Here is a 57,671-nt window from a genome sequence, read left to right on the forward strand (position 1 = left end):
TGCCGGGACGTCAGCGGCGTGACGGCGGCAGCGGACCCGCCGGACAGAACCCCAATGCCCCCGAGGGCGGCCGTGGCGATCGTCGCGGTGGCGGCGACCGTCGTGGCGGTGACCGTCGGGACCAGGCCGCCGAGAAGAACCAGCTCGAGCGCGTAGTCGCGATCAACCGCGTCTCCAAGGTCGTGAAGGGTGGTCGTCGCTTCAGCTTCACCGCCCTCGTGATCGTCGGTGACGGCAACGGTCTGGTCGGCGTCGGCTACGGCAAGGCCAAGGAAGTTCCCGCGGCCATCCAGAAGGGTGTCGAGGAGGCTCGCAAGGGCTTCTTCCGCGTCCCGATGATCGGCTCGACCATCACCCACCCGGTTCAGGGTGAGGCGGCGGCCGGTGTCGTCATGCTGCGTCCGGCTTCGCCCGGTACCGGTGTGATCGCCGGTGGCGCGGCGCGTGCCGTGCTCGAATGCGCTGGCATTCACGACATTCTGGCCAAGTCGCTCGGTAGCGACAATGCGATCAACGTCGTTCACGCGACGGTTGCCGCGCTCAAGATGCTCCAGCGTCCCGAAGAGGTTGCCGCGCGTCGCGGTCTGCCGATCGAGGATGTCGCTCCGGCGGGCATGCTGCGTGCGCGTGCAGGACAGGGAGCCTGACATGGCTGATCTCAAGGTGACCCAGATCAAGAGCACCATCGGCGCCAAGGCGAATCAGAAGGACTCCCTGCGTACGCTGGGCCTTCGTAAGATCCGTCAGAGTGTTGTCCGTGAGGACAACGCTCAGAACCGCGGTCTGATCAACGTCGTGCGCCACCTCGTAACAGTTGAGGAGGTCTGACAATGACCATCAAGTTGCACCACCTGCGTCCTGCGCCGGGTTCCAAGACCGAGAAGACCCGTGTGGGTCGCGGTGAGGGTTCCAAGGGCAAGACCGCCGGTCGTGGTACCAAGGGCACCAAGGCCCGCAAGAACGTCTCCCCGGCGTTCGAGGGTGGCCAGATGCCGCTGCACATGCGCCTGCCGAAGCTCAAGGGCTTCACCAACCGCTTCCGCGTGGAGTACCAGGTTGTGAACGTGGGCCGCATCGCGGAGCTGTTCCCCGAGGGCGGCACGGTCGGTAAGGCCGAGCTCGTCGCAGCCGGCGCCGTTCGCAAGAACGAGCTGGTCAAGGTCCTCGGCGATGGTGAAATCGGTGTCGCGGTCCAGGTGACCGCCGACAAGGTGACCGGCTCCGCCAAGGAGAAGATCGCCGCCGCCGGTGGCACCGTCACCGAACTGGCCTGACGGTACTGTAGTTAGCAGTGGACACCGGACGAGTCGAGAGCTCGTCCGGTGTCACTGTTAGAGTTCAAGTGTTGTCTGCCAAGCTCGTCATCGGCTGACGTATCCACACGATGCGGTGTTGGTTCAGTCGCATGGCATGACCATGTCGTTCGCCAGGAGGATCTGTGCTTTCCGCCTTCGTATCGGCCTTCCGGACTCCGGACTTACGGCGGAAGATTCTCTTCACGCTGGGGTTGATCGCGCTGTACCGGTTGGGTGCCGCGCTGCCGTCCCCCGGCGTCGACTACCGCGCGGTCCAGGACTGCGTGAAGCTGGTCTCCGGTGGTGAATCCGCCGGTATCTACCAGCTGATCAATCTCTTCTCCGGTGGTGCGCTGCTGCAGCTTTCGGTGTTCGCGATCGGCATCATGCCGTACATCACCGCGAGCATCATCATCCAGCTGCTGACCGTCGTCATCCCGCGCTTCGAGGAGCTGCGCAAGGAAGGCCAAGCAGGCCAGACCAAGATGACGCAGTACACCCGGTACCTGTCGATCGCCCTGGCGATCCTGCAGGCAACGGGTCTCGTCGCGCTCGCGGCTCGCGGTCAGCTGCTCCAGGGCTGCCAGCAGGACATCCTCGCCGACACCAGCATCTTCGGCATGATCATCATCGTCCTGGTGATGACCGCCGGTGCGGCGCTGGTCATGTGGTTCGGTGAGCAGATCACCGAGCGCGGTGTCGGTAACGGCATGTCGCTGCTCATCTTCGCCGGTATCGCCGCCCGCATCCCGATCGACGGCAAGAACATCCTCGACACCCGTGGTGGCCTGGTCTTCGGTCTCGTCTGCGCCGCCGTCCTGGCGATCATCGTGGCCGTGATCTTCGTCGAGCAGGGTCAGCGCCGGATTCCGGTGCAGTACGCCAAGCGCGTCGTCGGCCGCAAGATGTACGGCGGTTCGTCGACATATCTGCCGCTGAAGGTCAACCAGGCCGGTGTCATCCCGGTGATCTTCGCGTCCTCACTGCTGTACCTGCCCAACCTGATCGCGCAGCTGACCGGGTCGAGCACGGCGACGGAGCCGAGCTGGTGGCAGGAGATCATCCAGAAGTACCTGGTGAATCCGTCCAACCCGGTCTACATCGCCATCTACTTCGGCCTGATCGTCTTCTTCACCTACTTCTACGTCGCGATCACCTTCAACCCGGAGGAACGCGCCGACGAGATGAAGAAGTTCGGCGGCTTCATCCCGGGCTACCGTCCCGGTAGGCCGACCGCCGACTATCTCAACTACGTTCTGAGCCGCATCACCCTGCCTGGCTCGATCTACCTCGGTCTGGTGGCCGTGCTCCCGAACGTGTTCCTCGACATGGGCAATTCGGGTGCGGTGGCGAACCTGCCGTTCGGCGGTACCGCGGTGCTCATCATGGTCAGTGTTGGTCTCGACACGGTCAAGCAGATCGAGAGCCAGCTGATGAATCGAAATTACGAAGGGTTCCTCAAGTGAGAGTTGTTCTGCTCGGTCCGCCGGGTGCCGGCAAAGGTACTCAGGCCGTCCTGCTGTCGGAGAAGCTGGGCGTTCCGCACATCTCCACCGGAGACCTCTTCCGCGCGAACATCAGCCAGCAGACCGCCCTCGGTCGCGAAGCGCAGAAGTACATGGACGCGGGCGACCTCGTCCCCAGCGACGTCACGAACCGCATGGTCGAGGCCCGCGTCGCCGAGCCGGACGCCGCGAACGGATTCGTGCTCGACGGCTACCCGCGCACGGTCGATCAGGGCGATGCGCTGAAGAAGATCCTCGAGAACCACGGCACCGAGCTCGACGCCGTGCTGTGCTTCGTGGTGCCCGAGTCGCTGCTCAAGGACCGGATGCTCGCCCGTGGCCGCGCCGACGACACCGAAGAGGTGATCGACAACCGGCTGCGCGTCTACCGCGAGGAGACCGAGCCGCTGCTCGAGTACTACGACGGTCTGGTCGTGACGGTCGAAGGAGTCGGCGAGGTCGACGACGTCAACGCGCGGGCACTGCGGGCGCTCGGACGCTGATGGTCTTCAGCCGTAAGAAGAAGGTCGTGCCGTTCCGTTCGGCGGGCGAGCTGGATGCCATGGCGGCAGCCGGCGCGATCGTCGGACGGACGCTCGTCGCCGTCCGCGCCGCGGCCAAGCCCGGCGTGTCGACGCTGGAACTGGACGAGGTCGCCGAGCAGACGATCCGTGACGCGGGCGCCGTCCCGTCGTTCAAGGGTTATCACGGCTTCCCCGGCTCGATCTGTTCTTCGGTCAACGACCGTGTGGTCCACGGCATCCCCTCGGCGACGGAAATCCTCGCCGAGGGTGATCTCGTGTCCATCGACTGCGGCGCGATTCTGGACGGCTGGCACGGCGATTCGGCGTGGACCTTCGGTGTCGGCCCGATCATCGAGGCCGACCGGCTGCTGAGCGAGGCCACCAAGCTGTCGATGGAGGCGGGCATCGCCGCGATGCTGCCCGACAACCGGCTCACCGACGTCTCGCACGCCATCGAGCTCGGCACCCGCGCCGCCGAGCGCGAGCACGGCCGCGCCTACGGCATCGTCGACGGTTACGGTGGCCACGCCATCGGCCGCGAGATGCACATGGACCCGTTCCTGCCGAACGAAGGCGCCCCCGGCAAGGGCCCGCGCCTGGTCGTCGGGTCGGTGCTGGCGATCGAGCCGATGCTCACCCTCGGCACCACCGAGACCAAGACACTCGACGACGACTGGACGGTCGTCACCACCGACGGCTCCCGCGCCGCGCACTGGGAGCACAGCGTCGCCGTCACCGAGGACGGCCCGCGCATCCTCACGCTGCGTCCGGAGTAGTTCGCCCGGCTCCCGTCTTCTCGGGAGCCGACTGGCATCGTTCCAATCAGGGAAACTTGTTCACCGGCACCGGCACCGGCTCGATGGCCGAGACTCTCGATTCCTACTCGGCAGGCCAGATGGCCGCGGGCCACCGGCGGTCTGTTCAGCCCTCGAGGAGCACGGTGACGGGTCCGTCGTTGACGAGGTCGATGTGCATGTGCGCGCCGAACTTTCCGGTGGCGACCGTCGCGCCGAGGTCGCGGAGGGCGGCGGCGAAGGCGTCGACCAGGGGTTCGGCGAGCGGACCCGGCGCGGCCGCGTTCCAGGACGGGCGGCGGCCCTTGGCGGTATTGGCGTAGAGGGTGAATTGGCTGACGACCAGGATGGGCGCGTCGAGGTCCGCGGCGGAGCATTCGTCGTCGAGGATGCGCAGTCGCCAGGTCTTCTCGGCCAGGGCCTGCGCGGTGGCTGCGGTATCGGAGTGGGTGGCGCCGACGAGGGCGAGCAGGCCGTGCGGCGCGCCCGTTTCGGCCGGGTCGATCCGGCCGACCACCTCATCGTCGACCGTTACCTGGGCGGTGGTCACGCGCTGCAGCAGTACTCGCACAGCATCCGATCATGCCGGGCGAAGCTGCGGTGCCAGGGACCGGGCCGGTGGAGCTGTCGCGCTGGGCCAGTTCATGGCTTGCCGAAGAACAGGATGTCGGTGCCGTACTCGGTGAGTGGGCGTTTCTCCGCCGCCTGTCGGATACCGCTGCCAGGCAGCTCGGTGACCTTCGCGAACATCGGTGCGTTACCGAAGGCGGCGCGGACCTGCGTCTCGGAGGCGTAGTCGGCGCCGTAATCGGCCAGTGTCGCGAAATCCAGCGGGGCCAGCGGGGCGTCGAGCGGCGCCTGCCCGCTCGGCCTGCCCAATGCGGCGTACTGGGTGGCGACGCCGTTGTCGTAGAGGCACAGCTCATAGGAGATGTTCTCGATGGTGGCCACCGTGAGCACCGGCCACTTCTCCGAGAGCCGAACGGCGAGCGGATGCTTGCCGAGCGCGCCGATCTCCCAGTTCAGGCTCTTCACCGAAATCCAGCTACCGGAGGACTTCTCGACGAGCACCACATCGGCGGATAGCTCGACCGCCGGATTCGTCACGGGTTCCTTCACACCCCAGTGCTTTTCGTGCACCCCGGCGAAGCGGCCCGCGTCCACCGGCTCCACACCGTCGCGCGCGAAGGCCGCCACGATCGCCGCCCGCACCTGCTCGAGCGCGTCGGGCGCGGAGCAGCGCACCGCGAGCGCGCCGTAGGTCGCCGAGATCTCCACCGGCCGCGACGGCGGCTCCGGCATCGCGCCCGCCGCGAGCGGCTTGAGCCCGACCAGCGCCAGCCGCCAGTTGATCTCGTCGATGGTGGCCAGATCGCCGCCCGACTGATAAAGGATCTGCTGCTGGGTGAGCCGCCCGGCCCGCTCCAGCGTCGGCGCGCCCAGCTTGATCAGCGCCTGGGTGGTCTTGAGGGTGAGATCGAGTTCCTCGACGCGGGTCTCGCGCAACCGCGCGGTACTCGCCGCGGAGGTGACCTCGGAATACAGCGTGCGATAACTCGCGATGGCCTGCTTGCGGGATCGGCCGACCATCATCGTGCGCAGCAGCGTGCTCAGGCTGGCCAGATACTTACCGGGCTGCTCGGAGGTGCGCGCGTACATCGCTGCCCTGATCCGCACCGCGTCCTCGGTCGCCGCCACCGCCGCGTCGTGATCGAGCCGCATCAGCCACACACCGCACTTGGACAGACCGTCGGCGCACATCGGCTGCACATCCGGATAGTCCCGCGCGACCTGCCGATACGCCTGGCAGGCACTGCGAATGGTGTTGGTGGCCAGCTGCCGATGCCCGACCAACCGGGTCGCCTGCTCGAACAGCCGCAGTGAATCCTGCAGCGCGCCGGCGTACTCATAGCTGACATACCCGCCGACCAGCCAGTGCAAGCGGATCGCGACCGCTTCCTGCGCCGGTTCCAGTGCCTCGGCGGTGCGGTCGCGACCCGACGGATCGTCGCGGGTGGTGAGCAGGCCCTGCGCCAGCTCGGCGAGCGAACCGGCCAACCGCAGATAGTCCGCGGGGTTCTGACTCCTGGTGGCCGTGCGGTCGGCCGCTACACGCCGCTCGAGGCCGCTCAGATCGGTCATGAGCGGTTCCATCGCGACGTCAATCTCAGGCCCCATCAATCGTTCGCTCGTGGCCGCCGGGCGGCCGTCATTGCTTCGGTCGAGTCTGTCACAGATCGACGGCGGCTGCCGGATCGTCATCGGATTGCCTGGTTTGATCTGGTTCTTGCTGGGTTCGACCGGAATGTCATCGCGCGTCGTGCTGGGTACGCCTGGATGTGATCAGCTGGTGCTGGGCATAATTCGCCGAGATCACTAGAATCCGACGCGATCGCGTCCACCGGCGAGAGCCGTCGGTGGTGTGCGACGAGGAGCGAGTGGTGTGGGTGACGAGACTTCCTGGTCGGGGTCGGCAGGCTGGTGCCTGATATGAGCGGATCCGATGGCGACCCGGATGTGCCGTTCTCGCTCGGATCGCCGGTGGCGGAAACCACCGCGGCGCCCGATCCGGCCGAGGCCATCACCGAGCTGGCGTATCGGATCGCGCGGGAGTCCGCGGCGCTCGGGCCCGCCGGCTGGCGCGAGCTGACAGCGGTGTTCGCGGTGACTGTCGCGGCCGAGGTGGCGCATCTGCTGTTCGAGCACGAGCGCGGTACGGTGCGGGTGACGCCGACCGGGGACATTCTCGACGCGGTTCGCGAGCATCGGGCACTGTCGGCGGGCTACGGTGACGGGCCGTGGTGGCGGCTGGTGATGTCGATGAGCAGTACCGGCGAACTCGACGTCGACCACGACTACGGCGACGAACAGTTCCCGGACGACCAGATCTTCGAACCACAGGTCTATCTGGCCGACCTCGCGGTCTATCCGCGTGATCGGTTGCCGGTGTGGCTGGCCGCCTATCTGCACCATGCGGGCAGGCAGTTGCGTTCGCCCGGTGTGGCGGCGCGGCAGGCACGCGGTGACGCGGCCGCCGGTGTACGAGCGACGGTGTCGGAGTTCGATTTTCCGCCGTACCCGCTGCTGCGTGCCCGCTGGGCGGTGATCGCGGCCGCGTTCGTCGCGGCTGGGTCGTCGCGGGGACCGCGGATGCTGCCCGCGCTCGGCTGGTTCGAAGGTGGTTCCCACAGCGGATCGACGGTGTACGAAGTACCGGGCGGGCGCGCCGTGCTCTCCGGCGGCGTGTGGAACGCGATGGCCCTCGACGCCGCGTACAACGAGGACACCGAGCTGCCCGCGCTCTACGCCGGCGCCCCCGAGTGGGTGGCGGATCCGGTCGTGAATACCCGGGCCGGTCGCGGTCTGCTGTCGTTCTGCTACTGGTGGGACAACGGCACCTGGTACCGCGGTGAGTCACCCGTCGCCGATCACCTCGCCGAGGCCGTACCCGGAATCTGGACCGCCGAGACCGCGACCCGGGTGGTGGTCGGTCTGCTCGGCGCCGGAGCGAGCGAGCGGCAGCGGACCGCGGCCCGAGCGCTGGTCGCGGCCGCCGAGCGCGGTGTCGTTACCCGCGCCGAGGTCATCGAGGTGTTCGGCGCGGGCGACGCGTTCGATGTGGACGCGGCGCTGTACCAGCTGACGCTGGCCGGTGTCACCGTGGACGCGGCGGAGCGAGCCGCCCGCTGAGGGTCGGGTCGTAGACGATGACCATGCGGTGGTCGGGCCTGGGCGGGGAGTAGATTTCCATCTTGTCCTTGTTCAGGACATTGCTGGCGCCGGCGTCGATGGTGTAGTCGTAGTCGTTGTTGCCCGCGCCGGGGAATTCCGTGTACTCCTCGATGCGGAACGGTGGCCGGTTGTCGTAGTGATCGAGCAGGGCGGTCCACAGCTGGTCGCCGTCGATGTGGCCCCGGTCGCCGGGCGTGCCCTTGCTGGGATCGGCGGCTTCGGACTTCATGTCCCACTGCAGTTCGATCCGGCCGCCGGGGGCGAGCGTGTGCTCCAGATTCGCCGCGATCGCCAGGTAGGCCTCGGGCGGCAGCTTGGCACTGACATTGTTGACGAAGATCCGGCCGACGCCGCCCGTGCCGCCGTCGCCCAGGATGTGTCCACCGCCGAGCATGTCGCCGAAGACGAGCACCGTGCCCGCCTCGGTCAGCGGGCCGGGGTCGAGAATGCCGAGGCTGCGCCTGCGCTGGCTCGGAATCGCGAAGAACTCGGCCAGTTCGGTCTTCACGACCAGCCCGCCACCGGTGCGGTCGGCGGGCGGCGTCATCTCGACACCGAACGCGCTGCGCCCGACACCGACATCGACGGTGTGCCCGTTGGGCACTCCGGTCGGCGGGCGATGGACCAGCGACGCAGGCGTGTTGTAATCCCCGAAGACGTTCTGCTCCAGGGGAAGTCGATGCAGCGGCCGGGGCCTGGGGATGATCTCCACCGCCGACACGCCCTGGACCGGGTCGTGGATCATCACGGTGTACTCGATATTGATGCCGTTCTCGGTGGCGGTCCGGTTCGCCCGGTCGACGCTGTGCAGGAGGTCGCTCATCGACCCGGGGGCGCCGTCGATCTCGAACCGCCCGGTGCTGTGTTCGAGCACGCCGGCGGAGCGGTTCGGCGTGGCGGCCAGTGCGTCCGCCGCGTCGTACATGCGCTGGAACGCGTCGGGTCCCAGCGCGTTCCGGAACGGTTCCGGCATCGCGGTGTGAAACCTGTCGATGGCCTCGTGCAGGTCGCGGACGCGCTGTGCCGGTGTCGGATTCGGGTCGTTGACGGCCACATTGAGCGGGTCGAGTGAGGACATGAGGTGCTTCATCGGCACGAGCTGACGCGCTTCGCGGAAGCTGGGGTTTTCGAAGATCGGGTCGAAGAGGCGCCGGGTCAGCTCTTCCCGCATGCGCGCGTCGAGTCCGCGCCGTTCGTTGGTGACCAGGTCACGCACGTGTTCGCCCACCGCGAGCTCGCTCATGGTCGCCAGATGCGTGGCGCTGCCACGGTCGAATTCGGTGGGGGTGAGGGATTCGCCGAAGAGCGGACGCTGCTCGGTCAGGCCGGATCGCTCGAGTGCGTAGCGGTGCGCGAGTAGCGGATCGTGACTGGTCAGCAGATTCTCGGTGGTGCTGCCCTGACGTAGGTCGATGTGTGCGGCGAGATCGGCGAGATCGTGACGCAGCCCGGGCAGTTGGCCGGCACGTGCGGGGTCGATGGTGGCCGCGTCGATCTTGTTCAACAGCACCCGGACCTCGGCGAAGCGACCGCCGAGGTGGTCGGTCATCCGGTCGGGACGTTCCCGCACCGGGTCGATGACGATCTCGGGTTCCTGCGCGAGCCTGATCTCGGCGAGTTCGTGCGCGATACCGCGCACCACGTCCTGGTCGCGGGCGCGGGGCGAGACATGCACGTCGTAGCCGGTGCCGTCGGGCCTGGCCAGGAATTCGGCGACAGCGCCGCCGGTCGTCGGCCCGACCTGCACGTGGATGTCGCCGCGGCCGGGTAGGTAGAAGCGTTTGTGGTCGCGGTTCCAGGCGACGTCCTCGGGCGTGACCACCGCGAGGTTGTCCTCCACCATGTGGACGACCTCGCGGGTGGTCAGATCCGGCCGGGTGGGTGGTCGGGCGTCGGCGTGGAACTCCCCGACGCTCGCGGCAGTGCCGTGGTGCGGGTCGACCATGCTGCCTGCCCTGGTACCGGGTTCGGTCACCGGCAGTGCCGGCCTGGTGTCGAAGAGGCCGTCGCGCACCAGGATCGAGATCGACTCGATGTTCTGGCCGGGGTAGTGCTCCTGGATGGATTTGCTCACCGATTTCAGCGGCATGCTGATATCGGACTTGGAGCTGATGATGCCGTTGAGCGTGGCATTGGCGAAGGTCTTCGCCTCGCTGTTGTACAGCGGCCGGTTGGCCATGATGTGGTCGGCGAGGGCCACCAGTTGCGGGTGTGACAGCTCCCGCAACGGCACCAGGGTGCGCAAAGCGTCGCCGACCGGCTTGAGCGCCACTTTGCCCTCGAAGCGGTCGACCAGCATGCGGTCGAAGGTGCTCTGATCGGTGAAGACGGCCAGGTCGACGTCGTTGGCACGCGGCGTCCGCAGCGACGAGCCCTGCACCACGATGTCGCCCACCGGCAGGCCCGCTTCCCGCAGGCCGCCGACCAGATCGCTGCTGAACTGCCGGAATTCCGCGGCATCGGCGAACTTGTACGGGTATCCGCGTTCGGCGACGACCTCGACCCAGTTGTGCATCTGCTGGGCGAGTTCGGGCGCGGTGATCGGCTTGGCGGTGCGGGAGCCGACCTGCACGAGGTCCTCGATGGTCCGGTGATCGAGGCCGAGCCTGCGACCTTCGCCGATGATCGTGGCCAGCTCGGCATCGGTGTAGGTGAGCTCGAATCGGCCCGGGCGCTCGGCGATCCAGGACCGCACGTTCTCGGTGATGCTCTGGACCGGGTCGACGGTGGCCGGTTCGTTGCGGGTGGACTCGGGGGCCGCGGGCGGTTCGCTGCGGCCGAGTTCTGGTTCCCCGGCCCGATGTCGTTCCGGCACGGCATCTTTCGGCGTGCTGTGCTCGCCCGTGCCCGGCGGGGCCTCGGCGGTGGCGCGGACCGGCCCGGATTCGGTCCGACCCTGTTCGCTTGCGACTGCGGCGGGGCGGTCCTTGTGCGCCGCAGTGAGATTCGATTCGGTACCGCTCTTCTCGGCGACGCCTGCCCGGCTGGTGTGGTTCTTCGCGGGGTCGGTCCGGCCGGCGCCGTCCTTGGCCGCCGCGCGGTCGCCCGCTCGTGATTCCGGCGCGGTCGTTCCCGGCCGCTCGGCGACCCGGGCGCCCGAATCTGTCGCGCGCGCACCGGATTCGGGTGCCCGGGAACCGCCTTCGGCTCGGGCGCCGGAGTCGGTCCGGCCCGTGGCTTCGGCGCGCATCGCTGCCTCGGACGGCCGTCCCGCGCTGCCGTCACGTGGCGTTGCGGCGCCGTTGTTCCACTCCGAGCGCAGCTGTTCCAGCCGTGCCACATGCTGGTCGCTGTACTGACCCTTCGAATCGATCTTGACGTCGTTGACGCGCTGGAACACGTCGCGGGCACGGTTCTGCTCGGGCCCGGCTGCGAAGCGGTCGGGATGGGTCTGTTTGGCCAGATCGTGGTAGAGCGCCTTGCCGTCGCGCACCGACGCCTCGGTGACCACCGGCGCCTTCGCTGCCGACGCTCCGGTAGGCGACACCCGGGGCGAATCCATCGATGGCGCGCGGCCCATTCCAGCGCCGTGCCGCACACCGTGTGCGCCGCCGAGCGCGGCACCGACGATGACCAGCTTCGGGTCGAAGGTGGTGTCGATCTTGTTCGGGTCGAAGTAGCCGTGCGCCAGCTGATCTCCGATCTGCCAGGCGAGCCCGCCGCCGTACATGCCGAGGCCACCCGCGCTACCACCGACCACGCCGCTGACCAGACCGCGCATGGCGGGGTTCAATCCGGTGCGGCCGAGCAGCTTGTGCATGCCCATGCCGACGGGGGCGCCGACCAATCCACCCGCACCCCATTCGAATCCGGTGCGCAGGTTCTGGCCGATGTCGAACGAATCGCGGTGACCCGCGCCGAGCTGATAGGCCTGGATGCCGCCGTCCAGGCCGAGGCCCATGGCGCCCGCTTTCATACCGGCGATGGCGATCTTCTTCAGATAGGGCTTGAGCAGAGTGCGCAGGCCGACCCGGCCCGCCTCCAGCGCCAGCTGCTGGAGGCCGCGATTGGCGGCCATCCCGATCGTGGTCCGGCCCGCCGCCAATGCCAGCGGCACACCGGCCGAACCCCACGGCCACGCCGCGATCAACGCGTAGATCGTATAGGCGGTGATGAGGGCGAAGCAGCCCTCCATGATCTTGGTGTACTCGAGTTGGGTGCCGCCGTCACGGGTGTAGTTGCCCAGCTCTTCGAGCGCCTTGGCGAGTTCGTCGACGGAATGCGGACCGTCGAACAGCTTGCCGAGCTCCGTCTTGACCGCGACCGCGCCCTCGCCGCTGTAGAACTTCGCGGTGGCGTCGGTGACGGCGCGCAGGTCCGGTTCGAGCTCGCGCAGGTCCGCGGCCGCCTGCTTCCACGCGTCGCCGAGAGCGAACAGATCGTCCTCGTCGCCCTTCGGATAAGCCTGCCCGAAGTTCAGTGCCTGCAGAATCCAGTCGGGGACGAGATCGAAAACCGAGGCTAGACCGGACAAGGGCGACCCCCGCCTGCGCGGTGCGAGCTGATCACCAGGCGGACTCGGCCGCTTCCGGCAGCGCGGTGAATCGCACTGTGCCGTCGCCGGGTTCGCTGTCGCGCCGGCGCGCGCTCGGCGGGGTGACCGGGGCGCGCGGGGGTTCGGGGATCATGTCGTGCACATCCGGCATCCCCGGCAGGTACTCCGAGAGACGCGGAATGCGCGCGTTGTCGGCGCGCAAGGTATCGAGCAGATCCTTGGTCTTGCGGTGCATGGCGGCCGCGGCGTCCTGCGTCGCCGTGGTGACGGCGCGGGCGATTTCCGGATAGCCGAGATCGTCGATGTTGTCGGCGAAGCGAACCTGGATGACGACGTTCTCCGCGTTGACCACCACGCTCACCCGGCCCGCCGCCGCCGTCGCTGTCGCGGTCAGTTGCGACTGCTCCTGCTGGGCGCGGGCGATGGCTGCCATTCCCTCGCGCACGGTGTCGGCCAGATCTTCCAGCTGGGCCCGTGCCGCCTCGTTCGCCATCGGTTACTCCTACCTACGCGGTCCGCTGTGGTGCTGTGTTCGACGGCGGCCCGGTCAGCGGAAGCTGGCCTCGCTGGCGTTCTCGCCGGTCTGGAACCGGTTCGCCCCATCGATCAGAGCCCCGGAATAGGACTGCAGCAGAGCGACTTTCGCGGCGACGACCGCCTGCAGGTTGGTATCCGAGGCGCGGTATCCGTGCTCGCCCTCCGCGAAATTCTCACCGAATTCGTCGGCTCCCCAGCGCCCCCAGTGCGCCGACGAGGCGGCGGTGACCGTGGCGAGGATGTCGCCGATCCGGCTCGCGAGGTCGTCGAGATCGCCACCCGTGCCGCGCAGATTACTGATGTGGACCTTGACCGGATCAGTCATCTCGCACCTCGACTCGTCCTGGGTGTACCGGATTCGATCATTACATGAATTCCCAACCATGCCAACGCTAACGGAATATTAACGACAGGGGTTGCCGGTCCGGTACGGCGGATCAGGTGACATGGCATGCTCGGTGCATGGCCCGCACAACCTTCCACGGCGACATCGAGACGGACAGTCACGAGGCGATGATCGCGCTCCTGCGTGACTGGCTCGTGCGACCCGAGCTGACGATGGCCGTGCGGCGGACCGGATACGAAACGACCTACCGCGACGACACCATCGAGGTGTACTGCCACGAGGCAGGTGCGCCCGGCTCCGGCGATACCTTCTATCTGCTCGAGGGAATCGTGGAAGCGGAACCGGCCAGGGCGGCGGAGCGGCTGGCTGTGCTCGCCGGTGCCTGCCGGGGAGCCGGGCTGGACTGCTCCATCGAATACGCCGAGGCCGACGCCACGGGCGCGGCGATCGGTGTGGAGTCGACCATCGAGTGAGGTGGGCTAGGGTGCGTGGTCGGAGGATGGATGACTGAGGTTCCCGGAGCCGACGCGGAACTACGCCGGCTCGGCCGAGTGCTGCTCGGGCAGGTGCGGACCATCGCCGCCCAGGTCACGCCGGCGGCGGTGATCCCCGATTCCGTGCTGCCCGATACGCCCGAGGTCGCCGAATGGACCGAGCCGCTGCGCTATCGATTCGCGCTCCGGGCGCAGACCGGCCTCGACGCCGGGGTCTCCGCCGACGAGGCCGTTCGCCGCGCCGTCGAGGCCTTCTCCGCCGGTGGGTTCGACATCGCCGAGGAACGTCGTGCCGGCACGGTCGCGGCGCGGGTCGTGGTGACCGGCAGCCTTGCCGGGTTCCGGATCGACGTGCGGGTGTGGCCCGCGACCGGCGATGTCGTCTACGCCGGCGTGACACCGGCGGTGGCCTTGCGGGCCCGACGAGCACCGGAGCTCCCCGACCCCGTTCGCACGGCGGAAACGGTCGAACCGGATCATGTGCTCTGTTACGAATGCGACGGGCTCGGCTGGTGCCCGGCGTGCGGTGGCCTCGGCTGGGTACTCGATGACGCCGGACTGCGGCGAGCGTGCCCGGAGTGCCGGGAACAGCGGGTCTGCCCGATCTGTCTCGGCGCCGGTCAGTTACAGATCGCCCGGTTACGCCCGGCTGAACGGGCGTTCTACCCTGAGCTCGCCGCGCCGCCTGCACGAGAGGACGAGTCATGACAACGGTATTGCGGCTCGCGCGGACGAACGCCGAGGCCCGCCTGTTCCTCCGGCTGCGGGCATGCGAAACGTGTGGTGAGCGGCGGTGTGAATTCCGTAGCGCGGTCATCGAGGCCGACGGGCCCGCCAGCAGATACACCGGTGAGTGCGGATCATGTGGTGAGCGGCGCGAATACGTGTTCCGGCTGCCAGACCAGATCTTGCCGCCGCAGGCCGAGCGGGTGCGTTTCGGTGGCGACGAGCCCTCGCAACTGCTCGATCCCGGTGAGTGGCTGCACTATTCGCGGATCTGCGCCGACCAGGCGGGGCCCGGCGACGGCGAGTGGACCGCCGCGACCAGGCACGCCGTGGCGACGGCCGCGGCCGCGGTCGAGGAAGTGCTGAAATTCATTCCGGTGGCCGAGGCGTCGGTGCCCGCCGCCGCCTTCGGTTCCGCGCGGGGGCGGGCGATGTTCGCCGCCGAGCCGGGAAGTTTCGACCGCGACCGGCTCGAAGCTGTTCGCGACCACTACGAGGGGCAGCTGGCGCGGCGGTAGCCGCCGACCGAAGCTGATGCGCCGGGGCGGCGGATGTGGTTGGCTGGAAAAGGGTTTCGACGCGAGTTTCACTCGCCGTCCACCCCGCCGTAAACACTGCTGCATACGGTGTTTCGCGCGAGTGTCGTCGATTGGGTAAGCCGAGGAGTGGCTGGCGTGGTGGAGAAGTCTCCGTGGGAGGGCCTGGCCGGAGCAGGCAAGGTCCGGATTGATCCGAAGGTCGCCACGGACTGCGCCAACGCCTGCGCGGCCATGGTGTATCAGGTGCGTGGATATCGGGACGCCGCCCTGGTCGGTACCTTCAGCTCGCCGATTCCGTCCCATTTCGGTGGCTTCGGCTCCGGCGACGAACTGGCGCGCCGATTCTCGACCAAGGGCACGGAGCTCATCGGTGTCCTGGATCAGCACATCGCCTCGCTGACGGCGATGGCCGACATGTTCCGCGACTCGGGGCTGGCCTACATCGAGAACGACAAGGGCTCCGAGGGCAAGTTCAAGGCCCTGGAGGACTTCAAGGTCGGCGGCGGAACGGTCGAGTACGCCCCGCCGAAGTCGGTCGAGTACAAGGACCCGAAGCTGGCCGACAACAGCCTGCATCAGCCGCAGAACGGCTTGAGCCCGATCAAGGTCGAGAACTCGGACAAGCTCGAGTACGGCGACCTGATTCCGTTGGGTAAGACGATCAATGCTCAGCCGATCTTCGACGCGGGCAAAATGTGGGCCGACATGGCGAAGTCGCTCGACACCGAAATCGGTAAGGACGGTGGGCTGGAAAAGACACTGGCCAAGCTCACCAAGGACGGCTGGGAGAGCCAGGGGGCCGACTCCGCCCTGGAATCGATCGGCAGGTACGGAGCCAACGTCAAAACCTTGGCGAAGGAGATGACCTGGGTCGCCAACAACTACCTGTACTCATCGCAGTGGCTCAGCCGCACCAAGGCAGCGATGCCTACCGACGCGCAAACCGATGGGTGCGACGATGACATCCAGCCTTACCGGGACAAGTTCGACGAGATCTACGTCACCGGTATCTCCGTGTCCGACACCGGTTTCCCCGTCTTCACCCTGCCGCTCAAGCCCGGCACTTTCGATGTCAGCCAGGCCGGGAAGCCCAAGGGCGGTGGCGGCGACGGAAAGGGCGGCGGCGACGGAAAGGGCGGTGGCGGCAGCGGGTCGGGTGGCGGATCCGGAAGCGGCGGCGGCACCGGCGGTGGTGGCACCGGGGGCGGCACCGGTGGTGGCACCGGTGGTGGCTCCGGCGCAGGACCCGGTTCGGGGACGGGCCTGAACAAGGGCTTGCAGGACGTACTCGACCAGCAGACCCCCGCCGAGAAGGACGCGGCACAGAAGGACGCGGCCCAGAAGGCAGCGGCGCTGCAGGCAGCCCAGCAAGCCGCGCAGCAGGCACAGCAGGCGAACCAGGCCGGCGGGAAGTCCGGCGCTGGAACCGGTTCCGGCGGATCGAGTGGTGGCGCCGGATCCGCCGGCTCGGGAAGTACCGGCTCGGCAACCGGACAGAGTGGATCGAGCGGCACCGAAGCGATCACGTCGTTGGTGAGTGCCTTGTCGCAGGCGATAAGCCAGGGCCTGCAAACGGTTCCGTCCATCATCGAGGCCATCTCGCAGTGGCAGACCGCGCAGCAACAGGCAGCGGCGGCCGCGCAGCCGGACGTCACCGGGTTGCTCCAGCAGTACCCGGACGTGGCGGCGGTGATCGGTTCGACGCCCGCGTTGCAGCCGCTGGCTCAGCTGCTGGGGATTCCGGTCACCACCGATCCGGCGGCCCAGCCGGCCGCGGGGACCGAACCGGCGAGCAGCTCCGCGCAGGGGGCGGCGGCGCGGCTGTTCCCCCGCGCGTCGATTCCCGGCATGGACCCGTTGTTCACCCCGATGATCGCGGGTAACGGCGGTGCCGACGACGGGGTCGCCGCGGCGGCGAGCGCGCCGGTCGGTGCCGGGATCGGCGGTGACGGGTCCGGTGACGGGTGGAGCGTGAGTTATCCGGTTATCGCCGCGGCTCCGAGTTCGGAGCCGCTGGTCCGGCTGACTCCGCTTCCTGGCGATGAGGACGGCGCGGCCCAGTCGGCGATGCGCGCACAGCCGGCGGTCGAGTCGTGACCCAGCGATGGGAGTTCACCGATCTGGAATTCCGCGTGCTGTGGGAACGCATCATCGGCAGGCGGTCGATGCCGGCGCCACTGCGGTTTCAGTCCAGGACGGAATACCTGGATGACTACCAGCACGAGAAGTTCCAGCTGTGGCGACAGCTCGAGCACACCATGGATCCCGCGCTGCGGGATGTGCTGCCGGTTATCGCACGCCCGGAAGTTCAAGTGCGTGTGCTGAGCTGGTGCGACGACGATTTCCAGAACCCCGCGAAGTGGGTGCGCGCCCGCGCCGCGCGACTCGGCGCGCATGGCTACCTGATCACCCAGCGACCCGGGGAGACCGTGAATCACGCACGGGGATACGACATCTCGGATTGCGGGCCACGTGGCATCGCCGACGCGGTCGTCGGACTGCTGCCGCCGACGCAGGCAGGCCGGCTCCCCGCGATTCCCATCGTCGTCGACGAATCCGGCGAGCCAGACGACGATATGGGCATGTCGCTGGTCACCGAGTACGCCGATACCTCCGAGGCGGCGCGGAGTGGGAAGTTCCTCAACACCCCCGCCGACCGGGCGGGCGCGATCGTCATCGATCAGATCCATTCGTCGTTCGGTCCCCGCGGTCTCGTCCGGCGTGCGCTGGTGTGGCGCGACCTGCCCGGCGACGGCAGATACGTGGTGGCCCAACCGAGTGACGCGCCGGTCGCTGTCGGGATGAGCCCGGTGCAGCTGGCCAAGCGGATCGACAAGATCATCGACGAATTGCTGGCTCGTACCGAAAGTCAATGGGAGAACGCGTATTAGCTGATCGGACCACTCGGTGAGCTACCGTTGACGCGCCGGGTGTTAACCGTTCGTACATGATGATGTCGATTGCGGGTGGGATCGTCGCATGATGTGCGGAACCGGCGGCCTGCCGGTGCGGATACCGGTGGAGGAGGCGAAATGGCCGACAAGGTCAAGGTCTACGAGGATCTGTTGCGCAAGGCCGCGGGTAAGACCGGGGACGTCCGCGATCGGGTCAACGGTGTGCTCGACAACCTGGTGAACTCACTCGATGCCCGTGGCGAGCCGTGGGGCCACGACACCACCGGAAACGCCTTCGCCGAGGGCGAGAGCGGCTACAAAGCCGGGCGCGACGGCTTGCTGGAGAGCGGCCGCAATGCCGCCAAGACCATGGACAGCTACTCCGATGCGCAGACCACGGCCGCGGACAAGTTGCGCGACATGGATCTCGAAGGCGAAGGTAACTTCCGGTGACCAGGGATCGGCGGCGATAGATGGCGAACGAATCCGCGCGGGCGACTATGGAGTCCGCGCTAGCAGGCCTGCAACAGCAGTTCAAGAACATCACCCGGGTCCAGGAGGAGCGGGCGCAGCTGACCGCGTCGGCCACGGTGCGCAAGCGAGTCACGGTGACGGTCAATGCCGACGGCACCGTGATCGAGACGAAGTTCTCCACCGATATCGGTGATCTCGGCTACTCCGAGATCGCCAAAGCGGTGACCGAGGCTGCCCAGCAGGCCGCCGCCGAGGTCGCGCGCCGTTCGCAGGAACTGCTCGAGCCGATGCGCGATCAGCGGGCCAGGCTGCCGAAGCTGTCCGAACTGATCGCGGGCATGCCCGACCTCCAGAGCGAGATGCCGGTCCTGCCCGAAGTATCCACCGCCCCACCGAATTCGCGGGAACGGCGGGACGCTGCCGGGTCCGACGGCTCGTCCGAGCACACCGCCCACCGAGGTGTCACCGACTCCAGTTGGTGAGCCGGGATTTGTGAGCAACGGTGGAGATACCCTCATTTCTCGAGGTTGTCAGCTGGGTGGCGGGCTCGGAGTATCCGGAGGGTGATCCGGATGCGGTCCGGGCGATCGGAGCTGATTGGCGCACGGCAGCCGAAGAGCTGATCGCGCTTCTCGACGACATCGACGCGGCCAAGCTGGCCTCTCTCGACGCCTATCCCGATGGGGAAGGCCAAGCGGAGATGATCGCCCGCTTCGACGAGTTGCGTTACGGCGGCACCTCGTTGAACGAGCTGGCCAAACAATTCGGTGAGCTGGCCGACAGTACCGACACCGCGGCCGAGGAGATCGAATACGGCCAGCTCATGATGATCACCTCGCTGATCCTCCTGCTGGCCGAACTGCTGTGGGCGCTGACCGCGGGCCCGTTCGCGCCGGCGCTGGAAGCGACGGCCATCGCGGTGACCCGCATCGCGATTCGGTTCCTCGGGGAACGCCTCGTCCTCGGCGTGCTGCGCGCGATGGCCCGCGCCGGCGGTAACCGGATCGTCAGCTTCCTCGCCAGGGAGGTGGCGATCGATACCTTCATCGGTGTCGGCCAGGAGGTCGGTGTCAAGCTCGCGCTGGGGCAGGACATCAAGCCGGACCAGTTGGGGATCACCGCGTTGACCTCGGCGGCGGGCGCGGCCGCGGCCAGCCCCCTCGCCGGGGTCGTCCAGAAGCGGGTGTTCACCCGGATGCCGGCGGGCGCGGGGCCCGATGCCGCTCGGGTGCAACGGTGGAGCTGGGCCGGTCAAGGGACTTCGGGCGCGGTCGCCGGTGGTGTGGCCGGGTTGGCCGGTGCGCAGGCCGGGTACATGGTGGGTGCGCTGTTCGGGCCGAGTCCGCTCGACCCACGCATGTACACCGGCGGTCTGCTCAGCGGTGCGGCCAGTGGTGGGTTGCGCGGGCGGATGACGCAGATGGCGCAGACCCGGCCGCATTGGCAGCGGCGTGGATTCACGCTCGACCCGGCGAATTGGCATCGGATCGGGCTCGATCAGCGGGCCATGCCGATGCCGACGCCGCCCCCAGGTCCCCGGGCGGACCCGAGTACCGACCCCAGCCGGGCGGACCCAGCCGGTGACGATCCCGCTACGCCCAACCGTGGCAGTAACGAACCGTCCACGCCCAACCGTGGCGCGAATGACCCGTCGGCGCGAAACCGCGGCGGTCCCGATCCGGCCGGTAACCGGCGGGCCGGGGATCCGAACGCGCCCGGCGACGATGAATCACGGGTCACCCGGCCCGGCGGCCGGACCGACGACTCCGACGATTCGGGACGGGCGCCGAGCAACCGGCCGGGCGGGACGCCGGGTGACGACGACGGTGCGCACCAGCCGCGCGCGGGTGATCCGGATGCCGTCACGGACCCGGTGAATACACCTGAGGGACAGCAGGATCCGGCGTCCGATCCGGCCACCCGCGGGGAGAGCCGGGCGGGAATCGCCGAAGGCGCGAACGAACCAGGGGTGTCTCCGGGGTCGCCGTCGCCAGGCCTTGATGCGGGGCCGGCCGGCAGCCCGGCGACCACCGGTGAAACCGGGGAAGCGGGCGATCGGACCGGGGTCACCGTCACCGCCGCACCCGAGCCCGGTGTGACGGGACAGCCCGGTACCGCCGAAGGCGCGGGCGGGCAGTCCGATTCCGGTGCTACCGCTGGTGATGACGCCGCGGCGGGGGAGCGGAAGCGCGCGGACGAGGACGGCGAATCGCCCAGCGACACAGGCGCAGGCGCGGATTCCGGCGTCACGGGCGTCACCGGTGCCCAGCCCGGTGCCGCCCAGCCCGGCGCCGCCGAGCCTGGTGCCGTTCGTGGCGGCTCGGATCCGGCGACCGGCGATCCGGCCGCGCTCGCCGGCTCGGAGACCGACTCGGACAACGATGATTCCGCCACGGGTGTGGTGGCAGGCGCTGGTGCGGCGGGTGCCACCGCCGCCGCGGTAGGCGCCGGGACCGCTGGGCGGGCGGGGCAGACGCGAACGGCGCCGCCGCGCGGACAGCGGCGAGCCGCCGAAGCCACACAGTCGAATGCACCGAACGCGGACGGCGGTGGCGACGATCCGGATCGTGTCCTTCCAGCTCCTGAAGGTGAGGGTGACGCCGGGTCCAGTGCGGGGCTGACCGACTCGCCGGACGCGGACAGCGGTGTCGCGCCGCGGGCCGGACTGGCCGGATCCGACAGCGCCACAGGTGAATCCGGGTCTCGGGCCGGTATCGGCGGCGCTGTCGACGGCGCGGTGCCGTTCCAGCCGATCGGTGATTCCAGGGCCGGTGCCGCGAGCGCCGACGGTGGCGACGGAGCCGGGATCGCGGCGGCGAGCACGGGGGCAATCGCCGATGACACCGCTACCGCCACAACGGATTCCCGACTTGTTACCGCGGGCCAGGATTCGAGCCGACCCGGTGCGGCCCCGGACCCGGCGCAGCATCAGGCGGTCCGGGACGAGGGTCGCCCGCTGCCCGCGTCGGACCACCCGGACCAGTCGAGCGACTCCGCGGTCCCGGCGACGGACGGTCCCGTGCGCGCCGAACCGGGCGGCGACGCGGACAGCCGGTCGCGGCCGGACCGCGACGATGTCGCCGATCAGGACCACCGTGGGCGAACGGACGCCGACGCGGCCGACCCGAGCCGACGGGTGCCGCCGGATCAGGACGACCAGGCTCGGGCAGACGGGGACCGGCGGGATGCGCCGGATCAGGATGACCGGGCTCAGGCCGACGGGGTCAGGCGAGATGCGCCGGATCGGGACGACCAGGCTAGGGCCGACAGGGACCGGCAGGTTGCGCCTGATCAGGACGACCGGATTCAGGCCGATCAGGAGGGGCAGGCTGATCGCGATGGCCGGACCCGCGCCGATCGGGACGGCCGGGCCCGGAACGACCAGGATGGCCGGGATGCGGCGGACCGGGATGCCTCCGGTGTCGCCGATTCGGATGGCCGGAGCGCCGATCCGGATTCCGGTGACGCCAGCCCTTCGGATGGTGAGACATCGTCCGGTGCAACGCATCCCGATTCGGACGCGGACAGCTCTGCGCAGCGGAACGACCCGGCTACCCGCCCGGTCACCCCGCAGAGCGGGACTTCACCGACGCCGCTGGCGGGAACCGTCGCTCCGGTCACCCCGGGCGATTCCGTCGACACCTTGACCGGCGCGCCGGACCCGCATCCCGAGGTGTACCGACCTCGGGCGCTCAACCGTGGTGAATGTCTGCGGTTGTCGCTGTCGGAGATCGCGCGCGCGACGGGGAGCCGGGTGATCTCCGTGCCACGGTTCCGGCAGGGACCGCGTGGGACCACCCTGGCCGACGCCCAGCGGGCAGCCGGTGCGCCGCTGCAGGACGTGGAACCCGCGAATCCCGACGAACCGCCGCATCAGCGGCTGGCCGACTTCCTGCTGGGGCGGCGCGAGGTGGGCGCGCAGGCGCTGGTCGTCGACACCTATGCGACCGGTCCCGACGAGTTCGGGGTCGGTTCGCACGCGTACCGGCTGGTGGTTCGGCAGGACCCGGACACCGGCGAGCTCTACCTCGAGGTCTCGGATCCGAGCCTGTCGCGCCGGACCGGTTTCCCCCCGTCGATCCCGGCCGATCTGTCCCGCATCAGGGCGGTGGCCTACGACGCCGAGGGCAATCCGGTATCGCTGCCGACCACGGCCGATACCGACACGCGCCCGGCCGATCTGGACAGCGAACGGGTCGGTACCTCGGTCGATCCGTATCCGCAGCAGGTTCGGGACCTGTTGGCCGACACCGAAACCGGACGAGACATTCTGCGGCTGATCGACCGCTACGGCTTCCGTGAGCACTACCACCCGGCTGACGCGGACAACACCAATGCGGCGGGCTGGCACAGTGCCGACGAGCACGCCGTCAACATGCTGGCCGAGGGGCGAACCCACCTGCAACAGGCGATCACGTTCGTCCATGAGGGCGTGCACGCCCAGTTCACCGCGGAGGGCCGCACCGCGAATATCGATGCGCGGATAGCGGGCCTGAGCCGGGACGAGTACATCGCGGCGATGCTCTACGAGGAAGCGAGCTGTAAGGCCAGGGAGTTCGACTTCATCCAGGAGCTCTACGACAAGCACTACGAGGTTCCGGATACGGAACTGAACGTGCTCTACCGGAACACCTTCGACGCCGAATTCGCCGCGGAACTGGCCACCCACCCGGACCCGGACGACCCAGGTGCGCGAGCGGCGGCGACCGACGCGGCACGCGAAGCGGGTATCCGGGCCTTGGCCGCGCAACTGCGGGTGCTGTATTTCGGGCCGTTCAATTACGCCGAGTACTACGGGACGGCGTACGACAACCGCATCCGCGTCGATGAGTTCGACGGTGTGTTGCACCCAGACGGTGCGGTGGGGAACCGCATCGGGGAACTCACCGCGGCACGACGGGACCTGGTGCTGCGGCGGCCGGACATCGAGGACGAGATGTCGGAGACCTTGCGCGCCCTCGGTCTCGACAGGTCGGCCCATCCCGGCGGCTGGGGTCGTGACCTGGGCCTCCTGTCCCGGGTTGTGGACGCCGAGCGTGCTCGGATCGACGACCGACTCGCCTCGCTGGCAACCGAATTGGGTGTCACGCCCGACGCGGTGACCCGTGATCTGCTGACCGGCGCGGCCGCCGAACGCCGGATGCAGGTGCTGCGGGACGACCTGAATCTGCGCAGGCTTGTCGATCTGATGGGCGAGCGGACCAGGACGGAATGGAATCTCGCGCAGGTCAAGGTCGATCTGGTCGACTTCGCCGCGAGCCACGTGCTCGACCGGGAACTGGCCGCGCTCGGCACGCCCGACATCCGGACCGTGACCGACCGGGTCGGGCTTGCCGACACCGACCCGCCGGTGGTGATCGTGGTCGGCAAACGTGCGGACTTCGTCGCGGTGCGCGACGCGGCGGCGGCGGACGACGACGGCCTGCGGGCGGCACTCGACCGCGACGACGTCGTCCTCCGGTATCGCTCGGCCCAGGTCGACAGCGACGGGGCGATCTATGTCGAAGAGATCAGCCCGGACATGGCCGAGTGGTGGTCCGGCGGAACCCTGCTCGGGTCGGAGCCACCCCCGGCGCCGGGACCACCGACCACCGCCGTCGCGGATCTGATCGAGGCCCGGCTGCGTGCCGTGCACGCCCTGCTCGATCGGAGCGACGCGGGCCGTCGGGTGCAGAATCTGCTGGCGGACGCCGGGACCGACTACGCGCACGATCCGGGGCGAGAACCCAGGTACGAACCGTATGCGAACCGGCTGGTGCTGGACTTCAGCCTGTCCGATCCGGAACTGGCGCTGGCCTTGGCGCACGCGTCGACGCACGCCGACGCGGCGCGGACGAGCACCCTACGCCCGGCGCGGCTGCGGATCGAGGAGAGCGAGACCGACTACGTCACGCGCATGCTGCGTGAGGAAGCGCGGTCTTTCGCCGCCGAGTTCGACATGCGTGCCGCGCTGCGCGAACTGCGGCACCCGGTGCCGACGGACCGGCTGGAGCGGGAGTACCAGCAGGCGTACCGGCGGGGTCGCCGCGCGGCAGAGATGCTCGACCCGACAGCGACCGCGCGGCATCAGAGCGCTGGTGAGCGAGCCGGGCTCGACCGGATCACCGAACTGCTGCGCACCGCGGGCCCGGACGACGCCGATATACCGAAGCTGCGTGAGCTGTACGAGGCGGTGTGGCAGGGTGCGCAAGGGCAGCTCCCCGGTGACTTTCCGCTGCCCACCGCGTCCGGACCGGGGAAGCTCACGCCCGGCAGCCCGCCGTCGGCCGGTGACGGCAGTCGCCGCCCGCCGCTCGCCGCCGATGACCCGACACCGCGCCCTGTCACCGACGAGGAACCACCGCCGCGCCGGAGCCGGTCCGAGGTCGAGGGGCCGGGTGTCCGGCCGGACACCGCCAGGACCGAGCGGGAACCGTTGCGCACCGGCGATTCCGACGGTTCGGCCGCCACCGCGGTTCGGCAGCCGAGCAGCCCGGTCCGGCCGGAATCGATGCCCGGCGGTGCCGACGGTATTCCCGTTCGCCTGCACGAACCGGGCCGGATCGCCACCCCGGTGCCCGCGGACATCTCCGCCGCCGACCGGGCGCGGGTCGCGGCCGCCGACGACGCCGTCGACGGCACCGTGCTGCGGGAGGGCGCGCTGCCCGACGGCGGCACGCCGCTCTACCGGGGCATTCCCCGGCTGCTCGCCGACGGCACGGTGAATCCCGCCTATCTCGACGCACTGGCGGGCAGGGCGGTACCGCGTGGCTCCGACGAAGTGTCGGCGCAGGACCACATCACCCAGCGGCTCGGCGCCGTCAGCGATTCCACGTCGTGGACGCGTGATCGCTCGATCGCCGCCCACTTCGCCCACGGTGACGGGGTCGTCGCCGAATGGCGGGCCGGGGCGCCGCCGCCGGACGCGAACTGGCGGTTCAAACCGATCCTCGATACCCCCGACGAATTCGCGCAGGTGCTGATCCAGGGCACGTTGCCGGATGTCCGGGTGACCAGGATCGAATCCACCCGTGGCCGGTGCGCTGTGCTGGCAGTCGCCCTGATCAGTGCGCTGACCGGGCGGACGCTGCCAGGCTTCGGGCGGGCAGTCGGCGAATCCGGTGTCACGGGTGACGAATTGCAGCGGGCGACCGGTGGCAGGCTGGTCGACATCGGCGATCATCGCGATATCGCCACCCGGCTGCTCGGCATGCCGCCGGGGTCGATGGCGCTGGTCGTCGACGAATACGGCGGTGGTGTCGACGAATTCGGAGTCGGATCGCACGCGTACGTGCTGATCAACGACAACGGTTCGCTGGTGGTGCGTGACCCGAGCAGGCACCTGATCCACGGATTCCCGCCCGTCGTGACCGGCGACTCCGTGAGTACGCACGTGATCCTGCTCGACGAGAACGGCCATGCGGTCCACCCGATCGATAGCGACGCGAGCCCCGTACCCGCCGGCGGTCCGCGCAGCCGCATCGGGTACGCGCTCGACGAGCCCGGAGATCTGCTGCGAAATCTGCTGCAGCAGACCGAAACCGGTGCAGGCATGCTGTCGGCGATCGATGCGGGCGCGCTCCGGGTGCAGTTCGACCACGGCGACCCACCCGACGGGCGAATGGGGGAGTTCCGGCGATCCGAGCAGGCCGCCGTCACCTATACCGCGGGCAACGACCTCGTCCAGCAGGCGCTGAGCCTGGCGCACGAGTCGGTGCACGCGGAGGTGTACGCGCGTGGCGAGAGTGTCCATTCGCCTGCGCGGATCCGGGAGATGACACGCGCGGCCTATATCCGGGCGATGGTCACCGAGGAGACCGCGGCCACCGTGCGTCGCCTCGAGCTCGGCAGGGAACTCGCCGCGGCCGGTCACCGGGTGCCACCGCATCCGCTCGACGCCGCGTATCAGCTCGCCCACGACAATGCGGTTGCCGAATTGACCGAGGCCGGAACGGATCCCGATGAGATCCCGGCGGCGGCCCGTGCGGCGGTGATCGACGCGCTGCGGCCGATCATGGCGACCACGGTGTGGGACAACGGCCGCACCTACACCGAGTACTACGGCTCGCACTACGACGACGTGCTCGCTGGCCGGGACCCGAGCGCAACGCGCGGCGCGCTGCACACGCCGACCAGCCAGGAGGTCGCCGCCGAGCTGCGCGCCGCCGCCGCGGACCGGGAGGCCGCAGCCCGGGAATTGCGCTCGGCGACAGAGACACTCACGGATCTGGCGGCCCGGGCGGATATCGACCCGACCCTCGACCCGGATTCGCTGCAACGCCGGATCACCGCGCGCTATGACGAGGTGTGGTCGGCGATCGTGCGGCCCGAGCCCGGCGGGCCGCCGCGCGCCGAGCTGGAGGACGCGCTCGAGACCCTGCGCACGCTGCGCACCCTCGCCGAGACCCACGCTTCGGCCGCAGGCGAGGCCGCGCGCCGGGCTGCCACGGTCGCCGAGGCGGCGACCCGCGATGTGCTGACCAGAATGATCGCGGAGCACGACGGCGCTCACCTGCACGGTGCGGGCCTGGCCCGGATTCCCGGACCGCCGCAGCGCCTGCTGGTGGCCGCCGCGCCGGGCGGACATCGGCGTGAACTGCTTGCCGCGATGCAGGATCCGGAGCTGCGGTCACTGCTCGCCGACCGGTCGGTCGGGCATACGTATCTGCGGGTGGACGTGGATCCGGCAGGGGAGGTCCGGGTCACCCGGATCCCGCCGAGCGAGGCCATCGGCGTCGTGACCAGACATTCGGACATGGCACCGTTCGACGGCCCGCCACCGCGAGACCCCCAGATCGATGTCCTGCTGACCCGGCTGGGCGACCACCCGGTCGGTGCCTGGGCGCGCGACACCATCGCCCGCCTCGGTACCGATGTCGAATTCGGCGAGTCGGGGGCCGATCGGTATCTGCCCACCCGAAACCTGTTGCGGCTGAATCCGTCCGCCGAACCGGCCGACCAGCTGCTCGCGCTGGTGCACGGCGCGATCAACGCGCACCTGGCGCGGCAAGAGTCGGTCGACCCGTCGGCGAGCTCGCGCGCCGACTACGTGGACCGCATGGTGGACGGGGAGACCAGAGCCACCGCGATGCGGCTGCTCGCCGCCGCCCAGCTGCGCGCGGCGGGAGAACCGCTCGCGGCGCCAGGTGATCTCGAACAGCGTTACACCACGGCCTTCCGCGCGGCGCGGGATCAGGCCTGGATCGGCAATCCCAGCACCCCGGCGCACGAACTCGACCGGATCGGCAATCAGGCGGGCCTCGACGCCCTGAGGGCGGTGGTCGGGGCGGAACGACCCGAAGCGCACGGTCGCACCTTGCGCGAGATCTACGGCGACGCATGGGATGCCGCACACGGCATCCGGCCGTTCGCGGACGTGGTCCGCGCCGCGCTCGACTCGGGTGTGCGCACCGTGCGGATCATCGGTCCGAGCAGCGCGTCCGCGCACAGCCCGCGGCGGGTGGAGCTGGTCACCTACCACAATGGGACCAGTCTGATCCGGGAGATCGACGGCACCACCCGGCATGCGGACGCGCAGGAGTTGTCGGCGGTGCTCGGCGCCGCGGTCGGCGCGCACATCCCGCGGTCGGTGCGGGTGAGCGACACCGTGAGCTATCACCAGGTAATGCCGGGAGAGTCTGCGGCGCAGCGTCATCCGGGCTTCGGTGAGCCGCATCGGCTCGGCTATCTGAATTTCCTCAGTGGGCGGGCTCTCGCTCTGTTCGACGCGCTGACCGGGATGCCTGCCCGAGATCCGGACAGCTGGTACATAGATGACGAGCGCCAGGTCGCCGGCGTCGGCAATCGCCGTGCGTTCGAAGGAGATCCGACGCCGGAGACGCTGAGCCCGTTCGCGGCCGCGCACTTCCAGCGGGTGGCCGACGACGGTGCGATCGTGTTCCGTGCCCACGACCTGACCAGCTCGGAGGTCGATGCCCTGCGCCGTCGGGTCGAGGCGGCCCGGCCGGAATTCGAGCGGCTCGGTCGTACGGACTGGCACGACACGGTGCTGGCCCGGATCGACGCGCTGGCCGCGTTCGCCAGGCCCGACGCCGACGCGATATCCGGTGACGACCGGTTCACCGTTCCGGCCGACGCGCGGAACTTCTACGTCAACCGCTACGGCGGCCAGGACGGGCAGGGGATCGCGGGCTGGGTGGACGCGGACGGTGTGCTGCGGGTCCGGGTCGGCCAGGTCCCCGGCGGGCCGACGCCGACCACCATGTTCGGCGCGCTGATGCGCGATCTCGGCCATCTGGTGCGGTCGGTGGAATTCGAGCTGCCCGCGGTCGACGGCACCCCGCGGGCGCTGGCCGCGGCCGCCGACGCGGCGCGGGCGGATCGTTTGCGCGGCGGGCTGGTCGCCGACTTCGGCTTCGGCGAAACGACAGTCCGTTCCGCTGTCGACGGCGACTACCTGCACGCGACCCGGCCGGACGAATCCGCGGTGCGCGACCCCTTCGATGCCGTGTTCGCCGACCGCGGGGACACCCCGGTGCGTGGCTTCGCCGACGCGGTTCCGTTCCCGCTCGGCGATCTCGTCGAGCCGCCGCGCGCCGAAGCCACCGCGATCCTGAACGCCACCGCCGCCGGCCGCCATGCGGATGAAATGCTGCGTGCGGCAGATGCTTCGGTGCGCTACGAGCGTGGCGAGTCGCCCGGCGATCTCGACAGCGCGAATCTGATCACGATGGACTTCGTCGTCGACACGACCGAGCGGGATCAGCCGGCCCAAGCCGCGCAGGTGATCAGGCTCGGTGCCCTTGCCGAAGCCGTGGTCGGGGGCACGTTGCCGGTCAACCCGGGCGTGATCGCCGCGACGGCCAGGGCCGACTTCGTCGCCGCCGGCATTCGCGCGGAGGCCGACGCGCTCGGCCGTCAGGCCGAGTTCGCCAGACAGCTACAAGAGCTGGGCTATCCACCGCCGGACGCGCTGCACAGCGACCAGGCCGAAGCGGCCGGTCTCGCCGACCTCCACGAGCACTACCTGGCCGCCTACGACGCCGCGTACGGTGCCGCCGCACCCGGCTCCACCGATGCGCAGCGCGCGGCTGCCGCGCGGCGAGCCGGTATCGACGCGCTGCTGGCCGACGGCACATTCGGTGACAGGCGGCTCGACCGCGCGGCCCGGACGATCGCGGAGCGCTACGCGGATGCCTGGGATGCGGTGCACGACACCGATACCGGCGAGTTCCATCGTCCGGCGGACGACGCGTCGGCCAGAGCGTTCGACACCCTGGTGCGCAGGCGGGCCGAACTGGACCGGGAGCTGGCCCGGATCGATGCCGCGAGGCAGCGGATCGTGGATCCGCTGCAGGACCGCTACGGAGACGCGCACCGCCCTCGGCACCTGGTGGACCTGGCACAGAAAGCGCTCCGCGGAAAGGTTCCGCGGTCGGCGAGGATCCTGTTCGCCGACGGTACCGACCTCGCGGAGCGCCGCATCGCCGTGACCACCGAGCGGGCCCGCGTGGACGCGGCGATCGCCGCGCACACGTTCGCGGGTCGATTCGCCGACGAAGCGCACACGAGCGACGCGAGATTGGTCACCGACACGGTGGCGCTGATCCCTGGCGATCCGGCCCGCCTCCTCGTCGCCGACTCCCCACTGTTCGCCAACGAGCTGCACCGCGCCAGGGACGCCGACGAGGCGGTGCGCGCTGCCCTCGACCAGCCGGACACCACGATCACCCGGGTGCAGGTCGGTTACTCCGACACCGGAGCCGTCCTGGTGCGGCAGAGCGCGGACGACCCGAGGATCGCCCGCGAGGACGGAACCCTCGGATTGCCCGGCCGCCGGGATGATTGGCGTGACAGCTTTCCGAGCTCGCGCTCGCAATCCGTGCCGGCCAGGGCCGAGGTCGAGGAGGCGCTGATCAGGCCGATGGGCGGGTCGGCGGCCGGTTTCCATGCCGGTTCCGATATCGCGCACCTCGGCGTGCGGATCCGGATCGCGGTCGACTCCGACCCGTCGATCGATCCCTGGCTGTCGCTCGGTGATCGGCGCGAGCTGCACGGCTACGATCCCGCGAGCAACACCCTGGTGCTCGACCCGGATTCCGGTTCGGCCGCGCACATGCTGGCCGCGCACGAAGCCGCCCACCTCGCCCGCCGCCATGCCGAATCCGACGGTCTGCGCCTGCCGTACACGCTGACCAGGGACGAGTACATCGCCACCATGCTCGACTGGCAGGCCGAGGCCCTGGCCAGGGCATTCGCCTGGCGGATGCGGTTCGAAAGCTACAAGAACTACTGGACGAACGGTTTCGCCACCAGCCCGCTCGAACGGGCCTACCGCGCCGCGTACCGCCGCGCGTACAAGGATCTCGGTCTGATCCGCGGCGACCAGTCCATGCAGCACGTGCACGATGCCGCGATCCGGGCCGGCATGCGTGCGGTCCGGGCCGGGCTTCGCACCGACGGGCACCAGGTCGCAGGGATCGATTACCAGGCCCGGTTCGGTGACCGGTGGGACCGCGCACACGGGTTCCGGCCCGGCGCGACACCACCACCCGCCACGGAACCGCAGGCACCGGCCCGGGATTCCGCCGCGGATATCGACCGGCAGGTCCGCAGATACGCCGACGAGATCGGCAGGCTGGCCGAGCATCGGGCGGCAGGCCGGGACGAGATCCCGGTCGGTCCGGCCGAGCGCGCCTACCAGTCCGCCTACGACCGTGCGCTGAACGAAGCGTCGCGGACCCAGGACCCCGAGGGCGATCACACGCGCGCCAGCCGGCGGGCCAGGGAAGCCGGATTGGCCGGGCTGCGCCGTTACCTGGAGCGCACCGGGCTCGAAGTGGCGGAGCAGCAGATGGACGTGGTGCTGTCCATCGCCGACCCGCGCACCCGTACCGAAGACCGGCACATGCGCCTGACCGATGCCTGGGACGGCTGGTACGGCCCGGTCGATCCGGACCAGCTCGCCGCGGCCGACGGGGAGAACCGCCTCGATGAGCCGGTGACCGACGGTATTCCGCCGATCCGGTCGCTCGACGACGGTGTCGTCCCCGGCACGACGAACCTGTCGCCCACCGCCGCCCCCGACCCGTCGGTTGCGGCCGTCTGGCAGGTCCTCGGCCACACCGCGGCAGGCAGGGACGCGATGGCGGCCCTCGGCGCGGCGGATGCCGCGGTGCGCTTCGGCGATCTGGGCCCGCGTGCCGATCAGCCGGACTCCTTCGACGCGCGCACGCTGTCGGCCTTCGTGAACACCGGTGAGCGTGGCGATATCGCGAACGCGGCCGCGGTCGTCCGGATCGCCGAACTCGCGGATCGGGTGGTGGCAGGCGACCTACCGGTGAACCCGGCGCTGATCCGGGCCACCGGTCGCGCGGACTACATCGACGCGGGGATCCGCGCCGAGGCAGGCGCCTTCGGCAGGCAGGCCGAGTTCCTGCGCGAGCTGGACGGTCTCGGCATCGCCCGCTCGGATGACATGGGCGACACCGGATTCCACCGGGAGATGCGCGAGCAGTACCTGGCCGCCTATGACGCCGTGCTCGCCGGCGACTCCGACGGTCGCACCGAGAACGCGCGGCTCGCGGCGGCCCGCGCCGCGGGTGTCGACGCCCTGATCGCGGGTGGGCTGCTCGACGTCACCGAGGGGTTGAGCGACCGATTCGGCCGGGAGTGGGATGCGCATCGCGACGGCGATGCGGCAGGCCTGTCCGCGGACGCCGCGCGCCGAGCCGACCCGCTGGTGCGCCGGCTCACGGCGGCCGACCGGGACATCGCCCGGCTGCGTGTCGACTGGGACCGCCATTTCCAGACGCTCGCCCGACGCGCCGGGATATCGACCGAGACCATGGGTCTGGCCGATCGGCAGACCGCCGAGACCCGGGTCTGGCGGGTGCTGCCCGCGCTCGGCAACGGCATCAAGTACGGGCAGTCGATGGCCGAGTTCATCGACGTGGCGGCCCGGCTCGACGCGGCCGAGGCACGGCGGAGCCGGATCGCGGGGGAGCTGGTCGCGGTGGTCGGCCGTGACGTGCTCGACCACGAATCCGGGGTGCTGCGCTGGGTTTCGGATCGCGTCGCGGTGCGCGACGGTGCGCCGCCGCGGGTGCTCGTGCTGGACGGTGGTGCCGATCTGGTGTCGGCGGTGCGTGCGGCACGGGTGGGTGATCCGGAGCTGGTTGGCTTGCTGCGCTCGGGGGAGTTCGACGCCGAGCGAGTGCGGGTCGAGGTGGACGACTCGGGTATCGCGCGGGTGCGCCGCGACCCGGTGGACCTGGCCGCGGCCTGGACCGAGGCGTCGCAGCGACCGCCGCGAAGCTCCACCGAGACACGGGAATCCGTGCTGGCCGAGCACGGCGCCGAGTTCACCACCCGAACGCCGGACGCGATGTCCGCCGCGGCCGTCGACGAACTACGCAACACCTTCCGGCACGACCCGCAGGCCCGATGGGCGTTGCGGGTGTTCGACGCGGCCGGGGTCCAGATCCGCCTCGTCGGTGATCCGGACACCGCCGGGATCGGCGCGGAGAACGGCGGCCGTCGGGCCCCCGGCTCGCTCGCCGGTTACCAGCCGACCGCGAACGCGGTGCTCATCGACCGGTTCGCCCACCCCGGCTTCCAGGTGCTCGCGCTGATCAGGGCCGCGACCCTGGTCGAGCGCCTGGGCGCCGATCCGCTGGCCCGGCTGACCACCCTGCGCGACGAGTATGTCGACCTGATGCTCGACGCCGAGGCAGCGGCGCTCGGGCGGATGTACGAATTCGGTGCGCTGCACTGGAAGTCGCTCGACCCCGGCTACGGGATGCTGTCGAGCAAAGCGCGAGCCGAGCTGAGGAAGCAGCCGCGCGGTTCCCAGCTGTTCGGCGATGACCCGCTCGCCGCGGTATACATCGAGGCGTTCGCGAGGGCCGAGCGCACCGCGACCCGGATGTACCGGCGCGACGGGCTGGTCGAGCAGGCGGAGATCCACGCCGCCGCGCACCGCTCCGCGGTCCGGGCGATCCGCGCGAATCTGCTCACCGACGCGGCCCTGGCCGCAGGCGAGGATCCGGCCGGATTCCATCAGATCGAATGGGACCGCGCGCACGGCATCGACACGGTCGACGAGTGGGTGCGGCCGGCCCAGGTGGACCCGGAGTCACCACAGCGCCGGGCGATGCACGCCGACGCGCTGGTCCGTGAACTGGAGACACTGCGGCGACGCCGGGACGAGCAGGAAGTCGTTCCGGAGAGCCCGGTCGAGCGGGCGTACCGGGAGGCCTACGACAAGGCGCATGCCAAGGCGGCCCGCAAGCGCGCGGCCGACGCGCCGCTGCCCGAGCACGTCGCGCACGCGGCGGGCGCGGCGGCGGTGCGGCGCTACGTCGAGCAGAACGGCATCGACGTCGCCGAGATCGGGATGGATGTTTCCCGGCTGGCGGAGGTCAACTCGCACGGATATACCCCGTGGCCCACCGACGTCGCCGAGCCGGTCGGCGAAGCGGTCGCAGACGACAGGGGCGCAGCGGTGGACCCGCCCGCCGACCCGCCCGCGGATCCGCCCGCACCCGAGCGTTCGCCGGAGGAACTGCGCGACTTCATCCGCACCGGACTCGACCAGGTGGTCTCCGAGACCCAGGGGGTCGATCGGCCGACTCCCCAGGTCGCGGTTCTTCCCGGGACACCGCCGGAGCTCGTCGTCGCGGCACTGCCGGGTGGGCACCTGGACGCGCTGCGTGCGCTCGCCGAAGTCGGTGATCCCGATTCGGGGTTCCCGTACGCGAACGTGTTGTGGGACGGCTCGCACCGGCTGACCTATCTCGCCCTGCACGAGAGTGGGGGCGGCCTGCCGGAGGGCAGGTACATCACCCGGAACGAGGCCGAAGAGGAGTTCCGGCCACCGACGCAATCCGATGTCGCCACCGCGATGCTGGCGGCGTACCTCGGCTACCGCGCGAGCGGCGACACAAGGATGGATTTCGACGCGTGGATCCGCCAGCTCGGCCCGGACGCGTTCGACACCTACGAACATCGCACCGGCCGAAGGCGATTCGGGCGGGCGATCGTCGAACAGCGCACGGAGCTGACCCACGGAGTTCCGTCCGCCGGTCATGCCCGCGTCACCGGCGATCCCACGATCGAGCCACCGCACCCCGCCGAAGTCGCCCACCGCCTGTTCACCAGGCAGGTGCCGTTGTCGGTGCAGGCAGACTGGGACGCGGTCACGCCGGACGCCCATCCGGTCCGCACGGTCACGCTGAACACGGCCGCGTGGACCTATGAGGTCCGGGTGGTGGAGAGTCCACGCGGTACTTTCCGGCTCGCGCCGCCACGCCCACCCGGCACCGCGGCGGACGTGCTCTCGCAGCACTTCGGCGATCTCACGGCCACCGATCCACAACGCCTTGTCGCGAACATCGCGAAGATCCTGCAGGACGGCTCGGCCTACGTCCCCGCCGTGTACCTGTTCGACGACCCGTCGATGGACCCGCCGCCCACCGGCGACTCGCCGGAATTCCGGCCCGCCGCACCCGATGGCGCCGCCGAGCGTGCCGCCGCCGATCTGCGCAAGCAGGTTCTCGAACGGCTCACCGCGCAGCGTGACGCCGCCGCGGCCGCACTGGTCGCGGCAGCCGACCCCGATGCCGCGCAGGCCGCGCTCGCCGCGGCCGAGGCCGAACTCACCGCCGCGACACATCGCGATGTTCTGCTGCGTGCGGGCGCGGGTGTGCTGTTCGGGGATCGGGTCGGCGTGGTCCTCGGCCGACCGGCCCACGTGTTCGTCACCGGCGCTGCCGACCCGGTCGCGGCGGTCCGCGATGCGGTACGCCAGGATTCGCGTCTCGCGGACATCCTGCGGCTGGCCGCGGTCGATGTGCACCAGCTGCGCCCGGACGCCGACGGCACTGTCGGAATCCACGAGCTGACGCTGCCCGCCGACCTGACCGGGCGCCCGGAATCCGGGGAGCAGGCTCCACCGAACCGTCCGGGCGCGGACAGGGGCGAGCAGACGGGTCGGCAGCCTGGTGCAACTTCGGAATCCGTTGGTGTGCAGCGAGATTCAGCCAACTCCGGTGGCCGGGCCGAGCCGGGCGCCGGCGCCCGCCGCGAAGGGTCGGAGCCGGATGCGCCCGCTCCGCAGCCCGGCACAGCGGGCGACGGCGGCGCAGGCAGGCCGCCGGGCGAGCCGCCCGCACCGACCCCGCACCCCGACGACGATTCGGACGGTGGCGCCCGAGAGGGTGGCTCGGGCGATGGTGCGCGGGGGCGTAACCCCGATGACAGCGCACGCGGTGCCGATCCGGATCTCGCCGATGCGGGCCGGCTGCAGCGCGCCGAGTGGGAAGCGCGCGAGGCCACCGACTACGCCGCGTGGCTGCACCGCCGGGTCGCGGAACTTGCCGCGTTCGCCGACCCCGCGACCGACTGGACCCGCCTGCGCGCCGAGATCGCCGACCACCGCGCCGCCGATGCGCGCGATCGCCTGGACGCGCTGCGCCGCGAACTCGCGGATCGTTTCGGCCAGGACGGCCGCACCCGCCCGGTCGATCCGCGTATCGCCTGGGGGCGACGCGAGGACACCGAGCAGACGCCACCCCCCACCACCGAGCCGGAAAGCGGTGCGCCGCAGTCCACGGACGCGCAGCAGCCGGGCTCGGGCACACCTCCACATCGTTTCCCGCCGTTGCCGTCGTACCCCCCGCCGCCGGCGCACCCCCCGCAGGTGCCGCCGGTCGCCGAGTCGTCGTCGTATCCACCGCCGCCGTCCTACCCGCCGCCGTCCTACCCGCCGCCGCCGGTGCAGCCGCCGCGTATGCCGTCGCCGGTGCCGGAGGCGCCGTCGTATCCGCCGCCTCCGTCGTATCCGCCGCCGCCGGTGCAGCCGCCGCATGTGCCGTCGCCGGTCTCCGAGGTGCGGTCGTATCCGCCGCCTCCGTCGTATCCGCCGCCGCCGGTGCAGCCGCCGCATGTGCCGTCGCCGGTTCCCGAGGCACCGTCGTATCCGCCGCCGCCGGTCCAGCCGCCGCATGTTCCGACACCGGGTTGGGTGGCCGGTGGGCCGACTTTCCTGCATCCGGTCGCGGACTCGACCGCGCCGCTGCTGAATCAGTGGGGCACGCAGCTGGATCGGGCGCGGGCGGAGGCGGCGCGCCTCGCCGGGGATGTGCTGGCCCAGGCGGCCGCGCTGGGGGTCGACGTGACCGGCGCCGACCCCGACGCTGCGGTGCGCGCGGCGGCCGCCAGGGTCGCCGAGCTCTACACCCGGGTGCAGGAGCCGCTGCCGATCGGCGACGCGGGCGCGTTGCGCGCCCAGCAGGACGCGCAGCGGCAGTTGCGCGAGCTGCAGCCCAGGCTCGCCGAACTCCAGCGCACCCATGCCGCCTACCGGAGCGCGGTCCAGGCAGGCGAGCGGGCCAGGCTCCAGGCGCTGGCCCTGGCGTACGCGGATGTGATGGCGCGGGCACAGGCGCGCGATGCCTTCCGCTGGCGCGGCTTCACCGACAACGGCACCCGCATGCTGGTGGTCTCGCCGTGGGCCGACCCGAGCCACCTGGTTCCGCAGAGTGAACGAGCCGCGCTCGCCGCCGACGGCGTGCGGGTCGACTTCTGGCAGGTCAGGGTGGAACCGGACCCGGCCGACCCGTCCACCCTGCGCGTCCTGCTGACCCCGCTGGTACCCCCCGAAGGACCGTCGACACCGGCCCCGGCCGGACATCCGGCGCCGATCGATCCCGGCACCCTGCCCGCGCAGACCGACCCGGTCCCGACCTCCGGCCGACCGCCGCTCGGTGTACCCGACGGTGAATTGATGTCGGCCGTCCGCCGCTTCCTGCAGAACGTGCCGGAAGGGCCGGATACCCCCGAGCTCGGAGCGCTGGACCGGGACTTCGCCGATCGGCTGCTCGCCGATCTCGGCCTGACCGACGCGGTCCGGTCGTCCCGCGACCCGCTGGCCGGACTGCAGGCCCTCGCCGAGATCAGCCGCTCCCAGCAGCTGCTCGGCACCGACCCCGACGACAGTTCCAGCGGCTTGCGCCGCCTGCTCCGGCGTAACTGGCAGAGCACCCCGGATCCGGCCGAGCTCGCCCGGATCGATGCCGAGCTGCGCAGGCTGGGCCTGGGCAATCTGGACGAGGCGACGGACCCGGCGGGGGTGCCGCCACGGATCGATCCCGACGACGACACCGAGGTGGTCTGGGGCCACGATTCCCCGGTGCTCGAGCCCATCTCGGCCACTCTGTCCCGGCTCGTCGCGCAGTTCGGGTTGCGGGCCGACGCGGTGACGCGGGCGAATCTGCCCGCGACGCTCAGCAGACTGCGATTCGAACTCACCCTGCGTGCCGGCGCGATCGAGGCGTTGCGGGCCGCCGCGGCCTGGCACGACGGCCGCACCGATCCCGAGGACCGCAGGCTCAGCCGCGAGACCAGGGATCAGTGGGCGCGCCTGCTCGATGTCGACCCAGCGGCACTGGACGCGTCGTTCACCGATGTCGTCGCCGACCTGCGCGACAACCTGCTCATCCGCACCGCGGCGGTGGCCGATCTCGCCGACGCCGCCCAGGTCGTCGCCCAGCACGCCGACAATCCCGAGCAGCCGCATCGGCGGCGCTTCAACATCGAGGTGGGCGGCAGGCGGACACCGGTCCATCTCGTCGTCGACGGCCAGGGGCGCTGGCGGATCGAACCCGCGCAGCGGCTGGGTAACCCGCCGGAGACGGCGCCGGTGCCGACCACCTCGACGCCCTCCCGCTGGCAGCGCTGGTGGGCCGAGATCCGGCACGCGGCGCGCTATCGGATAGCCGGGTTGAAGTATCCGTCCGGGTCGAACATGGACAGCGCGTGGATCCACGTCGTCGGGTACTGGTCGAAGATCCTGGTGATGGAGGGCCCGGACTTCAACCCCATCCGGGTGGCCAAGGAAACCGCCGAGATCTGGAAGAAGCGGCGCGCGATCGCCGAGTTCGTGCTGAGCAAGTTCATCGAGCGAAAGGACGACTTCGACGCGCCCCATACCAGCGACGGCGAGGAATACCGGTACTGGGACGTCGAAGCCGATCCCGAACTGGAACGCAGGCGCGGGGAGATCCCACCGCACCTGGCCGAGAAGTGGGCGGCCGAGGAAGAAGAACGCGCCAGGCAGCGCGCAGCCGAATTGGCCGAGGGCACAGCCGAACCCGAACCGGAAGCGATCGAGCCGTCGCGGCCCGCCATCGTCGTCGAGCCGATTCCGGACGCGCCCACCCAGGACTGGGCCGGGCATCGGATCCGCGAACTACTGAGGGCGCAGGGCGATTTCGTCCGGATCGGCGAGCTGATCAACCGGCTCGCCGCCGAACTGGGTGTCGAGGTGGCCACCCCGGACCCGGACGCCGCCGACCGGGCGCTGAGCGAGGCCGAATACCTCGCGCTGCGGGAGGCGGGCATCATCGACGGACTCGCCGAGGCGGCACAGCGCTACCTGGACGAGGACGCCTTCCTGGCCTTCTCCCGTGATCTCGGCGTGCCGCGGGTCAAGGACAAGTGGCTCTCCGCCAAGGACGGCAATCCGCTGGGCAGGCTGCTCCGCGATGTCCTGCGCGCCAACGGCGTCACCAATATCCAGGACGCGATCCCGCCGAACAACGGCGCCGACCCGCTGACCGATCCCGACGCCTCCGACGACGCGGACGAGCCAGGACGTGACATCGGCAGCCGCAAGTGGCTGCTCAACGCGATCCGCCGCGAGGAGATCCGGGCGGAGCGGGCGACCTGGGCGCAGCTGCTCAATGCCGATCGGCTGGCGTTCAACGGCGCCGATGGCCTGGCCGCCGGTCTGGCCGACCTGCGGGCGGGCACCGGCGATCGCGCCGAGCTGGTACATGCGCTGGCGAACCTCGTCGGCGACTATCGCGCGGCAGGGGACCGGTTGCTCGCGGCGCTGCAGGCGGTCGGCGAGCAGGCGATCGCCGACTACGTCGACACGCTGGGCGGGGACGCGGTACTGGTGACACCGAGACTGGCCTTCGTCCCCGGCGACCCCGCCCGCCTGCTCGTGCTCGATGCGGGCATGCAGCACCGGGATACCCTGGCGGCGCAGCTGATCCACCTCGGCGATCTCGGCGCCAGGATCGGCGACGGCACCGTCGACGTCGAGTTCGTCGTCCCGACCCGCACCGAAGACGGGTCGGTGGTGCTCGGCGTCGTCGAGCGGCCGGAACTGCGGCATCTCACCACCGAGATCGACGGTCGCCGGATCGATGTCACCGCGATCAGGGACGGCGACGGCGAATGGCGAATCCTGGTGCCGCCCGCGACCACGTCCGAATTGTCCGGGCCCGCCGCACCGGACACCCGGCCCCTGCCGGAGCTGCTCGCCGACCGCAATGCCCTCGCGGACCGCCTCGGCCTCGATCTCGACGCCGATCCAACGGCGCTGACGCCGGACCGGATCGACGACACCGTCGCCGGCCTGACCCACCGGCTGCGGATGCGTGCCCTGCGACTGGAAGCACTGGCGGACTTCTCCCGGCAGATGCATCTGCTCGACCGGTACTGGGATCCCAAGCAGTCCATCGACATCGATCCCCGTCTGGTCGACTCCGAGATGCCGATCCACGACCCGACCGCGCCGGAATTCCTGCGTGCCGTCCTCGGCGACGACCTGATCGACTTCCTGCGCTCGCTGCCGGAGCGCGAGTACCCGATCCGCATGGGCGACGGCAGGCTCGATGTCGAACCGGACCTGGACTGGGCCCGCATGCTCGGCGTGAACGTCCACGGTGTCTCGCCGGAGGAACTGGCCAAGGTCTACGAGACGTTCCGCGACGGCAAGATCGACGAGACCGAAGCCCTCGGTCCGGCCGAACTCGCCGAGGTGCATCGCACCATCCGCGCCGAGATCCTGGCCGACCTGGTGCTGCTGCGGGAACTCGCCGACACCGGCGCGCTGTACAACGAGCGTCGCGACACCGCACCCCGGCCACCGGCGCCGCCGCTGGACACCGCCGGGCCGCAACGCTCGCCGGCCGACCGGATCGCGGTGCTCGGCGCGCAACGCGGCCGGCTCACCGCACGCATCGCCGAGATCGCGACGGAGCTCGGGACCGATCCGGCCGACATCGAACCGTCGATGCTCGCCGAGACGGTGGCCGACCGGCTCGCCGCCGAGACCGCGCGGCTCGACGCCGAACTCGCCGCTGCCCAGCGGTCCGCGACCACCGATGCCGACATCGATGCGTTGCGTGCCCGACAGGACCGGCTGGCCGCGCTGGCCGACGAGCTGGCGCGCACCGACGCGCTGCGCGAGGCCGCCGTGCGCGCCGAGGCGCGGCTGCGTGACGAGGCGGCCGCGCCCGAGCCTGCCGCGCAGCCGCAGCCGCGGCACCGCCGGTGGATCGTCGAGCTGGCCGAGCGCCTGCGCGGACGGCAGCAAGCGGCTGGTGAACTCGAATCCGGCTCGCGCCCACCGGAATCGGACACCAACTGGGTGCGGGTCCCCGAACGGGACCATGTTCCGACCAGCGACGACACCGCCAGGGCACTGGCTGGGCACCTGCGCCGGGTCGCGGCGATCGATGAGCTGACCGCGCTCGTCAGGCAGCTCGGCATGGATCCGACCGGCCGCAGCGTCGACGACCTGGAACGGCTCGCCGGACACCTGCTCGACGACGACGAGCGACGCGCCCGAGTCCAGCGTCTGATCGACGAATTCCGCACGCTCGGTGGCGATTCCGCGGATGTCATGCCGCGGGCGCTGGCCGAGGCCGCAGCGGTGCGCGATGTGCTCGCCGGTCTCGGCGGACGGCAGCTCGTCGACGGGCTGGTCTGGGTGCCCGCGGCGAACGGCGTTCCGCCGCAGGCGATCGTGGTCGGTCTGCACGGCAATCCGGATCATGTGATCGATCCGGAATTGCGCAGGGCGCTGCGTGCCGCCGGCGCCGAGGTCACCTATCGGCAGGTGGTCGTCGACGCCGACGGTATCCATGTGCGCGAGCTGCGCTCGTTCGACCTCGGCGCACCGCGCACCGAGCCGGCGCCCGATACGGGGAATTCGCAGCGCCGCAGCCTCATCCGCCGGGTCACCGGTGCCCTCGACCTGCCACAGACCTCGGCGCCGTGGCGGCCGTCGACCCGTGACCTGGGGGAATGGTCGAATCTGGACGCCGAGCAGATCATGGCGCTGCTCGAGGAGCGCCACGGTGTGCGGGTAAGCCGGTTCGACGCGCTCGGGCTCGACCCCGACTCGGTGCGCGAGGCTGCCCGCGCCATCGACGACCTGCTCACCAGGTTTCCGCACGCGAACCTGCGACGGATCTCGGTGGAACCGCTCCCCGACGGCACCAACGCGCGGGTGCGCACGAATGTGTTGCGGAGTCTGCGGCCGCGCAGCTGGGCCAATCAGGCCTCCATCCTCGAACTGAACTATCACACGCTTACCGCGGGCGCCGAGCCGCACGGCCTGTCCCGCTATGACTCCGCCGCCGGGTTCCGGGTGGCGGTCGACGCGAGCACGATCTACGGCTCGGTGGTGCGCAGCTTCGCGCATGTGCTCGACCGCGCGTCCGGGCGGTTCGCGCGCGACCATGTCCTGCAGACGCTGATCACCGCCTTCGGCAGGCAGCACTCGCCGATCGACTGGGTCGCGTTCGATCTGTGGCAGCAGCAGCTCAGCGCGGCCAGTTTCGACCGGCGGGGACGGATCGACCCGGCTGCCGCGCTCGCCGAGGCCTTCCTCGATGTGGAGCTCAACGGTCCCCGCGCGTCCGAGCAGGCCAGGGCGCTGCACGCCATGCTGACCGACGAGGCCCGGCGCGCGGCCACCGAGGGGCTTTCCGCTGCCGACGCCCAGCTGGCCAGATCAGACCGGTTCATCGCGATCAGCCGAGCGGCCGACGACGCCTACTTCCCACCCGCGCAGACCTACGCCGACGCGGTCGCCCGGCGTGACCGGCTGGCCGCCGACCTACACCGGCTGGTCGCCCAGCTGCACCAATGGGTCGACCCGGCGGCGCTCGCGCCCGATCGGGTGCTCGACACGGTCGCCGATCTGGCCACCGTCCTGCGCTCGCCCGCCGACGCCGAGCTCGTTCGGGGACTGGAGCCGCTGGCCGAGCATTACCTGCGGGCGATCGCCGAGGTGGAGGCCCTGTCGGGACCGACACCACCACCGGCGCCGCCCGCGCCGCTCGACGGTCACACGCTGCGCCGGGCTGTTATCGATCGCCTGGTGTCGGAGTACGTAGCGGCGACCGAGGCGCAGGAAGCGGCCCTGGCCGACGGAGACCCGGTGGCCGCCGCCGACGCCCAACAGCGCGCCGACGAATTGCGCCAAGCGGTGATCGACCGGATCCAGGAAGACGCGCTGCTCTCGGTCGGTGACCAGATCCTGACCGATCAGATCGGGCTCGCCGAGGGCGATCCGCCGATGATGCTGGTGGTCGGCTGGGCCGACGGCGAAGCGGGCCAGGTCCTCGCACGCGCCATCGCCGCCGACCTGCCCGAGGTGATGGATCAGCTGCGCCGCCCCGGCATGCTGGTCCGCGAGCTGCGCATCTCCACCGATGCGAACGGCCGGGCCACCTGGCGGATCATCGACCCGCCACCCGGCAGCACCCCGCCGCAGCCCGGCCCCCAGCCCGGCAGCACGCCTCCCGGCGAGGGTGACTCGGCACTGCAGCCCGGCCCCCAGCCCGGCAGCACGCCTCCCGGCGAGGGTGACTCGGCGCTGCAGCCCGGCCCTCGGCCCGGCAGCACGCCACCTGGCAGTGTGCCGCCGCAGCCCGGCCCTCAGCCCGGCAGCACGCCATCCGGCGAGGGTGGCACGGCACTGCAGCCAGGAAGCGACCAAGGTTCCGGTGGTCGCACCGGGGGCGACGACAGCTCCGGCCGAAATGAACTGGGCGATGGCAGCTCTGGCGGGCGCACCGAGGGCGATCCCGGCACCGGCACCGGTGACAACTCTGCGGAGTCGACGGCCCGGGTGGGCGGCGACCTGCACCCCGGCTCGGATCGCGCCTGGACGCCGGTGGGCGCGCCGCAGCTGCTCGCACCGTCGAGCCCGCAGGTCGCACAGCAGCTGGCCGAGCTGCACGGACAGTGGCAGCGTGCCGACGCCGAACTGGCCACCGCCCGGGACCGGATGATGCGCTCGGCGGTCGCGCTCGGCCTTCGCGGTGACGATCCGGACCAGGTGCTCGCGGCACTGCGGGCACAGGTCGACGCCGCGACCGATCGCGCGGCCGCGCTGCCCGCCGCCGATGCCGCGCAGCGCGCGGAGAAGGCCGGGGCCGAGCGGACCGCGGCTGAGCTGACCGTCGCACTCCGCCGGCTGACCGCCGAGCACTCGGCGGTCGTCGCGGCCGCGGCCGAGGCTGTCGCCGCGCGGGATCAGCTGGCCGCCGCGGCCGCCGCCGATGCCTTCGCGCACGGCCGGATCGACGCGCACGGCCCATGGCTGGGCGTACTGCCCGACGAGCACCGCGCGATCCTGCTGTCACCCACGACCGCAGTCGGCCTGGCCGTCACCCCAGACACCCTCAGTGTTCTCACCGACGACATCACCGCCCTCGATGTGTGGCGCCTACAGGTCGTCAACCCCGACCCGGCCGACCCGTCCGAGCTGGCGATCACCCTCACCGCCCTCCGCCCACCGATCACCCCGACCGGCACTCCCCGCTCCGACCCGGGCACGCAGCCGCAGTCGGCACCGAGCCGTGAGCCGAACGCGGAAACTGCGCCCCCTGGTACGGATTCCGGCCTGGCGTCGGCGCCGGGGTCGGTACCGGGGCGTGAGTCGAGCGCGGAAACTGCACCCCCTGGTACGGATTCCGGCCTGGCGTCGGCACCGGACTCGGCGTCCGGTCGTGAGTCGAGCGCGGAAACCACGCCCCCTGGACCGGATTCCGATCCGGCGCCGGCAGCGAAGACCGCACCGGGCAGTGATCGGAGCATCGAAACACCGCCCACCGGTACGGATTCCGACCGGGTACCAGGATCCGAGCCGGGCCGGTCGTCGGCTACCGAGACCGGTTCCGCGCCCCTGGCGCAGTCCGGCTCGTCGCGGGAGCCGGGCACCGATGCGAAGTCCGCGGATCCGCAAGCGGGGCCTGCGCCGACGACCGGTTCCGAGACGTCGGGCTCGCCGCGTTCGGCGCAGGCGCAGCCCGCGGCTGACGACCCGTCGGCGCGCTCGTCGTCGCCGGAGCAGCGGGGGGCGACGCAGGCCGACCCGGATTCGCCCCCGCGTCCGGGGACGCCGCCGCGCACCGATCCGGGGGTGCCGCCGCCGGTCGTCACCACGCCGTGGGTGCCTGCCGGGGGAGCGGTCGACCACGCGTTGTTCACCGACGCGGCGCGGAGCGAGATCGCGCGGCTTGCCGATGAGGTGCAGCGGAACGCGGACGAGCGCGCCGGGTCGGCCGCGCGGATCGCGAAGGACGTCAAGGAGTTCTTCAAGGCACGCGCTGTCAAGAACTTCCTGAAGGCCCTGCGGATGGCGCCGCCCACCGGCACCGATCCGGAGGCGTTGGTCGCCGCCGTGCGCACGGTGATGGCGCAGGCGCATCACAGCACGCTCCCCTCGCTGGGCGACGACGTGCGGCCTGCCGTCGCCCATCGCGACTACCTCGTCTGGACCCAGCGATTCCAGCAGCTGATCGGTCAGCTCGGTGAGTTCCGCTCGCTGGGAGCCACCGGACGGCACCTGCTCGACCGGATGACCCACGCCGCGATCGACGATGTGTTCGCCGGGGCGGGTGCCGATCGGACCGGGCTCGGCCGATACGTCGGCCTCGTCCCCGCGGAGGGGCGCGCCCTGGTGCTCACCCCGAGCGCCGACGTCACCCGACACATCGGCGCGGACCAGCTGCGCCACCTCGCGGCTGCCGGCTACCGGATCGAAGCCTGGACAGTGCAGGTCGACCCGGACGGTCGGGTCCGGCTGGTTCGCCTCGACCCACCCGCCGACCCGACCGGCACACCGCCGCCGCGCGATCCGTCCACCCCGGATGCCGGGGCGCGGCCGCGGGTCGTCGAGGGCGTCATCATCTCCTCCACCACCGGCGATGGGCAGCAGTCGCCGGGGCAACAACACTCCGCCGACCCCGATCCGACAACAACGCCCCAGGAGCCCGGGCAGGCGACCACGCCCCAGGAACCCGGGCAGACGACGCAGACCGCCGGGCCGCCACCTCCGGCGCAACAGCCGGGACCGGTCGACCCGTCGAGCTCGGACTCGGGACAGGGTCCGCGGGTCGTCACCGGAGTCGTGCTCCCGCCGAGCGGAGCCGACACCCCGACCCCCGGCACCGCGCAGCACACCGCGTCGCCGAACCAGGGACCGCGCCCGCAGCCGGGGGTGCGCACCGACCCCTGGGTATCCCGCGGCTCTACCCCACACCAGCCCAGCGCGGCGGGCAGACAGGCGATGGCGCCCGACCTCGACGCGGCCCGCCGCGCCGGTGCCGACCGCAAGCAGCTGGCCGAGCAGATCGCCGCCGCGACGAAGAAGTTCTTCAAAACCGCGAAGCTGGGTCGCCCGCCGCGGACCGGTGATCCCGAGGCGCTGGTCGCCGCGGTCCATGCGATCGTCTCGGCCGAGCAGCAGCGCGCGCAGACACCGCAGGGGGCCGACGGCAACCAGCGGTGGCTGACGGCGATGAACAACGTGATGGCCTGGACCCCGGCCTTCCAGCAGCTGATCGGTCAGCTCGGCGCGTACCGCTCGGCCGGACTGCGCGAGCTCGAGCATCTGCGGCGGGCGACCCTCGTCGCGATCGACGACGTGTTCGCGCAGGCGGGCGCGAATCGCGACGGCCTCGGCCCGCATGTCGGGCTCGTGCCGGGTGCGGGCCGGGCACTGGTCCTCACCCCGTCGGCCGACGTGGACCGCTATGTGCCGCGCTCGACTCTGCAGCGCCTGGCCGAGAACGGCTACCGGGTCGAGGTCGCGATGGTGCGGGTGCGGCCATCCGGCGAGGTGGAACTGGTCGGTCTGGCTCCGATCGACCCGTCCGACAACGGCATCCGCACCGCCGATCGCCCCGTCGACGGTCCGCGCCCCGACTCCTCGCGTGGCGGCGATCCGCTCGCCGATCGGGTGGGCGCGATCGGCGACGCGGTCCAGCGCCGCCATCAGGTCTACGCCCAGCTGCGGCTACACGCCCGGCTCCGGCTGCCGCTGGCGACCGACGCCGACGGCATGCTCCGGCACGGGCAGGCGATGCTCGACGCCGCGCGGGCGCGCTGGTCGGCGGATCCGGGCAACCAGCGGCTCGGCGAATTGGCGTCCTGGTTGCGGGAATTGACCGCACTGCACGCCGAGCACCGGACCGCGGTGGCCGCCGAGGCGGCCGCCCGCCGCGCGGCGGCCGAGGTGGCGATCCGGCGCGAGCTGGCCGACAGCGGCGCCGACCGCGTCGAGGGCAACATCGCGCTGTTCGGCGACGGACGTCGTGCGCTCGTGCTGACCGCGGGCGACGCCATCGCGGATGCCATCGATCCGGCACTGCGAGCCGAGCTGGCCGCCAACGGTTTCCGCGTCGAGGTCCGGCAGGTGCGGGTCGCCGAGAACGGCATGGTCGACCTGGTCCCCCTGACCGATCCGGCACCGCACAGCGAACCGGCGGGCACACCGGAACCCGAGGCGGCGCACACCTGGCCGCCCGCGCGCCGGGATCTCGGCGAATGGTCCGATCGTGGCCCGGCCGATATCCAGCGTGTGCTGGCGGAGCGGTGGGGCATCGACACCAGCGACATCGACTTCCGTGGTCTCGACCCCGATTACGTCCGCGACGCCGCTCGCGCGATCGACGACATGATGCGCGACTACCCGTGGGCCAACCTGGTCGCTCTCGACATCGGCCAGCTCGACCGCGGATTGCACGGGCGCACGGAAGGCAGGCCGCCGAGCCCCGCCGAGCGCGCGCGCATGTCCCACGGCCTGGCCTGCCGGATCATCTTGTCGCAGGTGCTGGCTCGGGCAGGTTCGGCCGACCCGGCGCCGCTCACCTCTGCCGGCTACGTCGTCACCTCGCCCGACCATTCCCTCGTCTACGCGACGGTCGTGCACGAATTCGGGCACGTGCTGGATTTCACCGCGCGGCACAGCATCTCGGAAGCCGATGCCTACCAGGCGTTGATCGCCGCCTTCGGTCGCGACGTCACCGTGCACGCCGACGAGTTCGCCCGCTGGCTGAGCGCGCTCAGCGGCTACAGCTTCAAGGGCGGCGTCCTCGACGTGCGCGAGGCACTGGCCGAAGCCTTCGCCGATGTCGAGCTCAACGGCGACCGGGCGTCCGCACCGGCCAGGGCACTGCACCGCCTGCTGGTCGACAACAGCAGGCGCGGACCGGAACCGTCGCCGGTCACCTGGGACGACCCGGATCCGACCGCCCTCGCCCCGCATGTGGTCCGGGCCAGGGTGGAGCGGCTCACCGTGCGGCTGTTCGAGTTCGTCGCCGCCAACGACCGCGCCCTCGCCGCGGGTGACGACGCCGCGGCGGCGGCCGCGCGGGCCCGCGGCCGGGCGATCGAGGCCGAGTTGTTCCGCGCCGCCGCGCACGACGCCGTGACCACCGTCGGGGCTCACCCGGTCGGCGACGGCCTGAGCCTCCACAGTGGGCCGCCCGCGGCCGTGCTGGTCGCGACGCTGCACGGCCACTTCGACACGCACCGGCCACCCGGTTGGCACACCGCGGCCGGGCCGCTGGCGGCATCGCTCGGGCTCCCGATCCGGGAACTGCGGATCGAGCTCGGCCCCGACGGGTCCTTCGGGCACCAGGTCGCCGACGACCCCGCCGGTGCCGCGCGGGTTCAGGCCGATCGGTGGTTCGAACCAGCGGGGCCCGCTCCGGATCGCCCGACGCCGACTCAGCAGGCGCACACGATGCGCGCCCTGCGCGACATCGTCGCCGCCGACGTCGCCGATCTCGCCGCCTCCCTCGGCATCGATGTCGACGGTGTCCCGCTCCCGGAGCTGCCCGGTCATCTCGCCGCGGAGCTCGACGCCAGGCTGTCCTCGATCACCGACCGGCTGAGCCCGCACGCCCAGCGGCACGGTCCGCGTGACCTGGCCGATCTGGCGCTGTATCGCGCGCACAGCCAGCTCACCGAGCGGGCCGCCGCGCTGGCCGACGCGATGGTGCTCGCCGATGCGGCGGAGTCGGCCGTGAACCGGCCTGCGGGCATCATCGGTGCGGACTCGCCGGACCCGCGCTGGCTCAGAGCCGACACCAGACCGCACCGGGGCACCACCGAAGCGGTCCACCGGCAGCTGCGACAGCTGGGCCGTCAGGTCGGCGCCTTCGACGACCTCGTCGCCACGGCCAGGCAGCTCGGGGTCGACCCGAGTGGGCTGAGCGCGAGCCGCCTCGCCGACGCCGTCGCCGCGCGGCCGGACGCGAGCGCGGCCCTGCGTGACCGCTTCGCCCGCGAGCTGGCCGACTTCCGCGCGCTGGGCGGCGATCTCGACGACCCGGCACCGCGCGCCCGCGCGGAGGAGACGGCGGTGCGCGATGTCATCGCGGCGGCCGGTGGCAGGCAGCTCGGTGACGGTCTCGGCTGGCTCGGCCGTGATCCGACCGCCCCGGCGACCCGGCCGTCGCTGATCGGCCGGTCCGATCCGTCGCTCGTCCTTGCCCCCGCGGTGCATGGCGCGCTCACCGCGGGCGCCGAGGTCAGGTACCTCGCGGTGTCGCTCGACGCCGACGGCGCGCGTATCACCGAACTGCGCAGTCCACGCACGATGACGGTCGACGAGCGACCGGCCGGCCTCGGCCCGGACGACCTGACTCCGCTGCGCCGTAGTCTCGGCAGGCGGATCGCCGACGCCGCCCTGCTGCGGACCCGCGGCTGGCGCCTGCGCCCGAACCAGTTCGACTGGCCGTCGTCCACGCGCGACCTCGGCGAGTGGGGCAGCCTGAGCCGCAACGGGATCCGCGACCGGCTCCGCGAGCTGCACGGTCTGCGGGTCACCCAGCTCGGTGTGCGTCCGGTCGACCCGGACGCGGTCCGCGAGTTCGCCAAGACCATCGACGATCTGCTGGTCAGGTACCCGGCTGCGGACCTGCGCCGCATCCGCATGGCCGTGTTGCCCGCGGCCGAACTCGGCCGGACCCGGCTCGGGCGGCGGGGCGCGACCATCACCCTGTCGGTGCTGACCCCGTCGACAGGTCCGGGCGAGCACTCGGCTGTGGTCGACACGACCGTCCGCCAATTCGGTCAGGTGCTCGCCGGCGGTGCCCGGCACCTCACCACCGACACAGTCTTGTCCGCACTGGTCAGGGCCTACGGCACGCTGCGCGCACCGGTTGTCGCCGCGGAGTTCCGCGCGTGGCTCGACGGGCTGAGCCCAGGCAGCTTCCATCCGGACGGATCGCTGAATGTGCGTCAGGCGCTGGCCGATTCGTTCGCCGATGTAGAACTGAACGGCGACCGCGCCGCGCAACCGGCACGGGTTCTGCACGGCCTGCTCACCGCGGATTCGCGCCGGTCGGTGGCGTTGTATCCCGCGCCGATCGGTGCCCTCCCGTATTCGAACGCACCGCGCGATCTCGCCGAGGCCGTAGCCCAGCGCGACGGTTACGCCGTCCTCGTCCACCGCAAGGCCGATGAACTGCGGGAGTGGATCAGTCCGGCGGATCTCGCGCCGGAGCGGATCACGGACACCATCGGCAGGCTCGACAACCAGCTGCGTGATCCCGCCCAGCGCATCGTGCTTGCCGAGCTGGCAGGCCTCGCGGAACGGTATTCGCGCGCCGCGGAACTGGTCGGTGAACTGGGCAGCAGCGCGGCGCGGGTGCCCGCCCTGCCGCCCGTGCCCGACACCACACCGCGCTACGACGACCCGGCGGTGCGGCGTGCCGTCATCGACCGCCTCGTCGCCGAATCCGCCGATGCCCGTGCCGCGTTGGCCGACGCGCCGATCGACACCGACCCGGACAACCTCGCCGATCTCCAGCGCCGCGCCGCCGCGCTGAGCCGGGACCTGGTGCGCGCGGCCGAGTTCGACGCCCTGCGCACCCACGGTGCCGACCCGCTGACCGGCCGGATCGGGCGGACGACCGACACCCCGCCGCGGTTGGTCGTCGTCAGCTGGTACGACGGCGACGCGCCCCGCGTGCTCGCCGACGCCGCCCGCGCCGGCGACGCCGATGTCCTCGCCGCGCTGAACGATCCGTCGGTGCTGCGGCAGGAACTGCGGCTGCGGATCGGTGACGGCGGCAGGCCCGAAGTCGTCGGCCTGTTCGACCTGCCCGCGGACGGGTCCCTGCTCGCGGGTGATCGTCCCGACCCGGACGGCGGCACCCCGCGCCCCGAGCCACACCGGCCCCAGCAGGCCGATCGGACACCGGCACTCGGCCAGCGGATCGCCGCTACCGAGGCCCTGCGTGACCACTTCCTCGATCTCGCCGTGCAACTGGCCGACGAGGCCGGGGTCGACGGCGCCGGTCTCTCGCCGAACGAGCTGCGGGGCAGGCTGGCGGCGGTGATCGGCACCGAGCCGGCCGACCCCGCGGGCGAAGCGCGGCACCTGGCGGCGCGCAAGGCCATGTCCCAGCTGCGGCGCGCCATGCGGGCGATCGACGCGGCGGATCGGTTGTGGGGACTGAACCACAGCGACCCCGGTCCCGAGCATTTCCACGACCAACGCTGGGTCCGCACCACCGACACCGCGCACCGGCCAACGTCCCCGGAGGCCGAGCGCGCGCTGACCCAGCTCGGCAGGCAGGCCTCGGCCTTCGACCGGCTGGGTGCCCAGGCCCGTCGGATGGGCATCGACCCGGTCGGGCGCACCGCCGACGAACTCGCCGACCTGGTCCGCCGCCGTGGCACCGGCGACGACGCCGAATTCGCCGCCTTCGATCGCGCGTACGCGGACCTGATCGACACCGGCGCCGACCCGGGCGACCCGCACGTCCGGTTGCGCGCCGAGGATGCGGCGGTACGCGATGTCCTCGCCGCTGCCGACGGCGTGCCGCTGATCGACGGGCTCGGCTGGGTCGACGCCCGCCGTTCCGTGGTCGCGGTCGGCCGGTTCAGCGACCCCAATACCGCGGTGGCGGGCGAGATCAGAGCCGGTCTGCGGCTGTCGAAACTGGATCTGCGCTACCGCCACGTGACGATCGACGAGAACGGTGTCCGCGTCGCCGAACTGCAGACCGCGACCGCCGCGATCGGACGCGGCCGGGTCGGTACGCCACCGGAAGCCCCGACCCTGTGGCAGCGGCTGGTCGAGACGATCACCGGCCGTGGCCCGACCGACCAGGTGTGGCCTCCTTCGCGACGTGATCTCGGTGAATGGTCGGATCGTGGTCCCGCCGAGATCACCCGGCTGCTGCGTGAGCGCCACGGTGTCCTGGTTCGTGACTTCCACGTCGAGGGTGTCGACGTGGACTCCCTGCGCGAGTTCGCCAGGGCCGTCGATGATCTGATGACGCGCTACCCCTGGGCCCGGCTGCGCTCGATCGGCATCGACCCCGATATCGATATCACCGCGCTGGGCGAGACCAGGATGCTGCCGCGGTTCGGTTTCGCGGGCCGTCTCTTCGGGTTCGTCTCGACGATGGTCCTGAATCGCTCCGCCGTGCAGCATCTGGAGGAGAGCGCGGGTTCACCGCAGATCGTGATGGCGCCGGGCCGTTCCCAGGTCTACGTGACGGTGGTGCACGAGTTCGGGCACGTGCTCGAGGACACCGCGGGCAGGCTCACCGAGGAGGAAGTCCTCGCCGAACTGGTGCGCTACTACGGCGAGCGGCACTCGCCGGTGGATCAGGCGGAGTTCCTGAAGTGGCTGCATCAGCTCAGCCGCTACAGCTTCAGCGAGAACGATCGCGACGTGCTCGACGCCGGTGAGGCACTGGCCGAGGCTTTCGCCGACGTCGAACTCAACGGCGACGCCGCCTCGGAGCCCGCGAAGGTGCTGCACGATCTGCTGGTCCGGCACGCGCGCGAGGCGGCGGCTCAGGAGGCCGCTGGCCTGCTCGCGCCACTGCCGCCCGCATCAACCTACGCCGACGCGGTGACCAGACGCGATCGGCTGGCCGACGAGATCAACGGGCTCGCCGAGACCTTGCGGCAGTGGGTCGACCCGGCCCGACTGACCCCCGACCGGATCCTCGCGACCGTCACGGAATTGGGCACCCTGCTGCGCTCGCCCGCCGACGACCGGACCGTCGCCCAGCTGGCCGATCTCGCCCGGCACCTGGTCCAGGCCGATGCCGAGGTCACCGACCTGGCGGGCACGGCAGAGGCCGGCGGCCGGAGCGCGGCGCCGCCCGCGCCTCCGATCGCCGCCGACCGTTCCGCCGATCCGGCGGTGCGGGAAGCGGTTCGGGCCCGGCTCGCCGCCGAACTGGCGGCCGCGCGGGAAGCCCGCGACGCCGCACTCGTCGCCGCGGCCGACGAATTCGCCGATCCGGCGGAGTTCGTCGCCGCCACCCGCGCCCAGCAGCGCGTCGACGCCATCACCGACCACCTGATCGCCGCCGCCGAACTGGACGCACTCACCGGACCCGGTCGCGATCTCGCCGCCCCGCATGTCACCGTCACCGACGACACACCACCGATCGTGCTGGTCGCGACCCGCACCGCAGACGAGGCGGCCGACCTGCTCGGTGCGGCCGTCCGCTCGGGTACCCCGGCGGTGCTGGCCGCGCTCGACAACCCCGGTACCCGGTTGCGCGAGGTGCGGCTCACCGTCGACACCGCGGGCCGGGTCCAGACCGAAACCCGGGAACTCCCACGAGATCTGCTCCGGCACAGCGCCGACCGGGCCGATGGGCCCGGCCGATCGGACGAGCAGCCCACCCCGCTCGCGGCGATCGGCGAATCCGCGGGCCGCGCGCGCACCAGTTGGGCGGAGTGGGGCGAGCGCCGGCCGTATGTGCCCGCCGCCGACGATCCGGCCCGCCGTCAGGCACTCGCCGACCTCGCCGTGGCCCGGCGCCCGCTCGACGAGATCGCCGAGCGGATGCGCGAGCTCGCCGACGATCTGGGCGTACCAGTGCGCGGCGCCGACCCCGACGACGTCATGGCCGCGGCTCGCCGGCGGCTCGACCGGCTCGAGGATCGGGCGGCGTTCGTCGTCGCGGCGGGCGATCCGGATGCCGCCGCCGAGCAGCGGGCCGCCGCACGGCGGGTCGACGAATTCCGCCGACCCTTCGGCGATCTGGCCGCGCTCCACCTGCGCTACGGCGAGCTGCGCGCCGGGGCCGATGCCGTCCGCGACCGGCTGGCCGGGCTGGTCGCAGGCGAGGTGCTCGCCGAGGCCGGGCTCATCCAGACGCGCGACGGTGTCGGGCTGTCGGAAACCGATCGCCGGGTGTTGGTCGTCAGCGCCGACCCGGGTGCCCTGATCGATCCGGCGTCGCTGAAAATGTTGCTGGAGAGCGGGTTCCGGCTGGACACGGTCCAGGTGCTGGTCGGGCTGGACGGCACGATCGAACTCGTCGATCTGGGACCCGGCGGCCCGGCGGGCGACGCGGAACCCGGCGTGCCGACCTATCCGGAAAACCACGGGTCGCGCCCGGCGCCGCGCCCCGGCACCGCCGATCAGGTGGCCGCGCTCGCTGTCGTCCACGAGGTGTTCCGCGCCGAGGCGGTCCGGTTGGTCGGCACGCTCGGCATCGAGGACCCGGCCCGGTTCAGCAACGCGACGCTGCAACGCCTGGTCGACACGCTGACCGAGGACCGGCGAGCGCGGCTCACCGGGCTGCGGGAGCGTGGCATCACCGGTCGGGTCGAGCAGAGCGCGCGAGACCGGCTGGCCGCCGCCGAATCCGCCAGGGCCGCTGTCCGGCGGCTGACCGCCTCGCACGCCGAGATGAACCTGCTCCAGCTGGAGGGCCCGCGGGCAGACCAGCACGGCCGGTGGATCCGTGGGCCGCTGCACGAGGTCACGCCGGCCACCCCGGCCGATGCCGAAGCACTGGATTCGGCTCGCCGCCGGGCCGCCGCGTTCGACACGCTCGCGGCCCGATCCCGGCAGCTGGGGGTTGACCCGGCCGGGCGCAGCGCCGAGGAGATCGCGGATCTGGTCCGGCGCCACGGAATCGGTCCGGAGCAGTCCCGCCGAGCCTTCGACCGTGCGTATCAGAATCTGCCGGCGATCGGCATCGATCCTGCCGACGCCCAGGTGCGTCAGCGCGCCGAGGAGATCGCCGTCCGGGTGGTCGCCGACGCGCTCGGCGCCATCCCGGCGACCGACGGGCTCGCGGTGCTGCCGGAACTCGGCGCCGACGGCCTCGTGGTGATCGGCCGCTTCGCCGACCCTGATCTCGCGGTCCCCGCCGCGTTCGGCTTGGCGAACGATCATGGGCTTTCGGCTCGTTACCTCGCGGTCGAGGTCGACGCCGTGGGCGTGCGGCTGCGGGAACTGCTGACCCCCGGCACCGTGCTGCGCGCCGGCGACACCGCGCCGCCACCGGAGCAGTGGCAGCGCAACCAGGTGCTGCGCGGCGCGATGCGGCTGTTCGAGGCGGTGCCGGGCGATGGTGGGAACTGGTCGCCGTCCCAGCGCGACCTCGGGGAGTGGGGGCAGCGTGACGCCGCCGAGCTGGGCCGGGTGCTGCGGGAACGGCACGGTGTCGCGGTGCGTGGATTGGACGCGATCGGTGTCGATCCGGACGCGGTCCGTGATGCCGTGCGCGCCTTCGACTATCTGAAGTCGAAGTATCCGTGGGTCCGGGTCACCTCGCTGGAGGTGACCGATCAGCAAGACGGTGCGCTCGCGGTCTACAGCATGGCGCCGCACAGCCCGCTGCGGCGGGGGTTGCAGCGATTGTCCGCCCGGTTCGGGATATCGATGCCTGGCCTGCGCAGCCTGCCCGCCCGGATCGTGATGAACATGCGCTGGCTGCACGACTACGTCCAGGACCCGCAGGATGGATTCCATCCGCCCTCGGTCGGCCGGTCGCGGCCGTTCCGGGCGATGGCTCACGAGTTCGGGCACGCGATGTACTTCACCCTCGGCCTGACGCCGTCGATGGTGCTCGGTGCGCTGCAGAACGCCTATACGCAGCAGCACGGCGGCTTCGACCAGAGCGGCTTCGACGCGTGGGTGTCCGCTCTGAGCGGCTACAGCTTCCACCCGGACAGCGACCAGGTCAACGCCGTGGAGGCGGCGGCGGAGGCCTTCCTCGACGTCGAGCTCAACGGAGCGAAGGCGTCGGCGCCGGCCAAGGCCATCCACGCGCTGATGGTCCAGCTCAGCGCTGAGCTGCGCGGTGCGACCGATCCGCTGTCACCCGCCGCGACCTATGGCGACGCGGTCGCCCGCCGTGACCTGCTGCAAGAACAGATCCGGCAGTTCGCCCAGGACCTGCGGGAGTGGATCAGTCCCGACCGGCTCACCCCGGAAGCGATCCGGGACACGCTGGCGCACCTGCACGCCGGGTTGCGTTCGCCCGCGGAAACCGCCACCGTCGGGCACCTGCACGCGCTGGCCGACCAACTCGTCGCAGCGGCGGCCGAGGTCGCCGCGTTCGCCACCGAACCGACTGTGCGTGCCGATCGACGGGTCGAACCGGAGTCGTCCGGGGAGGAACCGTCGACCGGTGGTGGCGCGCAGCGTCCGCCCGGCGACGGGGAACCGCCGACCCCGGGCGAGCCGCTGCCGCCGCCGGGTGACGGTGATGATGCGCAGGGCGGCGACACCGCGCGCCGGCACGCCGACGCGGTGACCCGCCGCGACGAATTGGTCACTCAGGTCCGGGACCTCGCCACCCAGCTCGGTATCACGGACCGGTCGTCGCTGCGGCCGACGAACCTGCTCGAGACGATTCAGCGGGTGGCGGGTCGATCGGATGCCGATCAGCAGCTGATCCATCGGTTGCGGATCGTCGGTGCCGAATATCTGCTGGCGGAGACTCGGGTCGGCGAGCTGGCCGAGGAGCTCGGGCTCCCCGAGGCCTACGATCGGTTGCTGCGCGAACAGCAGGAGCTGCTTCGCGAGCGAGAGTTCCTGCGGGCCAAGGCCAATCAGCGCGTCGTCGATCTCGGGCTCGATCCGCGCACCGACTGGGCCGCGCTTGACCCGGGCAGCCGGGACGCGGCGGTCAGCGCGCTGATCGCCGCGCGGGACTCCGATGCGGTCACCATCGCGGGCGGCATGGATGAAGCGACGCAACATATCCGGGTACCGGTATCCGAAGACGAACAGCGGAATCGCGCGGAAAAGCTCACCAAGCTGATCGAAGCCGGTGTCCGTCTGGACGAGCTCGACGCGCGATTGCTCGACGTACACCGCGAGCTGACCGATCTCGAACGACAGGGTGTCGTCTGGCACCGTCCGCCCCTCGATCCGGAGCACTCGCGGGCGAAGGAGATCGCCGCGCTGGCACGTCGGCGTGCCGACGAGCTCAACCGGATCAAACCGCGCCGCGCCATGCGTGATGATCTCGCGCGGCGGCTCGGACTCGTCGATCGCGGCGGCGAGCCCGACGAGGCCGCTCTCACCACCGATCTCGACGAAACGGTGGCCACCCTGCGCCGTCAGCTGGTGGACGATCTGCGCTCGGGCGCGCTGCGGGTCGACGAAGTGCCAGCCCGGCTGCACCAGATCGACGCGGTCGCGGACGCGGCGCGCGACGTCGCCGACGCGCACCGGCGAATCGGCCGGCTGCAGGACGAGATGGCCCAGCTGGCCGGGGTACTGCGCGAGGTGATCGCGACCGAGGGCGGTCGCATGGTGACGCCGTGGGTCGGCGTGGTCGAAGGTGATACGCCGAGGATCCTCGTCTACGGTCCCCGGCCGGCCGATCCGGACGCGCCCTTCGCCGACCACGAGGCGGCGTGGCGTGCCGCACTGCACGATTCGCCCGTGGTCGCGCATCTGTTCACGACGCTCGACGTCGATCCGGAGTTCGTCCAGGTGCTCGCCGATCGTGAGGGCGGCTGGCGGTTGCAGGACTCGACGGCTCCGCACGTCCAGCGCCTGGCGATGTCGGGACCGGATACCCGGTTGCGGCTGATCTCGTGGACCGACAGCGCCGGTGTCTCACATCCCGTCGATCCGACCCGCGCGGAGTGGCGGACCGAACATGACAACCGTCCCTTCCCGGACAAGTTCAAACGCAAGGCGCTGCCCGACGGTGTCAGTGGCTGGGCGATGGGTGATCTGTTCAACGACGCCACTTTGCTGCTCGAGGACGTCCCACCGGGCTTCTACCCGGAAAGCCTGCTCCCGGTCCACATGCCGCAGGCGTACAGCACCTATGACACCTCGCAGGTGCCGGACGGCATGGAGGTCTACGGCCAGCACTGGGGCGCGGACCTCTACAACATGACCCGCCTGATCCTGATGGCAGCGGAGGTACCGAAGCATCCTCGCGTGAAGGCCTGGATCCAGCGGCATCCCGAGATCGGCCAGTGGGTCAAGGCCAGGCCGTGGCTGATGAACTACCCGCCGTTCGGAACGGTG

The 57,671-nt window shown here is 71.0% G+C and carries 20 protein-coding genes (2 of these 20 running past the window's edge); 15 read left to right on the plus strand and 5 right to left on the minus strand.

All coding sequences use genetic code 11. The annotated features are described in order from the left end of the window. From rpsE to map, 6 genes are all read left to right on the plus strand, one after another. On the plus strand, positions 1-647 hold the 3' portion of the coding sequence (gene rpsE, locus ACWF9G_RS00675) for a 30S ribosomal protein S5 (protein WP_378853423.1). The gene continues 1 nt to the left of window position 1, outside the view; 647 of the gene's 648 nt are visible here — the last part of the coding sequence; the start codon is cut by the window's left edge — 2 of its three bases fall inside, at positions 1-2; the stop codon is at positions 645-647. 1 nt (position 648) lies between these two features. Next, a complete protein-coding gene (gene rpmD / locus ACWF9G_RS00680) occupies positions 649-828 on the plus strand; it encodes a 50S ribosomal protein L30 (RefSeq protein WP_019045070.1) in 180 nt (59 codons plus the stop codon). A gap of 2 nt (positions 829-830) precedes the next feature. Further along, a complete protein-coding gene (gene rplO / locus ACWF9G_RS00685; protein ID WP_019045071.1) occupies positions 831-1,274 on the plus strand; it encodes a 50S ribosomal protein L15 in 444 nt (147 codons plus the stop codon). Positions 1,275-1,438: 164 nt separating this feature from the next. Next, the gene (gene secY, locus ACWF9G_RS00690; protein ID WP_189030475.1) at positions 1,439-2,761 is read left to right on the plus strand and encodes a preprotein translocase subunit SecY; all 1,323 of its coding nucleotides are present in this window, start codon (positions 1,439-1,441) and stop codon (positions 2,759-2,761) included. Then, a complete protein-coding gene (locus ACWF9G_RS00695) occupies positions 2,758-3,303 on the plus strand; it encodes an adenylate kinase (protein WP_379308440.1) in 546 nt (181 codons plus the stop codon). The genes secY and ACWF9G_RS00695 overlap by 4 nt, the downstream gene beginning before the upstream one ends. After that, positions 3,303-4,100 (plus strand): type I methionyl aminopeptidase, encoded by a 798-nt coding sequence (gene map, locus ACWF9G_RS00700; RefSeq protein WP_379308441.1) that lies wholly within the window; start codon positions 3,303-3,305, stop codon positions 4,098-4,100. The genes ACWF9G_RS00695 and map overlap by 1 nt, the downstream gene beginning before the upstream one ends. A 145-nt stretch (positions 4,101-4,245) precedes the next feature. Here the strand turns inward: map and dtd are convergent, their stop codons facing one another. Together dtd and ACWF9G_RS00710 are read right to left on the minus strand one after the other, a co-directional pair. Then, a complete protein-coding gene (gene dtd, locus ACWF9G_RS00705) occupies positions 4,246-4,689 on the minus strand; it encodes a D-aminoacyl-tRNA deacylase (protein ID WP_452512598.1) in 444 nt (147 codons plus the stop codon). Positions 4,690-4,760: 71 nt separating this feature from the next. Continuing rightward, positions 4,761-6,260, minus strand: coding sequence for a hypothetical protein (locus ACWF9G_RS00710; protein ID WP_452512599.1), 1,500 nt, complete (start codon positions 6,258-6,260; stop codon positions 4,761-4,763). 348 nt (positions 6,261-6,608) lie between these two features. On the opposite strand from ACWF9G_RS00710, the gene ACWF9G_RS00715 reads away from it, so the two are divergent. Next, positions 6,609-7,808 carry a hypothetical protein gene (locus ACWF9G_RS00715; protein ID WP_452512601.1) on the plus strand — a complete coding sequence of 400 codons (1,200 nt, stop codon included), beginning with the start codon at positions 6,609-6,611 and terminating at the stop codon, positions 7,806-7,808. On the opposite strand, the gene ACWF9G_RS00720 is transcribed toward ACWF9G_RS00715, so the two are convergent. From ACWF9G_RS00720 to ACWF9G_RS00730, 3 genes are read right to left on the minus strand one after another with little or no spacing between them, the layout of a single operon-like run. Continuing rightward, the gene (locus ACWF9G_RS00720; protein WP_452512603.1) at positions 7,774-12,324 is read right to left on the minus strand and encodes a WXG100-like domain-containing protein; all 4,551 of its coding nucleotides are present in this window, start codon (positions 12,322-12,324) and stop codon (positions 7,774-7,776) included. The genes ACWF9G_RS00715 and ACWF9G_RS00720 overlap by 35 nt on opposite strands. A 31-nt stretch (positions 12,325-12,355) precedes the next feature. Beyond that, entirely contained in the window at positions 12,356-12,838 is a 483-nt protein-coding gene (locus tag ACWF9G_RS00725; RefSeq protein WP_452512605.1) for a YbaB/EbfC family nucleoid-associated protein, read from the minus strand. 54 nt (positions 12,839-12,892) lie between these two features. Beyond that, positions 12,893-13,207, minus strand: a complete 315-nt coding sequence (locus ACWF9G_RS00730; RefSeq protein ID WP_452512607.1) for a hypothetical protein — start codon at positions 13,205-13,207, stop codon at positions 12,893-12,895. Between the two features lie 137 nt (positions 13,208-13,344). Here ACWF9G_RS00730 and ACWF9G_RS00735 point away from each other — a divergent pair, with 137 nt between their 5' ends. From ACWF9G_RS00735 to ACWF9G_RS00770, 8 genes are all read left to right on the plus strand, one after another. Next, positions 13,345-13,701 (plus strand): hypothetical protein, encoded by a 357-nt coding sequence (locus ACWF9G_RS00735; protein WP_452512609.1) that lies wholly within the window; start codon positions 13,345-13,347, stop codon positions 13,699-13,701. A 30-nt stretch (positions 13,702-13,731) separates the two neighbouring features. Then, on the plus strand, positions 13,732-14,430 hold the full coding sequence (locus ACWF9G_RS00740) for a hypothetical protein (RefSeq protein ID WP_452512611.1): 699 nt from the start codon (positions 13,732-13,734) through the stop codon (positions 14,428-14,430). Beyond that, positions 14,427-14,966 carry a hypothetical protein gene (locus ACWF9G_RS00745; RefSeq protein ID WP_452512613.1) on the plus strand — a complete coding sequence of 180 codons (540 nt, stop codon included), beginning with the start codon at positions 14,427-14,429 and terminating at the stop codon, positions 14,964-14,966. Before ACWF9G_RS00740 ends, ACWF9G_RS00745 begins: the two co-directional genes overlap by 4 nt. Before the next feature lie 156 nt (positions 14,967-15,122). Then, positions 15,123-17,084 (plus strand): hypothetical protein, encoded by a 1,962-nt coding sequence (locus tag ACWF9G_RS00750; protein WP_452512614.1) that lies wholly within the window; start codon positions 15,123-15,125, stop codon positions 17,082-17,084. Beyond that, entirely contained in the window at positions 17,081-17,878 is a 798-nt protein-coding gene (locus ACWF9G_RS00755; RefSeq protein WP_452512616.1) for an ESX secretion-associated protein EspG, read from the plus strand. The genes ACWF9G_RS00750 and ACWF9G_RS00755 overlap by 4 nt, the downstream gene beginning before the upstream one ends. A 141-nt stretch (positions 17,879-18,019) precedes the next feature. Further along, positions 18,020-18,334 (plus strand): hypothetical protein, encoded by a 315-nt coding sequence (locus tag ACWF9G_RS00760; RefSeq protein WP_452512619.1) that lies wholly within the window; start codon positions 18,020-18,022, stop codon positions 18,332-18,334. 20 nt (positions 18,335-18,354) lie between these two features. Beyond that, a complete protein-coding gene (locus tag ACWF9G_RS00765) occupies positions 18,355-18,837 on the plus strand; it encodes a YbaB/EbfC family nucleoid-associated protein (RefSeq protein ID WP_452512621.1) in 483 nt (160 codons plus the stop codon). Between the two features lie 20 nt (positions 18,838-18,857). Next, positions 18,858-57,671, plus strand: part of the annotated coding region (locus tag ACWF9G_RS00770; protein WP_452512622.1) for a WXG100-like domain-containing protein (this coding region is incomplete at its 3' end). Its footprint extends 2,671 nt past the window's final position; 38,814 of its 41,485 annotated nt are in view.

The sequence above is a fragment of the Nocardia sp. NPDC055029 genome (assembly GCF_053608525.1).

Excerpts from the sequence above, each read along its gene's own strand:
- ACWF9G_RS00715 (WP_452512601.1), top strand. The coding sequence starts at position 6,609 with ATGAGCGGATCCGATGGCGACCCGGATGTGCCGTTCTCGCTCGGATCG.
- ACWF9G_RS00710 (WP_452512599.1), bottom strand. The coding sequence starts at position 6,260 with ATGACCGATCTGAGCGGCCTCGAGCGGCGTGTAGCGGCCGACCGCACG.
- rpmD (WP_019045070.1), top strand. The coding sequence starts at position 649 with ATGGCTGATCTCAAGGTGACCCAGATCAAGAGCACCATCGGCGCCAAG.
- ACWF9G_RS00760 (WP_452512619.1), top strand. The coding sequence starts at position 18,020 with ATGGCCGACAAGGTCAAGGTCTACGAGGATCTGTTGCGCAAGGCCGCG.
- ACWF9G_RS00730 (WP_452512607.1), bottom strand. The coding sequence starts at position 13,207 with ATGACTGATCCGGTCAAGGTCCACATCAGTAATCTGCGCGGCACGGGT.
- map (WP_379308441.1), top strand. The coding sequence starts at position 3,303 with ATGGTCTTCAGCCGTAAGAAGAAGGTCGTGCCGTTCCGTTCGGCGGGC.
- ACWF9G_RS00725 (WP_452512605.1), bottom strand. The coding sequence starts at position 12,838 with ATGGCGAACGAGGCGGCACGGGCCCAGCTGGAAGATCTGGCCGACACC.
- ACWF9G_RS00745 (WP_452512613.1), top strand. The coding sequence starts at position 14,427 with ATGACAACGGTATTGCGGCTCGCGCGGACGAACGCCGAGGCCCGCCTG.
- ACWF9G_RS00735 (WP_452512609.1), top strand. The coding sequence starts at position 13,345 with ATGGCCCGCACAACCTTCCACGGCGACATCGAGACGGACAGTCACGAG.
- ACWF9G_RS00765 (WP_452512621.1), top strand. The coding sequence starts at position 18,355 with ATGGCGAACGAATCCGCGCGGGCGACTATGGAGTCCGCGCTAGCAGGC.
- rplO (WP_019045071.1), top strand. The coding sequence starts at position 831 with ATGACCATCAAGTTGCACCACCTGCGTCCTGCGCCGGGTTCCAAGACC.
- ACWF9G_RS00740 (WP_452512611.1), top strand. The coding sequence starts at position 13,732 with ATGACTGAGGTTCCCGGAGCCGACGCGGAACTACGCCGGCTCGGCCGA.